At 53.6% G+C, this 57034-nt stretch carries 52 protein-coding genes (1 of these 52 only partly in view); 26 read left to right on the forward strand and 26 right to left on the reverse strand.

The window, feature by feature from the left end; all coding sequences use genetic code 11:
* The first annotated feature begins 2012 nt into the window (after nucleotides 1–2012).
* A complete protein-coding gene (locus OSC10802_RS0117605) occupies nucleotides 2013–2789 on the forward strand; it encodes an ABC transporter ATP-binding protein (protein WP_017718085.1) in 777 nt (258 codons plus the stop codon).
* A 118-nt stretch (nucleotides 2790–2907) separates the two neighbouring features.
* On the opposite strand, the gene OSC10802_RS40695 is transcribed toward OSC10802_RS0117605, so the two are convergent.
* Entirely contained in the window at nucleotides 2908–3681 is a 774-nt protein-coding gene (locus OSC10802_RS40695; RefSeq protein WP_082218309.1) for a response regulator transcription factor, read from the reverse strand.
* 554 nt (nucleotides 3682–4235) lie between these two features.
* Entirely contained in the window at nucleotides 4236–4367 is a 132-nt protein-coding gene (locus tag OSC10802_RS55700) for a hypothetical protein (protein ID WP_255349150.1), read from the reverse strand.
* A gap of 141 nt (nucleotides 4368–4508) precedes the next feature.
* On the opposite strand from OSC10802_RS55700, the gene OSC10802_RS0117620 reads away from it, so the two are divergent.
* Nucleotides 4509–4757, forward strand: coding sequence for a DUF6761 family protein (locus OSC10802_RS0117620; RefSeq protein ID WP_017718087.1), 249 nt, complete (start codon nucleotides 4509–4511; stop codon nucleotides 4755–4757).
* A gap of 532 nt (nucleotides 4758–5289) precedes the next feature.
* On the opposite strand, the gene grxD is transcribed toward OSC10802_RS0117620, so the two are convergent.
* On the reverse strand, nucleotides 5290–5613 hold the full coding sequence (grxD, locus tag OSC10802_RS0117630) for a Grx4 family monothiol glutaredoxin (RefSeq protein ID WP_017718089.1): 324 nt from the start codon (nucleotides 5611–5613) through the stop codon (nucleotides 5290–5292).
* A gap of 91 nt (nucleotides 5614–5704) precedes the next feature.
* On the reverse strand, nucleotides 5705–5959 hold the full coding sequence (locus OSC10802_RS0117635) for a BolA family protein (protein ID WP_017718090.1): 255 nt from the start codon (nucleotides 5957–5959) through the stop codon (nucleotides 5705–5707).
* A 683-nt stretch (nucleotides 5960–6642) separates the two neighbouring features.
* On the opposite strand from OSC10802_RS0117635, the gene OSC10802_RS0117645 reads away from it, so the two are divergent.
* On the forward strand, nucleotides 6643–7644 hold the full coding sequence (locus OSC10802_RS0117645) for an IS4 family transposase (protein WP_017718092.1): 1002 nt from the start codon (nucleotides 6643–6645) through the stop codon (nucleotides 7642–7644).
* 209 nt (nucleotides 7645–7853) lie between these two features.
* Here the strand turns inward: OSC10802_RS0117645 and OSC10802_RS0117650 are convergent, their stop codons facing one another.
* Complete coding sequence (locus OSC10802_RS0117650) at nucleotides 7854–8192, reverse strand: hypothetical protein (RefSeq protein ID WP_017718093.1); 339 nt, start codon at nucleotides 8190–8192, stop codon at nucleotides 7854–7856.
* Between the two features lie 173 nt (nucleotides 8193–8365).
* Entirely contained in the window at nucleotides 8366–8668 is a 303-nt protein-coding gene (locus OSC10802_RS0117655) for a hypothetical protein (protein ID WP_017718094.1), read from the reverse strand.
* Between the two features lie 204 nt (nucleotides 8669–8872).
* Here OSC10802_RS0117655 and OSC10802_RS40700 point away from each other — a divergent pair, with 204 nt between their 5' ends.
* The gene (locus OSC10802_RS40700) at nucleotides 8873–9190 is read left to right on the forward strand and encodes a hypothetical protein (protein ID WP_155968003.1); all 318 of its coding nucleotides are present in this window, start codon (nucleotides 8873–8875) and stop codon (nucleotides 9188–9190) included.
* A gap of 228 nt (nucleotides 9191–9418) precedes the next feature.
* Here the strand turns inward: OSC10802_RS40700 and OSC10802_RS50200 are convergent, their stop codons facing one another.
* Together OSC10802_RS50200 and OSC10802_RS0117665 are read right to left on the reverse strand one after the other, a co-directional pair.
* Nucleotides 9419–9577, reverse strand: coding sequence for a hypothetical protein (locus tag OSC10802_RS50200; protein ID WP_155968006.1), 159 nt, complete (start codon nucleotides 9575–9577; stop codon nucleotides 9419–9421).
* Between the two features lie 265 nt (nucleotides 9578–9842).
* Nucleotides 9843–10442: a hypothetical protein gene (locus OSC10802_RS0117665; RefSeq protein WP_017718096.1), complete on the reverse strand. Its 600-nt coding sequence runs from the start codon at nucleotides 10440–10442 to the stop codon at nucleotides 9843–9845.
* 389 nt (nucleotides 10443–10831) lie between these two features.
* Between OSC10802_RS0117665 and OSC10802_RS0117670 the strand changes: the two genes are divergently transcribed.
* Nucleotides 10832–12952, forward strand: a complete 2121-nt coding sequence (locus OSC10802_RS0117670; protein WP_017718097.1) for a S8 family serine peptidase — start codon at nucleotides 10832–10834, stop codon at nucleotides 12950–12952.
* Nucleotides 12953–13099: 147 nt separating this feature from the next.
* Here the strand turns inward: OSC10802_RS0117670 and OSC10802_RS0117675 are convergent, their stop codons facing one another.
* From OSC10802_RS0117675 to grxC, 3 genes are all read right to left on the reverse strand, one after another.
* Nucleotides 13100–13891 (reverse strand): lysophospholipid acyltransferase family protein, encoded by a 792-nt coding sequence (locus tag OSC10802_RS0117675; RefSeq protein WP_017718098.1) that lies wholly within the window; start codon nucleotides 13889–13891, stop codon nucleotides 13100–13102.
* Between the two features lie 101 nt (nucleotides 13892–13992).
* Nucleotides 13993–14544 (reverse strand): tRNA adenosine(34) deaminase TadA, encoded by a 552-nt coding sequence (gene tadA / locus OSC10802_RS0117680; RefSeq protein WP_017718099.1) that lies wholly within the window; start codon nucleotides 14542–14544, stop codon nucleotides 13993–13995.
* Between the two features lie 628 nt (nucleotides 14545–15172).
* A complete protein-coding gene (gene grxC, locus OSC10802_RS0117690) occupies nucleotides 15173–15493 on the reverse strand; it encodes a glutaredoxin 3 (RefSeq protein WP_017718100.1) in 321 nt (106 codons plus the stop codon).
* Nucleotides 15494–15545: 52 nt separating this feature from the next.
* On the opposite strand from grxC, the gene OSC10802_RS55705 reads away from it, so the two are divergent.
* Nucleotides 15546–15674, forward strand: coding sequence for a hypothetical protein (locus tag OSC10802_RS55705; RefSeq protein ID WP_017718101.1), 129 nt, complete (start codon nucleotides 15546–15548; stop codon nucleotides 15672–15674).
* 191 nt (nucleotides 15675–15865) lie between these two features.
* On the opposite strand, the gene OSC10802_RS0117700 is transcribed toward OSC10802_RS55705, so the two are convergent.
* From OSC10802_RS0117700 to OSC10802_RS0117710, 3 genes are all read right to left on the reverse strand, one after another.
* Complete coding sequence (locus OSC10802_RS0117700; RefSeq protein ID WP_017718102.1) at nucleotides 15866–16231, reverse strand: hypothetical protein; 366 nt, start codon at nucleotides 16229–16231, stop codon at nucleotides 15866–15868.
* A gap of 356 nt (nucleotides 16232–16587) precedes the next feature.
* The gene (locus OSC10802_RS0117705; RefSeq protein ID WP_017718103.1) at nucleotides 16588–19131 is read right to left on the reverse strand and encodes a CHAT domain-containing protein; all 2544 of its coding nucleotides are present in this window, start codon (nucleotides 19129–19131) and stop codon (nucleotides 16588–16590) included.
* A 32-nt stretch (nucleotides 19132–19163) separates the two neighbouring features.
* Nucleotides 19164–21179, reverse strand: a complete 2016-nt coding sequence (locus tag OSC10802_RS0117710) for a ShlB/FhaC/HecB family hemolysin secretion/activation protein (RefSeq protein ID WP_017718104.1) — start codon at nucleotides 21177–21179, stop codon at nucleotides 19164–19166.
* Between the two features lie 1088 nt (nucleotides 21180–22267).
* Between OSC10802_RS0117710 and glpX the strand changes: the two genes are divergently transcribed.
* The 4 genes from glpX (at nucleotide 22268) to OSC10802_RS0117745 (ending at nucleotide 30371) form a co-directional block, all read left to right on the forward strand.
* Nucleotides 22268–23308: a class II fructose-bisphosphatase gene (gene glpX / locus OSC10802_RS0117725; protein ID WP_017718107.1), complete on the forward strand. Its 1041-nt coding sequence runs from the start codon at nucleotides 22268–22270 to the stop codon at nucleotides 23306–23308.
* Nucleotides 23309–23447: 139 nt separating this feature from the next.
* The gene (locus OSC10802_RS0117730) at nucleotides 23448–24746 is read left to right on the forward strand and encodes a glutamyl-tRNA reductase (protein ID WP_017718108.1); all 1299 of its coding nucleotides are present in this window, start codon (nucleotides 23448–23450) and stop codon (nucleotides 24744–24746) included.
* A 335-nt stretch (nucleotides 24747–25081) separates the two neighbouring features.
* The gene (locus OSC10802_RS0117735) at nucleotides 25082–28168 is read left to right on the forward strand and encodes a UPF0182 family protein (RefSeq protein ID WP_017718109.1); all 3087 of its coding nucleotides are present in this window, start codon (nucleotides 25082–25084) and stop codon (nucleotides 28166–28168) included.
* Nucleotides 28169–28781: 613 nt separating this feature from the next.
* Entirely contained in the window at nucleotides 28782–30371 is a 1590-nt protein-coding gene (locus OSC10802_RS0117745; RefSeq protein ID WP_017718111.1) for a glucose-6-phosphate isomerase, read from the forward strand.
* A 413-nt stretch (nucleotides 30372–30784) separates the two neighbouring features.
* On the opposite strand, the gene OSC10802_RS44525 is transcribed toward OSC10802_RS0117745, so the two are convergent.
* Nucleotides 30785–33202 carry a pre-peptidase C-terminal domain-containing protein gene (locus tag OSC10802_RS44525; protein ID WP_017718112.1) on the reverse strand — a complete coding sequence of 806 codons (2418 nt, stop codon included), beginning with the start codon at nucleotides 33200–33202 and terminating at the stop codon, nucleotides 30785–30787.
* A gap of 599 nt (nucleotides 33203–33801) precedes the next feature.
* On the opposite strand from OSC10802_RS44525, the gene OSC10802_RS0117765 reads away from it, so the two are divergent.
* Both OSC10802_RS0117765 and OSC10802_RS56545 read left to right on the forward strand, forming a co-directional pair.
* The gene (locus OSC10802_RS0117765) at nucleotides 33802–35481 is read left to right on the forward strand and encodes an NB-ARC domain-containing protein (RefSeq protein ID WP_017718115.1); all 1680 of its coding nucleotides are present in this window, start codon (nucleotides 33802–33804) and stop codon (nucleotides 35479–35481) included.
* A gap of 142 nt (nucleotides 35482–35623) precedes the next feature.
* Nucleotides 35624–35710, forward strand: a complete 87-nt coding sequence (locus tag OSC10802_RS56545) for a hypothetical protein (RefSeq protein WP_369797121.1) — start codon at nucleotides 35624–35626, stop codon at nucleotides 35708–35710.
* 171 nt (nucleotides 35711–35881) lie between these two features.
* Here the strand turns inward: OSC10802_RS56545 and OSC10802_RS40710 are convergent, their stop codons facing one another.
* The 4 genes from OSC10802_RS40710 to OSC10802_RS50210 all read right to left on the reverse strand — a co-directional run bounded on the left by OSC10802_RS40710 (nucleotide 35882) and on the right by OSC10802_RS50210 (nucleotide 38066).
* On the reverse strand, nucleotides 35882–36472 hold the full coding sequence (locus OSC10802_RS40710; RefSeq protein WP_017718116.1) for a CAP domain-containing protein: 591 nt from the start codon (nucleotides 36470–36472) through the stop codon (nucleotides 35882–35884).
* Nucleotides 36473–36645: 173 nt separating this feature from the next.
* Complete coding sequence (locus tag OSC10802_RS0117775) at nucleotides 36646–37149, reverse strand: low molecular weight protein-tyrosine-phosphatase (protein WP_017718118.1); 504 nt, start codon at nucleotides 37147–37149, stop codon at nucleotides 36646–36648.
* A gap of 353 nt (nucleotides 37150–37502) precedes the next feature.
* A complete protein-coding gene (locus OSC10802_RS0117780; protein WP_017718119.1) occupies nucleotides 37503–37847 on the reverse strand; it encodes a YbaB/EbfC family nucleoid-associated protein in 345 nt (114 codons plus the stop codon).
* 48 nt (nucleotides 37848–37895) lie between these two features.
* The gene (locus OSC10802_RS50210; RefSeq protein ID WP_155968009.1) at nucleotides 37896–38066 is read right to left on the reverse strand and encodes a hypothetical protein; all 171 of its coding nucleotides are present in this window, start codon (nucleotides 38064–38066) and stop codon (nucleotides 37896–37898) included.
* A 68-nt stretch (nucleotides 38067–38134) separates the two neighbouring features.
* On the opposite strand from OSC10802_RS50210, the gene OSC10802_RS50215 reads away from it, so the two are divergent.
* Nucleotides 38135–38284 carry a hypothetical protein gene (locus tag OSC10802_RS50215; protein ID WP_155968012.1) on the forward strand — a complete coding sequence of 50 codons (150 nt, stop codon included), beginning with the start codon at nucleotides 38135–38137 and terminating at the stop codon, nucleotides 38282–38284.
* Here the strand turns inward: OSC10802_RS50215 and murB are convergent.
* The 3 genes from murB to OSC10802_RS50220 all read right to left on the reverse strand — a co-directional run bounded on the left by murB (nucleotide 38259) and on the right by OSC10802_RS50220 (nucleotide 41945).
* Nucleotides 38259–39263 carry a UDP-N-acetylmuramate dehydrogenase gene (murB, locus tag OSC10802_RS0117785; RefSeq protein WP_017718120.1) on the reverse strand — a complete coding sequence of 335 codons (1005 nt, stop codon included), beginning with the start codon at nucleotides 39261–39263 and terminating at the stop codon, nucleotides 38259–38261. The genes OSC10802_RS50215 and murB overlap by 26 nt on opposite strands.
* A 100-nt stretch (nucleotides 39264–39363) precedes the next feature.
* Entirely contained in the window at nucleotides 39364–40923 is a 1560-nt protein-coding gene (murC, locus tag OSC10802_RS0117790) for a UDP-N-acetylmuramate--L-alanine ligase (protein ID WP_026098585.1), read from the reverse strand.
* 776 nt (nucleotides 40924–41699) lie between these two features.
* Nucleotides 41700–41945: a hypothetical protein gene (locus OSC10802_RS50220; RefSeq protein ID WP_155968015.1), complete on the reverse strand. Its 246-nt coding sequence runs from the start codon at nucleotides 41943–41945 to the stop codon at nucleotides 41700–41702.
* A 361-nt stretch (nucleotides 41946–42306) separates the two neighbouring features.
* Here OSC10802_RS50220 and OSC10802_RS0117810 point away from each other — a divergent pair, with 361 nt between their 5' ends.
* A complete protein-coding gene (locus OSC10802_RS0117810; RefSeq protein ID WP_026098586.1) occupies nucleotides 42307–43326 on the forward strand; it encodes a type I glyceraldehyde-3-phosphate dehydrogenase in 1020 nt (339 codons plus the stop codon).
* Between the two features lie 212 nt (nucleotides 43327–43538).
* Here the strand turns inward: OSC10802_RS0117810 and thiL are convergent, their stop codons facing one another.
* A complete protein-coding gene (gene thiL / locus OSC10802_RS0117815; RefSeq protein ID WP_017718126.1) occupies nucleotides 43539–44549 on the reverse strand; it encodes a thiamine-phosphate kinase in 1011 nt (336 codons plus the stop codon).
* Nucleotides 44550–44762: 213 nt separating this feature from the next.
* Here thiL and OSC10802_RS0117820 point away from each other — a divergent pair, with 213 nt between their 5' ends.
* Entirely contained in the window at nucleotides 44763–45419 is a 657-nt protein-coding gene (locus tag OSC10802_RS0117820; protein WP_017718127.1) for a Uma2 family endonuclease, read from the forward strand.
* A 246-nt stretch (nucleotides 45420–45665) separates the two neighbouring features.
* Here the strand turns inward: OSC10802_RS0117820 and OSC10802_RS50225 are convergent, their stop codons facing one another.
* A complete protein-coding gene (locus OSC10802_RS50225; protein WP_155968018.1) occupies nucleotides 45666–46022 on the reverse strand; it encodes a hypothetical protein in 357 nt (118 codons plus the stop codon).
* 221 nt (nucleotides 46023–46243) lie between these two features.
* Between OSC10802_RS50225 and OSC10802_RS0117825 the strand changes: the two genes are divergently transcribed.
* The 8 genes from OSC10802_RS0117825 to OSC10802_RS0117860 all read left to right on the forward strand — a co-directional run bounded on the left by OSC10802_RS0117825 (nucleotide 46244) and on the right by OSC10802_RS0117860 (nucleotide 52294).
* Nucleotides 46244–47398 (forward strand): HesA/MoeB/ThiF family protein, encoded by a 1155-nt coding sequence (locus OSC10802_RS0117825; RefSeq protein WP_017718128.1) that lies wholly within the window; start codon nucleotides 46244–46246, stop codon nucleotides 47396–47398.
* An 8-nt stretch (nucleotides 47399–47406) separates the two neighbouring features.
* Nucleotides 47407–47667, forward strand: a complete 261-nt coding sequence (locus OSC10802_RS0117830; RefSeq protein WP_017718129.1) for a ubiquitin family protein — start codon at nucleotides 47407–47409, stop codon at nucleotides 47665–47667.
* Nucleotides 47664–48200, forward strand: a complete 537-nt coding sequence (locus OSC10802_RS0117835) for a ubiquitin-conjugating enzyme E2 (protein ID WP_017718130.1) — start codon at nucleotides 47664–47666, stop codon at nucleotides 48198–48200. The genes OSC10802_RS0117830 and OSC10802_RS0117835 overlap by 4 nt, the downstream gene beginning before the upstream one ends.
* Before the next feature lie 10 nt (nucleotides 48201–48210).
* Nucleotides 48211–49647, forward strand: a complete 1437-nt coding sequence (locus OSC10802_RS40715; protein ID WP_017718131.1) for a Mov34/MPN/PAD-1 family protein — start codon at nucleotides 48211–48213, stop codon at nucleotides 49645–49647.
* An 88-nt stretch (nucleotides 49648–49735) separates the two neighbouring features.
* Nucleotides 49736–50110, forward strand: a complete 375-nt coding sequence (locus OSC10802_RS0117845; protein ID WP_155968020.1) for a hypothetical protein — start codon at nucleotides 49736–49738, stop codon at nucleotides 50108–50110.
* A 15-nt stretch (nucleotides 50111–50125) separates the two neighbouring features.
* The gene (locus tag OSC10802_RS50230; RefSeq protein ID WP_155968022.1) at nucleotides 50126–50605 is read left to right on the forward strand and encodes a hypothetical protein; all 480 of its coding nucleotides are present in this window, start codon (nucleotides 50126–50128) and stop codon (nucleotides 50603–50605) included.
* A 113-nt stretch (nucleotides 50606–50718) separates the two neighbouring features.
* The gene (locus tag OSC10802_RS0117855) at nucleotides 50719–51306 is read left to right on the forward strand and encodes a hypothetical protein (protein WP_017718134.1); all 588 of its coding nucleotides are present in this window, start codon (nucleotides 50719–50721) and stop codon (nucleotides 51304–51306) included.
* A 34-nt stretch (nucleotides 51307–51340) separates the two neighbouring features.
* Nucleotides 51341–52294 (forward strand): serine/threonine-protein kinase, encoded by a 954-nt coding sequence (locus OSC10802_RS0117860; protein WP_017718135.1) that lies wholly within the window; start codon nucleotides 51341–51343, stop codon nucleotides 52292–52294.
* A 200-nt stretch (nucleotides 52295–52494) separates the two neighbouring features.
* Here the strand turns inward: OSC10802_RS0117860 and OSC10802_RS0117865 are convergent, their stop codons facing one another.
* The gene (locus OSC10802_RS0117865) at nucleotides 52495–52797 is read right to left on the reverse strand and encodes a hypothetical protein (RefSeq protein ID WP_017718136.1); all 303 of its coding nucleotides are present in this window, start codon (nucleotides 52795–52797) and stop codon (nucleotides 52495–52497) included.
* 387 nt (nucleotides 52798–53184) lie between these two features.
* Entirely contained in the window at nucleotides 53185–54294 is a 1110-nt protein-coding gene (locus tag OSC10802_RS0117870; protein ID WP_017718137.1) for a peptidylprolyl isomerase, read from the reverse strand.
* An 892-nt stretch (nucleotides 54295–55186) separates the two neighbouring features.
* Here OSC10802_RS0117870 and efp point away from each other — a divergent pair.
* The 3 genes from efp to OSC10802_RS0117890 all read left to right on the forward strand — a co-directional run.
* Complete coding sequence (gene efp, locus OSC10802_RS0117880) at nucleotides 55187–55744, forward strand: elongation factor P (RefSeq protein WP_017718139.1); 558 nt, start codon at nucleotides 55187–55189, stop codon at nucleotides 55742–55744.
* Nucleotides 55745–55852: 108 nt separating this feature from the next.
* A complete protein-coding gene (accB, locus tag OSC10802_RS0117885) occupies nucleotides 55853–56395 on the forward strand; it encodes an acetyl-CoA carboxylase biotin carboxyl carrier protein (protein WP_026098587.1) in 543 nt (180 codons plus the stop codon).
* A gap of 617 nt (nucleotides 56396–57012) precedes the next feature.
* Nucleotides 57013–57034, forward strand: partial view of an ArsR/SmtB family transcription factor gene (locus tag OSC10802_RS0117890; protein ID WP_017718141.1) — the 5' end (the start) only. It continues 332 nt past the right edge of the window; the window shows 22 of its 354 coding nt (coding positions 1–22); it begins with the start codon at nucleotides 57013–57015; the stop codon falls past the right edge of the window.

The following is a 57034-nucleotide window of genomic DNA, read 5'->3' on the forward strand; positions in this document are numbered from 1 at the left end:
CCCCACCGGCTTTTTAGGGATTTAGGTTATAGAACCCCTCTATTATTGAAGTGTAACACAGCCCTCAAACGGCGCAAATTCGTTGCTACTTGCAATCGCTTCTCAATTATTTTTTAACCCAAGCTTAACCTTTATTTGTTCTTTGTATCAATACGCCGAGCCAGCATTACTTTTTCTTATACCTAGGGCCTCAGTGTCAGTAGGGGTGCCAGGTGCCGGAAAGCTGTACACTATTAAGATGCCTTATTATGCCAGTTAAAGCCCCTTATCGCACTTGGGCTTTTTTGTCAAGCACCTCTCACCCCCACCCGCCAAAAACTCGTCACTCGTCCTAACTTTCCGCTGCCTGAGGAACCCGCACCCCTTGTGACAGTTAGCACGACAGAATCGGGGTTTCAACCGGCACTCCCCAGCCCCCCACCGGCTTTTTAGGGATTTAGGTTATAGAACCCCTCTATTATTGAAGTGTAACACAGCCCTCAAACGGCGCAAATTCGTTGCTACTTGCAATCGCTTCTCAATTATTTTTTTAACCCAAGCTTAACCTTTATTTGTTCTTTGTATCAATACGCCGAGCCAGCATTACTTTTTCTTATACCTAGGGCCTCAGTGTCAGTAGGGGTGCCAGGTGCCGGAAAGCTGTACACTATTAAGATGCCTTATTATGCCAGTTAAAGCCCCTTATCGCACTTGGGCTTTTTTGTCAAGCACCTCTCACCCCCACCCGCCAAAAACTCGTCACTCGTCCTAACTTTCCGCTGCCTGAGGAACCCGCACCCCTTGTGACAGTTAGCACGACAGAATCGGGGTTTCAACCGGCACTCCCCAGCCCCCCACCGGCTTTTTAGGGATTTAGGTTATAGAACCCCTCTATTATTGAAGTGTAACACAGCCCTCAAACGGCGCAAATTCGTTGCTACTTGCAACCGCTTCTCAATTATTTTTTTAACCCAAGCTTAACCTTTATTTGTTCTTTGTATCAATACGCCGAGCCAGCATTACTTTTTCTTATACCTAGGGCCTCAGTGTCAGTAGGGGTGCCAGGTGCCGGAAAGCTGTACACTATTAAGATGCCTTATTATGCCAGTTAAAGCCCCTTATCGCACTTGGGCTTTTTTGTCAAGCACCTCTCACCCCCACCCGCCAAAAACTCGTCACTCGTCCTAACTTTCCGCTGCCTGAGGAACCCGCACCGCTTGTGACAGTTAGCACGGCAGAATCGGGGTTTCAACCGGCACTCCCCAGCCCCCCACCGGCTTTTTAGGGATTTAGGTTATAGAACCCCTCTATTATTGAAGTGTAACACAGCCCTCAAACGGCGCAAATTCGTTGCTACTTGCAATCGCTTCTCAATTATTTTTTAACCCAAGCTTAACCTTTATTTGTTCTTTGTATCAATACGCCGAGCCAGCATTACTTTTTCTTATACCTAGGGCCTCAGTGTCAGTAGGGGTGCCAGGTGCCGGAAAGCTGTACACTATTAAGATGCCTTATTATGCCAGTTAAAGCCCCTTATCGCACTTGGGCTTTTTTGTCAAGCACCTCTCACCCCCACCCGCCAAAAACTCGTCACTCGTCCTAACTTTCCGCTGCCTGAGGAACCCGCACCCCTTGTGACAGTTAGCACGACAGAATCGGGGTTTCAACCGGCACTCCCCAGCCCCCCATTTATTGAAAGTTTGCATAAAAGCCCCCGCTAATGATTAGGCAAACTTATACACCGGCACCCCGCCATCGGGAAATTTGGATCGCGATTAACCGGAAAACGTGTAACTTTGCCAAGCGTAGCTATTGCTCTGTAAGAGTTGCATAACATAAAGTTTTATTAATTCCGGATGATTGATTTGTGTATGCTTCCAAAGCGGGGGAGTGGCCGATCTGAGCCAGAGCCGGCCCGCCGGGGGGTTTGTAAACTAATTAAACAGAAAATGTCTAATTTTAGGGAGTGAAACTATTGTAAAATAGAGGAGAGTGAAGGGAGCTGTCTTCTGTTTAAAAGGGTTAAGATTTGAGTGTCAAACTTGACAATTGGACAAAATCCGCTGCTGCGGCTGGCGCGAGTGAGCCTGAGCGTGCCGGTGAGGGGCAGCTTCTCCGGCGGGACGCCGGTATTGCGCGACATTTCTTTTGAGGTATTTGAGGGCGAGCGCGCCGCAATTGTTGGCCCGTCGGGTGCCGGCAAAACCTCTCTGTTGCGGCTGCTCAACCGGCTGAGCGAACCGACAGGGGGAGCAATTTATCTGGAAAATCGAGATTTCCGGCAAATCCCTATTATAGAGCTGCGCCGGCAGATCGTGCTGGTGATGCAAGAGTCAAAGCTGTTGGGGATGCCGGTGCGAGAAGCCCTCGCCTACCCCTTGAAGCTGCGGGGGGTGAAAACAGCAGAAATTGAGCGGCGGGTGGCAATGTGGGTGGAGCGGTTGCGAATACCCAGCGACTGGCTGTGGCGAACAGAGGTGCAGCTGAGTGCCGGTCAGCGGCAGCTAGTAGCGCTGGCGCGGGCGCTGGTGCTGGAGCCGAAAGTTCTGTTACTGGATGAGCCAACTTCCGCCCTGGATGCCGGTCGAGCTTCCGAGCTGGTGCGAGTGCTGGCGCAACTGGATGAAGGTAAGGCGACAGTTCTGATGGCGAACCACCAACTAGATGTGGCGCAGCAATTTTGCACGCGGGTGCTGCATTTGCAAGCTGGGGAACTTGTTGGGAATCTGCCGGTTCAAGACATGGATTGGGCGAAATTGGGGGAAAGCTTGATTGAGGCAGAAGCCAGAGAAGTCAGCGAGTGGAGTTAATTCCTAGTTAAAAAGGGTGGGGATTTCGGGAGGCGGAGCTTCTGGAGGGGCGTTTCCAGGCGGAGCCGGGGAACGAGTACCTGAGAGTAGGCTAAATTTAAAATTCATATTTTCCGGATTACATTTCGGCAGCAGCTACTGGGGAAAAAGAGCGCACCGGCTCCCTGTGGGAATTTGCCGGCCCTGCCGGTGTGGCAAGATTGGACTTGAGAATTTCCAGGTTGAGCCGGTAGCCCACATTGCGAACCGTTTGAATCAGGCTGGGCTCGTGGGGGTCCGTTTCAATTTTCTTGCGCAAGGAGAGGACGTGAGTGTCAATCGTGCGGGGATTGTCAATAGCGTCAGGCCAAGCGCGGCGCAGCAATTCCGCGCGGGAGAGGGGCGTCCCGCCGGCTTGCGCCAGGACATAGAGCAAACTGAACTCTTGCGGAGTCAGCTCAATCAGTTGCCCCTGAAAGCGGACGCGCCGCTGCACGAGGTCAATTTTCAAGTGGCCATAATCCAAGCTGACAGGGTGTGGGACAGTTCTCTGGCGTCGAATCAGGGCTTCGACTCTGGCGAGAAACTCTTGCATGCCAAACGGCTTTCTCAGGTAATCGTCCGCCCCAGCTCTCAAGGCTTCCACCACATCGGTTTCTGCAGTGCGGGCGGAAAGCATCAAAATCATGGACATTTGCTGCCGGTGAAGCCACCGGCAAAACTCCAGCCCGTCACCGTCGGGCAGTTCTGCTTCCAGGATCACCAGCGAGGGCTGGCGATTGTAGAAAACATCCCTGGCGTGGCGCAAGTCGGGGGACTGGTGGACGGTGTAGCCGACTTGCTGCAAGTGCCATCCTAATAGCGAGCGCAAGTGAGGGTTGCCCTCGACGATTTGAATACAAGCTGATCCCACAGAAGTTCACCTTCGCGTCGGTGGTCGTAAGCGTAACAGAGCATTTGTCAGGATTCTGTAACTTGGACTACTGCTTGTTTAAAACAACAGAGAAGTTAGGCCGAGAATCGGTAAAGATTCGGTCAAATCTAAGGGCCCGCTGGCTAAAGATGGCAAGACTCGGCTGACATGCCGTTACAATAATTTATATAAGTCATGCTCCAGTTTGAGCAACTTCATGCATAAACAGTCCATTTCCAGCAATATCCCGCGCGACGCCAGCCGGTGCGCTCACAGGCAGGGCTAAAGGCCAACTACAAACTTTTGGGCTAAAGCCCAACTACAAACTTCTGGGCTAAAGCCCAACTACAAACGGCCCGCAGGCCGCCCCGAGCGCTGTCTGGGGGAGTGCCCGGAACAGAGCTGCCCAAACTGAGAGCGCTGAAAAAAGGCCACGCGCGCCCAAACTGGCCTCCCCTACCTGAGGAAAGTCCCTCCCCGCTTGCTACTGGAGCAATTTGGCATTTCGGCAGACGCTGTTGTGAATCCTTTGTTAGACTACAAATCCAATACCCCTATGAGCTACTCGCTCGCCCAAAATGACCGAAGTGCCACTGTGCCGGTCGGCTCTCCCAAGTCAGCCGAGACGCCAGACAGCCTGAGCCGGACACGCTGAAGCCGCCGGTTTGACCGAAGGAATCAGCCACAACCGGATTGCTTCAACCGCCCGCCGAACTATCTAGCAGCGGGGAGCGTCGATGAAGCCAAAGCCGCACCAACGCCCCAGCTGACCGGGCCCAAATAAACTCGTTTTGCTTGACTCCAGTTATTTATTCAGAGGTCAGACCATGCTTCAAGACACTCAAACGATCCGTCACTATCAAAAGCTTACCGACGCTCTGGTCGAACTGTGGAACAGAGGCTATCGTTTCGATGACCTGAGAATGTATTTGGATGGCTATTTAGCCGCCCTCCGGCACTCCAATGCCCTCACGCCCTATCTCATCCACCGGCTCGAAGAAGACGCAACCCGCTACCTCTATGATACCTCTAACTTTGAAATGCCGGTGCCTCAGCCGGAATCAGATTACTATTAGTAATTTTTTAGTGTCAGGGGAAGCATCAGCGATGTCGCCATAGCGCGATTCCTGAAAGTGTGGGGGCGACTGAAGTCACCTCCGCACCAGCGCAGCCGCCCTTAGCGACTTCCTGCATTGAAGCTGCCAAGGCAAGAGTTTCAAAAGTCCGCGCCGGCGGAGGCAAGGTATTTTGGATATTATAGCAATAAACAGTAAGTTTAGGACATGGGCGATGGGGCAGTGGGCGATGGGACAGTGGGCGATGGGGCAGTGGGCGATGGGGCAGTGGGCGATGGGGCGATGGGGCAGTGGGCGATGGGGCAGTGGGCATTGCTGTGAGTCTTCCCCATGCGCCATGCCATTAATGTCCTATCTATTTCAACTTTTTTATACCAGCGAACAAAAACTGAAAATCCCCTTGCGAGTGGGTGCGACCGGCTTCTTGAGGGGATTTTTTATTGCGTTTTCCATATTGGGATTGAGAAACCCGGTTTCTTGAAGAAACCGGATTTCTGGGGCGTGAGAAACGCTCTATACGGAGAATAAAGCGTTAGGAAGCGAGAGCGACTGTTACCATTTCCTGCAATTCGCCCTTTTTATACAGCTCAACCATGATATCTGAGCCGCCGATAAATTCGCCATTAATGTAAACTTGGGGAATGGTTGGCCAGTTAGCGTATTCTTTAATGCCCTCACGGATCTCCCAATCCTCAAGAACATTAACTGCCTCGTAGGAGACTCCCAGTATGTTGAGAATTTGCACGACGTTGTTGGAGAAACCGCACTGGGGCATCAGCTTTGTGCCCTTCATAAAGACCAAAATCTTGTTCTGCTTCACGAGATTGTCAATTCGCTCTTTCAGTTCAGGAGTCATGGCTGTGCTTGGAATTGCTTTGCGATTGTGTGAATTTAGGGTGCGGATTGGCTAGAAACCGCGACTGTTCATTAGTTTAACGCTCTGGAAGCTAAACCGGCCCGCCGGTAGCCGCCCAGGATTCGGGCGTGTACGTCTTGAGGGCGAGAGCGTGGAGGACGTTGGTGTCGATGGCCTGGCGCACGGCACCGTAAACAAGCTGGTGCTGCTGCACGAGGCGTTTGCCTTGAAACTGCGATGAGACGACAGTGACTTCATAGTGTTCGCCGTCGCTGCTTTGAGCGTACACCAAGGCGTCGGGCAGTTCCGCCTTAATCATCGCCTCAACCTGATCTGGACTAACCATTCGTATTCCTGCAGTGTGGATTCTCAGTCTAATGTAACTTTCGCGGGGGGTGACACCGGCAGCTGAGAGCGGAGAGCCGGCGGCAAGCTGGGCTTGCGGCACCCCCCTCCGGAGCATTCTGCCAAACAGTCCGGTTTCGGTTGCAGATGTCAGCCCGCGCGCAGTTGCCGGCAGTTTTTCTGACAGTAAAATATTATATCGCCACCGGCAGCCAACTCAAGCAACTGTCACCGGCTCGCCCCCGGGCGGTTTAGCGGGGATAGTGCCGGTTGGCCCCTCCCCCATCCCGTCACCGATACCGCACCTCGGGGGGGGGAGCGGGTTTATCAATGTTATCTATAGAGTTTCTCAATAATTTCTCAGCCCTCTAGGTGTGGCCAGAAACTCACGCTCTCAAAGAAATCGGGTTTCTCAACGCTAACAATTCACATAGAAACCCTCTATATGTGACAGGTATTTTGGGCGAGCCCGCTTTAGGGTGGGGGCGGGTTTATCAATATTCTCTATTTCTAGCAAGGCTTTCGGGCGAACCCGCCCCTACCGGATATTTTTTCACAAATTGGACTCCCTGATTGAATCGCCGGCAACAGCACAAGTGTTGAATCTTAACAATTCGACATAAAAAAAGCGCCCAAAACGTGCTATGATTTGGGCTACGGTCAAATCAATCCTGTTAATAACCTGTGCTCAACTCATTCTCTAAGATTGTCCAAAATCGTTTGGCTTCTTTGCCTAAAAATGATTATCCTGTCCTTAACACCCGCTTGTTTATATCCATATGGTTGAGCTATGCAATGGATAAAAGCTTGACCAGTATGAGAGATATATTCAAGCGACTAAATGGAACTGGCTATGAGCTAGATATTTCAACTTTCTCCAAAGCTAATGCGTCCAGAAGTCAAGAGCCATTTCTGAGACTTTATCAACAACTTAATGAGGAAATTTGCCGTCAAAAAAGCCTTCAAAAATATGAGCTGTGTCCTATTGATTCAACTGTCATTACTCTAACGAGTAAATTGCTATGGCTGCAAGAATACTACCAAGTCAAGCTTGTTAGCTCCTTAAATTTAACCACAGGAGTTCCAGAAGAAAACTTAATAAATTTTGGATACGACTCTGACTACAGATATGGAAAAGAGATGTTAGCTAGTTTGCCCCCAAACGGTGTAGGGGTAATGGATCGGGGCTTTTCTAGTTTAAAATTTTTACGGCTCGCCCAGCAGTCAAACAAGTATTTTGTCTTGCGCATACCTAACAACTACAAACTTCAATTTTCTGAAAATAAGGGGCAGTTTCTAGTTGGGACAGGCAAGGACTCAGGAATATATAGAGTTGTTAACTTTTGCGATCTTGAAAAGCGTGCTGAGTATAGATTGGCCACCAATTTGGAGCGGGCCGAAGTCTCTGATGAAGAGCTTATGGAAATCTACAAATATAGGTGGCACATAGAGTTGCTATGGAAGTTTCTTAAAATGCACCTTAAGTTGGATAAGCTGATTACTAAAAATGTAAATGGTATAGCTATACAAATTTATGTTTCGCTGATAGCTTACCTGATATTAAAGATAGTAGATATTCCTAAAGAATGGGGGACTACGCTACTAGATAAACTCCGCTATCTTCAATGTTGTATGTGTCAAGAAATCAGCTATGTCCACTGGATAGAACGACTTCTCTCTGGCTAAGCATTTTTACTCAGGGCAGGATAAATGTAAGCTAAAATGTAAAGTTTTGTGACAGAATTCAACACTTGTGCGGCAACAGGATATGCCACGGCTGGCGTTTAGCGCTGAGGGGCGTCAATTCTAACCGGCGAGTATCTGGAATACGAATACAGCGCCGGGGTAGAACAAAATTCTAGGTTAGATTGCTGAGTCTTGCGGTTGCCGGACGCTTATTCGCTGACAAGCAGTGTGACTTCCACTTTTTTAAGTTCGTACAGAGCCTGCTTACAAATTGCCAGGGGTGCTGTGGTGGAATAGCCCCACACCTGTCTCTCAAACCCGACTCCAAAAGGGTTTCCGGGTAAGGCTTCCTTCTCGGATCGGAACATAGCGAAGTAAGGATAATCTGTGTTTTCCATCGCCCATACAACCAGCTCAAAAGCCGCTCTAATATCTTTTGAGTAGGGGCGTTCAGGTAACTCGAATCTTTCCGCAATTAGAAGGTCTAAATCCTTGAGCGATTCCAGCTGTACGTGTTCAAAACCGTAACGGTCAAACGAACCTTCCATAAGAGTGCAATTCCCTTGCGCATTTGGATTGTTTCGGGATTTCTAGAGAGTCGGTCAAGGAATCCTAGAAACCGGGGTTATTTTGGCACAGACAATCACAGTTTTCCAGGGATACAAGCCATATTTCCCAGCCACGATTTTTAAGAAACGACCGGCGCTCTAGGAATATAATACTAGAGCCAAACCCAGCCCGTCAATTGTTGAGATTTATAACAGGAGAGGGGAGAGGCGTCAGAGAGAGTGTCCTTGCCGGGAGCCGGCGCTGTGGGTTTGGCCATTTGCGGTGAGCGCCAGGGTATGAGTGGGGTGGGTTGCCCCTGCGGCTCTGCGGGGGGAGCCGGCAGGGATTTGGCGCGCCAGCCGGCATCATCCGGCAAGCCGCCGCACAAATTGAGCGAGATCGAGGTAAAATGTGGGAGTGGCGCTGGTGCCGGTTGAGACAAGCCGCTGGGCGCAGGACGCCGGATATCTCCCATTCCTGGTTTTTTGGGCTGCAACCAATGACTAACGTTCTTTTAGGCGTTGCGTATTCCTGGGATGAACCCCACCCCCCAACCCCCTCCCCGCCGGCGGGGAGGGGGAGACAGAGAAGGGGGTTTCGATTAAGGTATTGTGGTTCAGCTCTCTTTCTAATCTGCAACGCCCTTTTTTACACCGGCACGCTCACTGCAATCTTTGCTGTGAGATACCCTGCGCATGCCCAGTCACTCCCCCAGCTGCGCCAAGGGATGACCTACAGTGCTGCCAGAACTATGTTAATTGAGTCTGGCTGGCAAGCTGTCTTCAATTCCCAACTGCTCAATACTCCGAGTGCGAGCGGGGCTGTCAATTACTTTTTTAAGGAAAAACAATATACAGAAATTGTCGATTGCGCCGGCACGGGGATGGGGCTCTGTCTTTTTGAATTTCAGAATGCGGCAGGGAAAAAACTCTTTGTAATTACGGCCAATAATGAGCCCGACCGAGAGAGCGAAGTTTTTGACTGGAGGCTTGAGTGATGCCCATTTTGGATTTTTGATGTCCGGAGTTTGGATTAAAAAACGCGGCAGAAAAGCATGTTCATCCCCATTTAAAATACTATAGCGTTTATCATATTAGTGAGGTACTGAGAAACCCGGCTTCTTAAAGAAACCGGGTTTCTCACGCGGCTCTCATCCAACTGAGAACCGCAATATCTATCCCAACTTGGTGTGAGATGGAGTTTGGTTGTGCCGGTTGGGTACAGACTAAAATAATATGAAGCCATAAGAGGTTGACTGCATGTTGGTGACGGGAATTCCAAACCGCACAGGAGTTGAGGCATCACGCACCGGCACCAAGCTTTCAAACCGGATGCCACCCACTTCAACCGCATTGCTGTCGTTTGATTCCAGAGAGTCACTCAATCATGCCAGATAGCTGAGTGCCATCCCCCCAGAAACCGCTAACCGTTTAGAGTGGCAAAACTTCGCTTAAGCAAACAAACGGATATTGTCGCAGATAGATATGCCAGACTGCTGATGGCTATAGCCTATAAGCGAGCCTTTAAGATAAAATCCGATAAATTAATTTATCAATAACTTAGGGCGGTAGCTGAGTTTTAGCTCATGTCACAGCAAGCACCGGCACAGGCTCAGGGATGCCGGTGCCCACAACAGAGCCTCAAACAGATTATTTATCCGGTTTTTGCGGCGGAGTCGAGCCGGACTCATCGGCGCGGGGGCGGGGGTAGGGCGTATCGACAAAACCCAACTCAAACAGCTGCTGGTAAGCCTTCTTGCCCAACTCGCGCGTAGGCTGCTGAGAGCGAATAATCTGAACCAGCAAAGGCACAGCCAGCTCCGGCTTATTTTGCGCCCGGTGGACCAGAGCCAGCTGGTAAGTCGCCTGATCCCGCATCTGCGCCGTATCGAGAGCCTTGCGGCGCAGGCTGTCAGCAATCCGGTTGTCAATCCCCGAAAAAGTGCCCCCCAGTTCCTGATAAAAATTGGACAGCTGATTGAACACCTGGCGAGCGTCCACAAGCTTCTTCGCCGCCCCATCATAATCTTGAGCCGCAACCGCCTTGCCTGCTTCATCCATCAACCGCTGCCCCCCCTCCAGACTCAAAAGAGTGCTCTCAAGCACCAGAGGAGGGGAATTGTTGGGATCTGCCGGTGCCGGCAGACTGGGAGCTGCCGGCACTGCAGGCGGTGAAGCCGGCACAGGCACAGGCACCGGCACCGGCACAGTTCCTGCAGGCTGCGCGGATACCTGCGCCCGGGCACTCATCGGTGGCAATAAGGTAACACTTGCCACCACCGGCAGCAGGGATGTCAAGCAGAAGAGGCGAACAGTTCCAGATGCCATGAACAACCTTTGTGTGCTAACAGAAACAGGAGCGATACAAACAAGGGGTATCTTAACATTGCTTTAACTTAACTGCGTTAGAGGCGGACCCCCAAGCAAAGTTAGCTGAAGCAAAAACCGGCACCCCGAAGTCTTAAACCAGGCAGATCCCGACAGCCGCCGGACATGGGCGCGGAACCCTAACAGACAAAAATCACCCGCAAGCAGGAGACAACAGTCTACCGGCAACACCCATCTTTGCGCAAGCGTTGCAGCTCCGCAAGAGCGGCGCGCCCAGTCTGTCACAAACACTACCAGAGAACATCCCTTTTATGATCGATCCTCTCAATCCGCTCAACACTCCCAACGCCCCCCTCCCACCGGCAGGTGGCGGAGTTCCGGAAGAGAGTGCCGGTTTCATCTTGCAGCGAGGGGGTGAAGAACTCGCCCTCGAAAAAGTCTGCGATCGCTTCACTGTGCTGCCCACCGGCACCCCATCCCCAGATAACTGGACAGCCCGAGTGCCCGTCCAGTTTCGCGGAATCGCCGGCAGGACCAAACTCGAAGAATACAGCGTCGAACCCGCCCACCTGGAACAAGCCATGCAAGCCGCGCGGGAATCCCAAGCCATCGCCTCTGTCAGCCACGTCTACCAACTCAAGAACAGCCCCCAAACCCTAATCTACCTCACAGACGAAATCACAGTCCAATTTAGCGAGCCGGTAGACGAAACCACAAGAAAAGCCATCGCCGCATCCGTCGGGTGCCGCGAACTCCAACCCGTCGGAGGCATTTCCAACGCCTTCATCTACCAAGTCACCAAACTCGCCACAGAAAATCCCATCAAAATCGCCAACCGGCTGGCAGGGCGAAAAGAAGTCCTCACCGCCGAACCCAACATCGTAACCCTTGCCGCCCCCCACTACCGCCCCAAAGACACCCTCTATCCCAAACAGTGGTATCTCCACAGCAGCGACGGGCCAGAAATAGCAGCCGGCGCGCACATAGACATCGAAAAAGCGTGGGACATCACCCGTGGCGTGCGTTCCGTCGTCATCGCAGTCGCCGACGATTCCGTTGACCTCAACCACCCAGACTTTCAAGGCTCTGGTAAAATTGTAGCCCCAAAAGACTTTAAAGAAAAAGACTTTTTGCCCCTGCCCGGTGCGGAAGAAGACAACCACGGCACAGCTTGCGCCGGCGTTGCCGTTGCCGAAGAAACCGGCACCGGCATCGTTGGAGTCGCCCCCGGTTGCGCCCTCATGCCCATCCGCACCACAGGCTTTCTCGATGACAGCGCCATTGAAGACCTGTTTAACTGGGCTACTGACAGGGGAGCCTCAGTCATTTCCTGCAGCTGGGGACCTTCTGCAGTGTACTTCCCCCTGTCCCTGCGGCAAAAAGCCGCCCTGCACCGCGCCGCCACCCAGGGGCGCAACGGCAAAGGCTGCGTTATCGTCTTCGCTGCCGGCAACGCCAACCGCCCCACCACCGGCACCACCGACGAACAGGGCTGGCCCAAAGACGCCCTGCACGGGCCCACCAAATGGCTGGGCGGTTTTAGCGTTCATCCAGACGCAATCACCGTTTCTGCCTGCACCAGCTTAAACAAAAAAGCAGCCTACAGCAACTGGGGGCCAACCGTATCCGTCTGCGCCCCCAGCAACAACGCCCCGCCGGGGATTTGGCTGCAAGAAACAGGGTATGTCAGCACCCCGCCCGAAATCCGGACCGCCCTTGCCGGCGAAGGGATTTTCACCACCGACCGGCTGGGCGCTGCCGGCTACGATCCGGGCGATTACACCGGCTACTTTGGCGGCACCTCCAGCGCCACCCCCGTCGTTGCCGGTGTGGCAGCCCTCATCCTCTCCGCCAATCCCGACTTAACCGCCCTGGAAGTCAAGCAAATCCTTCAGAATACTGCGGATAAAATTATTGACCCCGCTCCCGACCCCCAGCTGGGCAATAGCCTGGGCACCTACGACGAAAACGGGCACTCGCAGTGGTTTGGCTACGGCAAAGTGAATGCCTTTAAAGCCGTCCAAACCGCGCAGAAGCAGCTAGCGGCATTTCATATTTCCAGACAAATTCAGGGGCAAAATAACCAGAGTGTAGCGATTCCTGATTTTCCTGCTGAGGGATGCCGAAGCGACATCCGGATCGGCGAGTTTGGCACTGTGCGAGACATCCGAGTCAGCCTGGATATCGAACACAGTTTTATGGGCGATCTGGAGGTGTATTTAATCTCGCCCGCCGGCACGAAAGTCCTGTTGCAAAACCGCACCTTAGGCAGTTTCACCACATTGCATATCTCTTATTCCTTGCAAAGTTCGCCGGTGCTGGGGTTGCTGCTCAACCAGCCGGCGAGGGGGCTGTGGCAGCTGCTTGTAGCTGACTGCGCCTTCGGAGACACCGGCACCCTAAAAAGCTGGAAATTGACGCTGGGCGTGTAGCTTTTCTCTTTAAACCCCAGAAATTCAAATATAAAGGCAAATATAGGGGCTCTCAGTTGGATGAACTCTGGTTCAGAAACCCGGTTTATTTAAGAAACCGGGTTTTTCAGTCCCTCACTAATATTACTGGCGCTATAAAAGCTGCTATTATCTGTGTGCATCTGCGTTTATCTGCGGTTGCAATTCCCAGCTATTTCCTGTTACTGGATGCGAAATGTCGTTCGCCGCATCCAATTGTTTAATAGCGGCTTCCAGAGCGTCAGTCAGCTTTTGAGCGCTCTGTTTTGTCGATTCCTGACAGCAGTAATCAGCCACCTGAAGCGGTTCGCCAATGTGGATACTGACACCGCAGCCCCAACCTGGAATCAGCTGGCCATAACGGATGCTAACCGGCACAATTTTTGCGCCCAAACCGGGCTGGCTGGATTCCGCTTGCATGGCAATGCGAGCCAAACCCGGTTTGAGCCGGTGAAGCTGACCGTCGCGAAAGATGCCGCCTTCTGGAAAAATCACCAGCATCTGCCGGTTGAGCAGCAGTTCGACGCCGTGACGCAGACTGGAAATCCCCGGCTGTTTGATGTTCACCGGAAACCCGCCGAGTCGCCGAATGAACCATCCTTGCAGTCCTTGGACTTCATCTGCGGATACCATAAATCGCGGGTGGCGACCGGTAACGTGCCGTCCTGCAGCGTAGGGCACGATTAGCGCATCCCAGCGAGAGCGGTGGGAGGGAGCTAAAATCACGGGGCCATCGTTGGGGAGATGTTCCTGCCCAGTCACCTCAATCCGGCCAAAATAGAAGGGCAGGACAGCAAAACGACCCAAAGGATAGAGCAAGGACATCAACCAAGGGGAAACGCGAGAAGCCACCGGCTGTCCCTTGGGGGATGCTGTGGTGTCCAGAGAATGTTCGGAGGTATTGCGCTGCATAATGGCCATATGGGGGCGACTGTGGCTAGGAGAGACAAGCATCTTTAATCAATGCTTAACTCTACCGTAAGATAGTTTGCCGGCGCTGCCTTCTTGGATACGGACAGTTTCTACATTGTCCTGTCGCTGTCAGCGCCGCCTGAACCGCGCCGGCGGGCGAACCAAGCTTGCAGCTGCTGCCGGCAGGCTGATTCCAGGATGCCGCCGAGTACCGGCAGCCGGTGGTTGGAGCAAGCGCTGTCGGGAATATTGGCCACAGTGCGAATCGCGCCGGTTTTTGGGTCATCTGCTCCATAGACGAGAAGCCCGAGCCTCGCGTGGACGATAGCGCCGGCACACATCGGGCAAGGTTCCAGGGTGACGTAGAGGGTGCACTGGTTGAGGTGCCAGTTCCCCAGGACTTTGCCGGCTGCCCTGATGGCAACGATTTCCGCGTGGGCTGCCGGATCGCAGTCGCGCTGTTTGCGATTTTCCCCAACGGCTATCAAGTTGCCGGTGCTGTCAACTATCACCGCACCCACCGGCACCTCGCCGGCATCCCCGGCGGCTTGTGCCAGTTCCAGGGCCTGGCGCATCCAGTGCCGGTGGGCTTCAAGATTGTGGATTGGGGGATCACAATTTTGGATTTTGGATTTTGGATTTTGGATTGGGGTATTGGGCATAGGGCATGGGGCATTGGGGCCAGACTGTGTGGGCTGCGCACAATTTGTACACATTCCTGGTTTCCGGTAGAAAGCATATATACAAAACCCGTCTCAAGCCGTGTTTTGTAAATTTTATTCATTCGGATTTCTTAAAATTTAAGGGGGTTTGTCCCCCGTGTGAGCGTCCTATCCCTCCCCAAACCTGGCCCTTAGCCCCTAAATGGGGCATCGGACATGGGGCGATGGGCAATTCGGCACCCAACTGTCCCCTTTCTTGTGGGCCCAAGACGGTCACATTTCTAGTTTCCGGTAGAAAGCATATATACAAAACCCGTCTAAAGCCGTGTTTTGTAAATTTTATTCATTCGGATTTCTTAAAAGTTAAGGGGGTTTATCCCCCCTGTGAGCGTCCTATCCCTGCAAAAAGCTGGCCCTTAGCCCCTAAATGGGGCATCGGACATGGGGCGATGGGCAATTTGGGCCAGACGGTGCCAGCTATTTTCAGCAAAAATCGGGAACTTTTATGCTTTCCGGAAGAAAGCATATATACAAAACCTGTCTGAAGGCGTGTTTTGTAAAAACTGTTCTTCCGGAGTTCATTAAAGAAGATGGATTGTACTGAAGCCTCACCCCTGACCCCTAAACCCTAACCAGAAACAGCGGGTTCGGTGAGGAGCCGGTCGAGCTGTCCCTCTCTATCGAGCTGGTAGAGATCGTCACAGCCGCCGGTGTGCCGGCTGTTGATGAAAATCTGCGGCACAGTTCGCCGCCCGTTGGCGCGTTCAGCCATTTGAGTTCTGGCTGCTTCATCGCCATCAATTTTGTATTCCGTGTAGCTGACGCCTTTCCACCAGAGCAGCATTTTGGCCCGGATGCAGTAGGGGCAGGTTTGCCAGGTGTATATCTCCACATTGGCTTTGATGCGCTTGGGATGGCGACCGAGAAGGGGGTTGAGAAAGTCCAGCATTTTCTTTTCCTTGCGGGTGGCGGGAAATGTTACATTTCTACATCTAGCTTAGATGATGCGCTTGGAAAAGGAGATGCTGGCGGGGAGTGCCGGTGGGGCTCAGGGGGCGACGGGTTGGCGCAGCAGCAACAACCCCAGCCGGCGGGCACCGCAAAGGTGCCGGTGCTGTATTAAAAATTGAGGGGTGAGAAACTGGGTGTCTCAAAAGAAAGCCGGTTTTTCAGATTTATGGACCGGCATTTACAGCGGTTCTCAGTTAGATGTACTCTGGTCCAGAAACCCGGTTTCTTAAAGACACCGGGTTTCTCAGTACCTCACTAATATGAGAAAGGCTACAGAATGCCGGCAGAAACGCCCCCTCATCACGCCCCCTCACAAGGAGTGAAGGGATGCAATATCACCGGAGGTTTGGCTTTCAGTTGCCTTGTGTTCCAGTAGCTCCTCTATTGTCTCCAAGTGCCCTATAATGTGAGGGATAGAGCCATATTGAAAGGAGTCAAAGATTTCTGGAAGCTGTCCCACAGCAGCCTCTTCTGTCGCCGCCTCGATTAGCTCAGCGGCAAGCCTTTCAATATCCAAACTGATTTCTTGGAGGTTAAAGAGCAGCTGTTCTATTTGGCTCGGACTGAATTTGGATTCTAGTTTATCGCGATGCCGGTGCAGCGTGTTGATAGCTTCTCGCAGGGATTTCACTTCAGAAACCATGAGGTTCACCTTTTGAGTTATAGCAGCAGTCATATTGGTTAGAACAATAGAAGCTTCGGGAGCGGGGGAGCAAGGGAGGCCGGAATGTAGGTTTTCTAAATGCTTACTGCTATATAGACGTAGGGCAGGCGTCCCGCCCCCCCTGAAGGTTTAATGTTCTAACCTAAGTGGCTACTGCTATAGGCTTTTAACCTGCTTTTCCGTTGAAAGGAAGCAGAGCCTCTAGATTGCGTTCCCAGGCTCTGCCTGGGAACGAGACACATTTCTAACGAGACAAATTTCTAAGTCTAGCTTAGATGATGCGCTCGAAAAAGGAGATGCTGCCAGGGAGTGCCGGTGGGTGAGTGCACCGGGAGGGAAAACCGCTCCAAAATACAACAAAGTAGCCCCTACAGCCAATTCCCCACCAAGACATAGGGGGACCAGTAAATCGGATGCCGGTACTCAGGATATTTGAGAAGAGACAGCTGGGCGCGACGGAGGGCTTCAGCTTTAGTCACCTTGGCGTCTGTTAACTCGCGATAGAACTCACTCATCAAAGGTGCCGTAGCGGCATCATTGATATACCAAAGCGTTGCCAGGGTGCTGCGAGCCCCCGCCCGCACAGCCACCCCAGCCAGTCCCAAAGCCGCCCGATTATCGCCAGCAGCGGTTTTGCAAGCACTCAAAACCAGTAATTCAATAGCGCGATTGTTGCTGCGGCGTTCATCTGAAGCCCGGAGCAAACTATCGAACTCAGTGACATTAATGCGCCCGTCCCAAGTCAGAATAAAAGTATCCTCGGCTTTAGAACTGAACTCGCCGTGAGTGGCAATGTGAATCACGGGGAAAGAAGACTGAGAAATTTCTTTTTGCAGGGCTTTGCTGGTAAACTGCTGATTCAGCAGCACCTCACCCGGCAGCTGAGATTGGATTCGCTCCACTTCCACAGCCACATTTGGCAGCGCCGAAAAGCCCGAACGCTCTTCAGTCAGCCCAGCGGTCAAAGCCTTTAACTGCCCCCGCTGCAAGGGTTTCGCTTCTAGCAGCTGCAGCCCCGGGGTCAGGGCGATGCCATACTTCTCGACAAGATACTGCTTGCCGTCGTGGAGCGCCGCCATCGGAATATTGCGCAAGGCACCGTCGAGGATAAACACCAGCGTTTCTATTTTGCTGCTTGCTAAATCTGCCTCAGCCGGCTGGATTAACCACTGGTAGACCTTTTGAGACAGCGGCAAAAAGTCTTTCGAGGTTCGAGTTACCAAAGCTTTCCGCAGCTCAATCAGAGTCTCTTCAACTTTACCGGCTTCCAGAGGCACCGCCCAGTAGCGGAGATTTTCACCGGGCAGCGACAGGATAACTGCCAGCCTATTTTCCAAAATAATCGGATAAAAAACGGCTGCCTTAGGGTCAACCCTGTCAATTTCAACCGGCTTAGTATCCAAACAGGCATCCCGGAAGAAATTGTCAAGTTCAGCCAGCTGCAGCGATTCAATCACCGCACGCGCTTGCTTGAGGTTTTTTTGACTCGGCTGCTTGTCTAGCAGCAACTCAACCAGCTGCCGGTAAACTGGTTCGACGCTTTCCCGAAACGAAAATTGCAACTCTTGATTGATAGCGACCAAATCAGTGCGCAGAGATTGCAGGGTGCTGACGGCCTGACTGTAAGCTGAAATCGCCCCCTCAACGTCTCCCCGGGCTTTCAGGAGGCGTCCCAGCTGCCACTGCCAGCGGTAGGCAATATCTGGCGCATTAATCGCCTGAGCTTTCAGCAGGGCTTGCGCAGTCAATTTCTGGGCGTAGGACCACTGCTGGGTTCTTTCGTAGAGCTCGCCGAGAAAGCCCAGCGCGTAAGCTTCTGAGCGAGTGTCTCCCAGATTTGAAGCCTGTTGGGCGGCGGTAGCGAGCAACCGCGCAATCTCCTCAGTCGAAACTTCATTGCTGCGGTCTTCTGATAGCTTCCTGAGGTTTTCGGCAAAGTTAATCTGGGCGTAAACTGAGGTGCGGCTCTGGGGCAAACTGGCTATCTGCAACTGAATTTGGGGCAGCAAAGACCGGGCTGCTGGCCAGTTTTTGCTTTCCACCAAAAGGCTCAGCTGATTCAAAAGGCTCTCTGCCTTTGTCTTAGGTGAAGTGGACTCGGTAAAAGCCTGTTGAAAGTAATCTAAAGCAGCAGCGTGTTCCTGTGAGGCGTAAGCGGTATTGCCCAAACTGAACAGGGCATCACTTTCGGCTTGCTTTGATAGCAATCTTTGGGCGATATCCAAACTTTGCTGCAGCACTTGCTGCGACCTTTTCAAGTCACCTGTCAAGCGCAGGGCGTCGCCGAGGCTGCGCAATCCAGCGGCTTTGAGCGGGGAGTCCGGTTGCGGTTCCAGGGTTTGGCTGACAAGTTCTAGCGCTCTCAAAGCCCGCCGGTATTGACCTAAAGCTTGCAGGGCCTGCGCTTGGTTAATGGTAGCGCTGGCCGCACCGGCCCGGTCCCCTACTTGGCGGTAGGCGTCCGCTGCTTGCTGCCAGCTTGCTAGAGCTTGTTCTGGCTGTCCGGTAGCTAATTGCAAACTCCCTTGAGTGTTGAGGGCTCGGGCTCGCTGCACTGCGGTGGCGCTGCCGGGGGCACCGGCCTGCAAAAGTTTCAAACTGGATGCGACCGCACTTTTCGCCTCCTCCCACCTGCCGAGCTGCTGCAGCGCTGCCGAGAGATTGCTCAGTGCGATCGCCCTTTGGCTCCCGTCTCCGAGGTTCTCGTAAATACCGGCAGCCTGCTGCCAAGCCGCCGCCGCCTCGGCAAAGCGGTGAGCCTCATAGAGTTCTTTGCCGGCGCGCATCAATTCCACCGGTGCGCTTCTGGTCAGCGAATCTGCAATGTTTGAGGCGCTTCCTGGGGTGAGAGCTAACCCCAAAAACAAGGAAAAAGGTAAAACCCAAAAAGTTAGCCAAGTGCGAGTCTTCATTGTTTTACTTTTAATATTTCAGGGAGAATTCTTCAGAAGAAGCTGCCCACAATGGAAAAATAAATCCCCTGTTCTTGCCAGGTCCTGTCCGAGGATTTAATATCAATTAAAGGGATGCCGTATTCCAAGCGGGCGGTGAGCCGGTCTCCGAGCTGGAAGCGCAAACCCAGACCGACAGACAGCAGGGTGCTATCGTCAGGTGCCTGATTGCCGGAACTGTTCCAAACGGTGCCGGCATCGATAAACGGCGTCAAGAGCAAAACACCCTGCCGGTCGGGCAAACGGTAAATGGGAACCCGGACTTCTGCGGAGCCAAAAATGCCACTGTCGGTCAGCAGGGCGTCCTGCCGGTAGCCCCGGACACTTTCAAGGCCACCTAACCCAAACTGCTCGATCGGCAACATGGCCCGGTCAGAGATTTGCGCGTCGGAACGCAGCACGAGTACGGTGTCCGGAGCCAGCAGGCGCACCCACTGCATCTGTCCGCGCCAGGAGAAAAAGCGGCTGTCGGGAGGGTCGTCGTTGACCGTCGCCCTCCACCCCACGCCCACACTAAACTGGGAGCGGGCGGCGAAGACTTGATTCGCGCTGCGCTGGGTGTATTCTTGGAAAAACCTGAGTGCGTTCAGCCTGGTTTTCCCCTCTTCGCTGGCTCCGGGCGAAAGGCGAAACGGGACACCCAGCAGGGTGGTGTCGCTTTCTCGGCGAGTCGCGGTCAGTCCGAGGGAGATTTCTTGCCGGGGGCTCTGAACCACCGGCTGGCGCACGGTGAGTTCGTAGTTGCGGGAGGTGGCTTCGATATCCACCGGCTCGAAGGGAGGCTCAATGATATTGCTGTCTGTGCGGCTGATGAAAACGCTGACGGTGCCGTTGCGGGCGTTGAAAGGCAAAGTGTAGCTGCCCTCGATGGCGTTGCTGCCCTCGGTGTTGGTGTAGGTCAAACTGAGGCTATCTCCTCGCCCCGTCAAATTGCCCTCGCTCAAGCTGAGCTGGCGGCGAAACGTGCCAACGCTGGGAGAGCGGCCATTATCGAGAGTGAGTTGCAGGTCGAAAGACTGGGCCTCGGTGATGGTGACCTCTAGCAAACTGCTGCCGGCACGGGAACCGGCAGACAGTTCAGCGGAGATGGTTTCGATCAGGGGGTTGAGTTGCAGCAGTTGCAGGGTTTCTAGCAGCCGGTTAACATTGAGCGGCTTGCCGGCACCGAGGGCTACGCGGCTGCGCACGTAGTTAGGGTCAAGATTCTCGCTGCCGGTGATGTTGATCACTTCCACTTCCCCTTCCACCACCTGAATGGTCACAACACCTGCGTTCAGGGTTTGGGGTGGGATCAGGGCACCCGAGGTAATGTACCCCGCGTCGGTGTATTTCTTGGTAATAAGAGAGCGGGCTTCCAGCAGTTGGGCAAATGTCACAGACGTGCCGGTGAAGGGTTTGAGTACCTCCCTGAGCTCTTCATCGCTGAATGCGGTATTGCCCTCGAACTCGAATCGCTCCACACGGATGGTGCCAGGAACGCCTTCCGGAAGCTGTTCAGAGGGTTGAGGCGCTGGGGCACCGGCAGGAGGCTGTAGCAGTTCTTCTGGGGGCGGCAGCTTTGGAGGGGAAAGCGGTTCGGGCAGGGGCGGTGGCGGCAGCGGCTCAACCGGCCTGGGAATGCGAGATGGGTCAACGGCCTGCGCTATGGCCGGCCCTCCGGATATCTTAAAAATTAAACGTTTTTCAGGCGTTTGCGCTTCGGACTGCAAGGTGGGGGGCTGCAAGGTGGGGGGCTGCCACGGGGGGCTGCCCCTGCCCTCTGCCGGCTGGGGAATTTCAGAGGGGTCCGCCTCTGTAGCTCCGCTGCTGTCAGCCGCCCGCACGATTGCCGGCCCGCCGGACTGCGTAAAACTTTTTTCAGGCGTTTGTGCTTCGGGCTGCAAGGTGAGGGGCAGCCACGGGGGGCTGCCCCTGCCCTCTGCCGGCTTGGGAATTTCAGATGTTGGTGACGCTGGCGCTACACTGCTTTCAGCCGCCTGCGCCGCCGTTCCGCCACTGCCATTAAACATTAAACATGAATAATTTAAAATTAAAAGTCCCTTCTTTATAATTTTAAATTTTGTCTTTATAATTTCTGGCTGTAGCTTGGGAAGTTTATATAGCATCGGGTGGCACCTCTAGTCGGGAGTCTCTCACAACTATACTGGGTCGGCGAGCCGGCGGGCATTCCAACTTCACTCAGGAAGTGTCAGCCCATCTCTACAAAGGTGAGATGCACCCATCTGCTTGAGAATTGGGCATCGGGCACTGGGCATCGGGCATCGGACATCGGGCACGCTGGGCACTGCTGAAAATCTTTCCCATGCCCCCTGCGCCATGCGCCCTGCGCCACGCCCCATCCGCCATGCCCCATCTGCCATGCCCCATCCGCCTTGATATCTTAGCGTCCGGCCTTTTCCCGTCAGGCACAGAGCCCGCGCTGCCCTTGTTCAGTGCGCCCTTTAGGGGCCCGGGGAGGTTTTGAGCTTGCCCGCAAGGGAACCGGCAGACTGCTCCCGCTTGAGCGTTGGGCCCCCCTGAACGCGCCGTGGCCTGTTGCCTGACGGTGCTATTGACAGCCGGCGGATCATCGGGTATAATTTATTATGCACTTAATAGTGTCTGGGAAAAACATCAGATAGAAAGACTGCCGGCAATCCAGAATCGGTAAGTTATCAGTTGGATTGAGCAGTTTTGCAAGCGTTGCCACAGGGCTGCAACAGGCCGGCAGGGTGTGAGGGGGCGCTTGAGATGGGGGGGGAGAAAGATTTTCATTTTTTTGCTGCGCCCAAAAGGCAGAGAGGGCTGACGGGAAAGCCCATACAGGAAAAACATTTCTGGGCGACTTCCTTGACATCTCTCAAAAAATGTGGTAAGGGAGTTGCACAATCGCGAGCCGGTGGCGGCTGGCGGCAGCAGATTTGAGGCTTTGTGTGGCCAGAGGGCGGGGAGTTGGGCAGCCCGCAGTGGCGGGCCGGCAGGGGGGGCGATCCCGCGCAGCAAAACTTAACACAATAGGAATAAAGACTCTTCTTTCGAGAGTGTCCTCCCTCTGATAGACTTTAACACTTGAGGTAGGTCATAAAATGACGCCAAATCAGCAGTTGGGAGGACAGTCTTGTTAGAAAGTACCCTTGGGCTAGAAATCATTGAGGTAGTGGAGCAGGCCGCGATCGCGTCGGCCCGGTGGATGGGCAAAGGCGACAAAAACACAGCTGACCACGTAGCGGTGGAAGCGATGCGGGAGCGGATGAACAAAATTCACATGCGCGGACGCATCGTGATTGGAGAAGGGGAGCGGGATGAAGCGCCGATGCTCTATATCGGCGAAGAAGTAGGCATCTGCACCCGCGCCGACGCCAAAGACTACTGCAATCCGGACGAACTGGTGGAGATCGACATTGCGGTTGACCCCTGCGAAGGCACCAACCTGGTCGCCTACGGTCAAAACGGTTCGATGGCGGTGCTGGCCATTTCCGAAAAAGGCGGGCTGTTTGCCGCACCTGACTTCTACATGAAGAAACTGGCCGCCCCGCCCGTGGCCAAAAACCATGTCGATATCCGCAAGTCAGCCACCGAAAACCTGAAAATCCTCTCGGAGTGCATGAATCGCTCCATTGAGGAACTGGTGGTGGTGGTCATGGACCGCCCCCGTCACAAAGAACTGATCAAGGAAATCCGAGAAGCTGGGGCGCGGGTGCGCCTGATCAGCGACGGTGACGTGTCAGCGGCGATCTGTTGCGCTTTCTCCGGCACCAACATCCACGCGCTGATGGGGATTGGCGCTGCCCCAGAAGGAGTGATCTCAGCGGCAGCCATGCGCTGCCTGGGGGGACACTTCCAAGGCCAGCTGATCTACGATCCAGAAATCGTGCAAACTGGCCTGATTGGCGAAAGCAAGGAGAGCAACCTGGCTCGCCTGAAGGAAATGAACATTACCGACCCCGACAAGGTTTACAGCGCTGAAGAGCTAGCCTCTGGCGACACGGTGCTGTTTGCCGCTTCCGGGATTACCCCCGGCACCCTGATGGAAGGCGTCCGCTACTTCCACGGCGGGGCGCGGACTCAGTCGCTGGTAATTTCCACTCAGTCAAAAACCGCGCGCTTTGTTGACACGATCCACTTGTTCGAGCAGCCAAAGTCTCTGCAATTGAGGTAAGAGGCGCTCTCGCGCTATGAAGGGCTGTGGGCTGCTGGGGCGAGAGATCGCAAGACTCTTTGCCCAGCCCCCAGTCCCCAGCCCCCACTCTGCAGGAGTCAATTAGCAATTAGGTTTTGAGAAATTAGCAAAGGGTAATATGAATATTGCGGTTGTAGGTCTTAGCCACAAGACAGCCTCCGTTGAAATTCGGGAAAAACTCAGCATTCCAGAACAGCAGATAGAAACAGCGAGCGCTGCCCTGAAAGCGTACCCGCACATCGAAGAAGTGGCCATCCTCAGCACTTGCAACCGCTTAGAGATTTATCTGGTAACCAGTGAGACGGAGCAAGGCGTGCGGGAAGTAACGCAGTTTCTGTCTGACCACAGCAAACTTCCAGGACACCACTTGCGCCAGCATTTGTTCATCTTGCTGCACCAAGATGCGGTAATGCACTTGATGCGAGTGGCTGCCGGTCTGGACAGTTTGGTGCTCGGAGAGGGTCAAATTTTGGCTCAGGTGAAAAACACCCACAAACTGGGCCAGCAGCACAATGGCGTCGGGCGGATTCTCAACCGGCTCCTCAAGCAGGCGATCACCGCCGGCAAGCGAGTCCGCACCGAAACCAATATCGGCACCGGCGCGGTTTCTATCAGCTCCGCAGCGGTGGAGCTCGCCCAGCTGAAAGTGCAGAATTTGGCCGGCTCTCGGGTGACGATTGTCGGTGCCGGCAAAATGTCCCGCCTCCTGGTACAGCACCTGCTCTCCAAAGGAGCCACCCAGATCTCGATTGTCAATCGCTCAGCGCGGCGAGTTCAGGAATTGACCGCCCAGTTCCCGGAGGCCGGCCTGCGCTATGTGCCCCTGCCGGAAATGATGCCGGCGATTGCCGAAACCGACATCGTGTTTACCGGCACGGCAGCTACAGAACCCCTGCTCGACCGCGCTAAACTAGAAGCCTTCTTAGACCCCAACCAGCCTTTGATGCTGATCGACATTTCCGTTCCGCGCAACGTGGCGGCAGATGTCAAAGGGCTGCCCAACGTTCGCGCCTTTAATGTGGACGATCTCAAAGCAGTTGTGGCTCAAAACCAAGAAAGCCGGCGGGCTATGGCAATGGAAGCAGAAGGGCTGCTCGAAGAAGAGGTGGAAGCGTTTGATGTCTGGTGGCGCTCTCTAGAAACTGTCCCCACGATCAACAGTCTGCGGGACAAAATCGAAACCATCCGCGAGCAAGAGCTGGAAAAGGCCCTCTCCCGTCTCGGATCTGAATTCGCTGAACGTCACCAAGAGGTGATTGAAGCTCTGACGCGGGGGATTGTCAATAAAATCCTGCACGACCCAATGGTGCAACTGCGGGCCCAGCAGGACATCGAGGCCAGACGCCGCGCTATGGAAACCCTGCGCCTGCTGTTTAACCTCGATTCGGAAGCTGTTTCCAGCGAGCAATACAGCTGAGCTGGTGGGGGCGTAGCTCCGATTTGGATCTGTCAGCTGTCAGTTATTTTCGTGAGTGGGCTAAAGCCCAACTACAAACTTTTGGGCTAAAGCCCAACTGCGAACTTTTGGGCTGAAGCCCAACTACTAACCTTTGGGCTGAAGCCCAACTACTAACCTTTGGGCTAAAGCCCAATTACGAACTTTTGGGCTAAAGCCCAACTACGAACTTTTGGGCTGAAGCCCAACTACAAACCTTTGGGCTGAAGCCCAACGGCGAACTTTTGGGCTAAAGCCCAACTGCGAACTTGACAGTTGACATCTCTCTGAGCTGCAGTGTATAATATAAAATTTGTATGCAGGCAAAGTCTTGGAACCGGCAATTGCGGTGGGCTGCACTGCTACTGGGGCTGTGGCTGGGATTCGATTTAGTCGCTCACCTGGTGGCGGAAAGTTTGTGGTTTCAAGAAGTCGGCTATTTTGAAGTTTTTTTATTGCGAATACAAACTCAGGGCGGATTGTGGGCAGCCGGGTTTGCAATCACTGGCGGCTTTCTCCTGGGAAATTTGGCGCTGGCGCAAAAGCTCAAGCACCCAAACCCTCAAGACATCCCCCGTGCCGGTGGGGGCTTTCCGCCACGAGAAGTCATGGGGTGGCGCTTGCTGCTGCCCTTGGTGCTGGGGCTAGAACTGTTGCTTGTGCTGGTGCTCCTCCACTATGGCCAAGAGGCGGTCACATACTGGCATCAGGATCTGAGCAACCAGAATGTCTCTCCCCCCTTACCCTCGCCGTTCCGGCCTGAGTCTGTCGTCCCAATTGTCCGCCACCTGCGCTCCCAGTCTTGGCAGCTGGGGGTGCTGCTGGCACTGGCAGTCGCCTTGCTGATTAAACCCCAGTTTGTCTTGAGCGCGATTGCGGTAGCTCAGAGCTTGGGGTTTGGTATGGTTCTCTCGGCACACTGGGCCAAAGTGTTGCAATATTCCCACCCGATCGCCTTTCAGAGCACTGACCCCCTATTTCACCTGGATATCAGCCGGTACGTCTTTGCTCTGCCCATCGGGGAACTGCTGGAATTTTGGCTTTTCGGACTGTTTTTGTACGCGCTGCTGGCGGTATCCCTGATTTACCTGCTTTCCGGCGATTCCATCTCTCAGGGCAGTTTTCCCGGCTTTTCCCAGGAACAGCAGCGTCACTTGCACGGGTTGGGCGGATTGGTGATGCTGGGGGTGGCGCTTTCCTACTGGCTGCGCCGCTATGAGTTGCTGTACTCCCCGCGTGGGGTGACATACGGCGCGAGTTACACCGATGTCACGGTGCAGCTGCCGGCTTATACAGTGCTGAGTCTCCTGGCAGTTTTCCTCGGCGGGTGGTTGCTGTGGCGGACGATTTTCTGGACTCCCACCCAGTGCCGGCTGCCAAATCCGGAAGAAATAAGGAAAAGAAAAGGAAGTCAGGGCAACCGTGCCGGTGGCCCGATAGGAAATTGCCCCTACCCACCGCAACTGGTTTATGGCTTGACAGCCTATGTGGCGATCGCAGCAGTGGCGGGCGGAGTGTTACCGGTCGCGGTGCAGAGACTGGCGGTGCAGCCCAACGAGCTGGTGCGGGAGCGACCCTACATTGAGCGCAGTATCGCCTTCACCAAAGAAGCTTTTGATTTGCACAATATCGAAGAAAGAACCTTCGAGCCAGAAGGCTCCCTCACCTTAGCTGACTTGCGGCGCAATAGCGAGACGATCCGCAACATCCGCCTGTGGGACGCTCGCCCGCTGCTGGAAACCAATCGCCAGCTGCAGCAAATCCGGCTTTACTACAAGTTCCCCAGCGCCGACATTGACCGCTACACCCTGAAGAAAGAGCAAAGAAAACCCAGGCAGACCTCCCGCCAGCCGGAGCGGAACACAGGGGGCTCAGCGGTTCCGGAGAGAATTTCCCCCCAACCTGTGCCGGCAACTGAAAAGCAGCAGGTGATCCTGGCGGGGCGGGAGCTAGACTACAGCGCAGTGCCTCAGGAGGCTAAGACCTGGGTTAACAAACACCTGGTCTACACCCACGGCTACGGTTTTACCATGAGCCCGGTGAATACGGTTGGGCCAGGGGGGCTGCCAGACTATTTTGTCAAGGATATTGGGGAGGGAGCGCAGACGCTGCGCACCTCCAGCGAGCGGATTCGGGACAGCATTCCCATTGACCACCCCCGGATTTACTACGGCGAAATCACCGACACTTATGTGATGGCACCCACTAGGGTGAGGGAGCTGGACTATCCCAGTGGGGAGGAAAATGTCTACAACACCTACGACGGCACCGGCGGGGTGCCGGTTGGCAGCTGGTGGCGGCGGGGGCTGTTTGCCAAGTACCTCAATGACTGGCAGATGGTGTTCACCAGCAATTTCACTCCCGAGACGAAGGTGCTATTCCGCCGCAATATTAACGAGCGGGTGCGGGCCATCGCGCCGTTCCTGCGCTACGACAGCGACCCCTACCTAGTCGTCGCTCGGGCCAAGATATCCAAGGCGGCACCGGCACCGGGGGAGAACAGCAACCTCTACTGGATTGTTGACGCCTACACCACCAGCGATCGCTACCCGTATTCAGATCCGGCTAAAGAGGGATTTAACTACATCCGCAACTCTGTTAAAGTCGCGATTGACGCCTACAGTGGCAGTGTTGCTTTCTACGTGGCTGACCCCTCTGACCCGATTATTGCCAGCTGGAATGCCATTTTCCCCCATTTGTTCAAACCGCTGCGCGACATGCCGGTGACTCTGCGCACTCACATCCGCTATCCGCTGGATTTGTTCGACATTCAGTCGGAGCGGTTGCTGACTTACCACATGACCGACCCGCAGGTGTTTTACAATCGGGACGACCAGTGGCAGGTCCCCACCGAAATCTACGGCAGCGAAATCCGACCGGTGGAGCCGTACTATTTGATTATAAAACTGCCCACCGCCAAGTCAGAAGAATTCATCCTGCTCCACCCCTTTACGCCCACAAAGCGGAACAATCTTATCGCTTGGCTGGCGGGCCGGTCGGACGGAGAAAACTACGGGAAGCTGCTGCTGTACCAGTTTCCCAAGCAGCGGCTGGTCTACGGGCCCGAACAAATTGAGGCCCGCATTAACCAAGACCCAATTATCTCCCAGCAGATTTCTCTGTGGAACCGGCAGGGTTCGAGTGCTATTCAGGGGAATCTGCTGGTGATTCCGATTGAACAGTCGCTGCTCTATGTGGAGCCCCTGTATCTGGAAGCGACGCAAAATAGCTTGCCAACGCTGGTGAGGGTGATTGTTGCCTATGAAAACCGCATTGCTATGGCAGAAACCCTGGAACTGGCACTGGAAGCGATTTTCCAGCCGGAGACAATCAAGGTGCCGGTGATTGTCAGTCCCATTGAGGGCGGGGAGGTGCCGGTGCCGGCTGTACCGCCCCAGCGCTAGGCGGTCTGGCGTTGGGTTATATAGCAATGGACAGGAAGTTTAGGACATTAGGACAGGCGAGACGCCTGTCCTACGTCCTGCGAAGTATAGGCGTAGGTACGGCGTTCGCCGGGCCTCAGGATCTAATGTCCTAACCAATGTGGCTTGTGCTATAGCAGTAGACAGTCTGTTTAGTACAAGGTATCTCACTTGTTAGTAGAGATAGGGAGCGGAGGGAACGCCTGTCCTACGTCGTAACCTGAGTTTTGGGCCGGAGAGACTTTTGGCTAAGTCTTCAAACATATTTTATGTATTTTTTGGCGTTAAAAGCTTTATGCAGAGTAAGATAGGGCTAGTCTAATTATATAACTTACGGATAATTCGCGATCGAAAAGACTGCCGGTGCGACCCGAGTGCCGGCGATAACTGCCGGGGGAGCGCGGTGGCTCTGGAAATTGCCAATGCCCCATGCCCAATGCCCCATGCCCGGTGCCCCATGCCCTGGCGGAGGAATCCCGTCAGAGGGGTGACATTGTTAAAATTCTGCGGATTCTGGCGCAGCCAGCTATCCAGTCCGATAAACTGCTCTCGGTAGACTTGTGATTGGTGAAAAAACTATAAGTTGAGGCTTGTTATGGATGCTGCTGCTCTCTGGCAACGATATCAGGACTGGCTCTACTACCATGAGGGGCTGGGATTTTACCTGGATGTCAGCCGCATGAGATTCGATGACGCTTTTGTGGGAGCTTTGAAGCCCAAGTTTGAGAAGGCGTTTAAAGATATGGCGGCTCTGGAGGCGGGGGCGATTGCCAACCCGGACGAGAACCGCATGGTTGGCCACTACTGGCTGCGCGATCCAGATTTAGCGCCATCACCGGCACTCAAGCAGGAGATTGTGGAAACCCTGGAGCAGGTGGAAGCCTTTGCCGAAAAAGTCCACACCGGCGCGATCCACCCCCCCTACGCCCCCAAATTTACCGATGTCCTCTCTATCGGGATTGGCGGTTCTGCCCTCGGACCGGAATTTGTGGCGGCGGCGCTCGCGCCAGATTTACCGCTGATGGGGATTCACTTCATCGACAATACGGACCCCGCCGGCATTGACAGCACGCTCTCCCAGCTGAAAGACCGGCTGAAGAGTACACTGGTAATCGTGATTTCCAAATCTGGGGGAACGCCTGACACCCGCAACGGCATGGTTGAGGTTCAGCACGCTTACTCGCTTCACAACCTGAACTTCGCCCAGCATGCGGTGGCGATTACCGGACACGACAGCGGTTTGGACAAACTCGCTAAGTCAGAGGGCTGGCTGGAGACGTTCCCCATGCACGACTGGGTGGGGGGGCGCACCTCGGAAATGTCTGCGGTGGGGCTGCTACCGGCAGCTTTGCAGGGAATTGGCATTGGCGAGATGCTTGCCGGTGCGAAGGAAATGGACGTGGCGACTCGGGTGGCGGAGATTAAACGCAATCCAGCCGCTCTGCTGGCGCTGAGCTGGTATTATGCCGGCAATGGGCGCGGCGAAAAGGACATGGTGGTGCTGCCTTATAAAGACTCCCTGCTGCTGTTCAGCCGGTATTTGCAGCAACTGGTGATGGAATCTCTGGGGAAAGAGAAAGATTTGGAGGGGAATACTGTCTGCCAGGGGATTGCGGTTTACGGGAATAAGGGTTCGACGGACCAGCACGCCTACGTGCAGCAGTTGCGGGAGGGGGTGCCGAATTTCTTCGCCACCTTTATTGAGGTTTTGGAGGACAGGAATGGGCCATCTCCGGAGGTGGAAGCCGGTGGGATTACCTCGGGGGATTACCTGTCGGGTTTCTTGCAGGGAACGCGAGAGGCGCTGTTTGAAAATCTGCGCGATTCGATTACGGTGACAGTTGGGCAAGTCAATCCGGGGACGGTTGGGGCGTTAATTGCGCTGTACGAGCGAGCGGTTGGGTTTTACGCTTCTTTGGTGAATATTAACGCTTATCACCAGCCGGGTGTGGAAGCGGGGAAAAAGGCGGCGGCTGCGATTTTGGATTTGCAGAAGCGTGTTTTGCAGGTGCTGAAAGCGGAGGGTGCGCCGATGACTTTGGAGGCGCTGGCGGAGCGTGCCGGTGTTCCCGATCGGGTAGAGTCGATTTACAAGATTGTGCGCCATCTGGCGGCGAACCGGCGCGGTGTGGTGTTGCAGGGAAATCTTGCTGAGCCGGCGAGTTTGAGGGTTTCGGCGAGTTAGGGTGAGAGATCGGGTTTCTGATGGGAGAAACCCGATTTTTTACGGGGGTTGATATGGGGGTGCGGTTGACCTGGAAATGTGCTGGCAATCTTTGTTAAGTAGAAGCCGAATAATTATAGCCTAAATGTGCGTCCTTAGTCTTAATATTGCGAGCAATTGGCGAGGCCGCACAACCTTAGCTGGTGGTAGGTGCACCGACTGGCGCTGCAAACTTGGCACAGTCAAGAGCAGCACTAGCAATCGAGGGGCAACTCCCAGACCTTCCAGGGGTAAAATCGCCCCTCAAATGGCTAATTTACACTGCGAACATCCCGTTCTTGTCTTTGCGCCGGCGTCCTGGCCCGCTATTGTTATAGAGGAGAGCGGGCGAGATGCCTGCCCTACTGAGGACGCCGGCGTTAAAACTCGTCTTCTTACGCACTTTGGGAACTTCCATTTTGCCGAGCGACGAGCTGCGAGTTCTGAGACGGCAGGCTATACTCTTGTGCAGCGCCGTAGTTAACGTTAAAACCGATATCCCTTAAAGTGGCAACCGTCAATTGGCTGGTGAGTTGCTTCTCGTCCTTACTACCCGATTCAACCATTATTTCGATGTCAAAGTCTGGGATCTTGCGCCAGTGACCCAAGTCAGAACCTTCACCTTCGCCAACAGTTAGCTCCACAGGAGTTTCTGAGAACGTACCCAGAAGTTCTCCATAGTAAGTGCCAGCGTAGGAATCTTGCTTGTAAAGTCCCTTTTTCGAGTCAGCAATCAAGTTCCGATCCTCCCAGAGAGTACCAATACCCAGAACGTGCGCGAACTCATGAATCATCGTGTCATACAAGAATCTCTGATTGGCACGGGTGTCACTTTGAGGATTGCTGTTGAGAGAAGCCTCACCAACAATAGCCATCTCGCGGCGATTCAAGTCAACAGAAACCTGTCTCGGCCCCGCTGAAGCCAGCACATTTGCATCCTGATTTTTAGCAGTAGCATCAATTCTTATCGTGTGCGGGCCCTCAAAAGTGCTGTAGGAAATCAGTTGTTCGATCCTGTGGGCAGCTTGGCGTATGGTATTGCGCTCGGTTTCAGTAAGGTCTTGCGTTCCCTCGCCGAAGTTGAGGTCAATAGAAAATTTCCGAAGATCGCTAGCCGCCGGCGTGAAATCCGTGCTCACCGTGTAGTTGGCTGTTTGTTGGTTGAAGCTCTTAACTTGCAGAAAATAACTAGTTGACGGCTGGAGGAAGGCGCGAATTGACTCGTTGCCGGTGCCTCGCTCCCACTGCCAAGCGACTACCTCTATTTCATCATCATCGATAAAGCCATTGCCGTTGCGGTCTGCTACTGGATCGACTTGACCGTTCCCGTTGAAATCCCGGATCAGCCGCACGTCAGCATCGCCGGTCAAACCCGTCAGGTCAGCGGTGAAGATACCAGACTCACCCACTGTAAAGCTGTAGTAGCTGTCAGATTTGCTAGCACTGACCTGTCCGGTTTCCGAGAATTTTGCTGAATTTTCAACTTTCGCCGCTGTCAAAGCAGAGTCGGGAGTTCGAGCCGGTGGGGACGGTGGGGGTGTTGGGGCGCTCACCGATAGGCTAAGATTGTAGGTGGTATCGCCGTCGCCCTTATTAACTGCGATAAAGTAAGTGCCAGCGGGCAAAGCGTTTGTCGCAATCGCTTCTGCAGCGTTACCCGGCGATGCGGAAGACTCGATCTCCTCATTCTCGTCGGCAACGCCATTGCCGTTTGTGTCCTGAATCAGTTTCAAGTCGGCATCGGCGCTCAAGTCTTGCAGGTTGACGCTGAGGTTCCTACTCTCAGAGAGAGTGAAGTGGTAGACGTCTTGTTCATCTGCGTCTCCCACGAACTCATTCAAGGTCTTGCTGCTACTGAGGGTGCCCAGATCCGTGGCTGTGTTCAGGGTATTGCCGGCAGTATCTGCCGGTGGCGTGAAAGGCGTAGCTGACAGGCTGAGGTTATAGTTGGTATCGCCCTCGAACTGCTCAACCAGAACATAATAGGTGCCTGGGGACAACAGGCTGCTAATTTCTTCGGGAGCCGCACCTTCAGCGCTTGAGGCATCCAATGGCTCATATTCATCTACCACGCCATTGCTATTGGAGTCTTCTATGAGCGCCAGATCGGCATCCGCACTCAAACCGTTGAGGCTCAAAGTGACGGTGCTGGCTGTATTCAGGGTGAAGCTGTATATCTTCTCGGTGCTAGCATTGCCCACGAAGCCACTTCGGGTTGCGGAGCCAAGGGTTCCCAGGCTCTCCGCTGCGCTCAGGCTGATTTCCGGAGGTGGCGGTTCGCTCTGCCGGCCCTCCTCTATACCAAATTGACGGTAGTGTTTAATAGCGCTCAATCCCCCCGGGCTGACCGCTTTAGCCACATCTGGGTTCTGCTGCATATAATAGCCGGTATCGAAGTCAGGGCCAAAGTTGCGGTTTTCATATTGACCGTATTTGACGAAGTGTTCCATGCCGGTGAGGGGATCTTTTTGACCCGCGCTCGCTTGCACGGCTGCGGCGACATCAGGGTTATTGGCGATATAATCATCGGTATAGAATTCTGCCATCGTGTCGCGCTTTTCAAATTGACCGTTGTTTACGAAGTGGTCGATGGCTGTAACTTGCCCTTTTTCGACTGCTGTAGCGACATCTGAGTAAAATTCCAGATAAAACGTCGTGTCAAACAGGGCGCTGGGGTCCCGCTTCTCAAATTTACCGTACTCTTGAAAGTGTTCCAACCCACTGCTGAAACCGCCAGAGGAAACTGCCTGCGCCACGTCCTGGTTCTGGGCGAGATAAAAGCTTTCGTCGAATAGAGCGTTGGTGTCTAACATTTCCTGACAGATGAGCCTTGATTTATAGAGAGAAAATAGAGCGGACTTGTGTTTATCCTGTTGCAAACAACTTGTGCCGAAGGGGAGAAGGCTTGTCCTGCTAGTCCCGACATCCAGATGTCCGCGAACAAACCTGAGTTAAGTCTCCTGTTCGGGGAGATGATGATTTTCTCTCCCCTGATTTCTTTCCCCTAATAATCATTAAAGCTTCCGCCCTAAATATCAAGCACATTTCCGGATCACTTTGCCAGAATCAAATGATCCAGATTTGTTCTTGACACAGCTTTTATCAAAAAGTATAATTTTAAACCCTAAAATCCTAACCCCTGAGACAGCGGGGGGTGAGACAACCCACAGAGCCACCGGCACAAGCAGAGAGTTCCACACTCGCCAACGCCTCAAACCTGCGAATTTCCGGGCTTTTTGCCCAGTTCTGCCTCCCGTGCTGGAAATTCTCGGGCGTGGCACAATTCTGCGTTTCCCGCCCCGTCTCCCTCAAAACACCGGCAGTTCACCCAGTACATTTCCGGATCACTTCGTTCCAGTGTAAAATGATCCACACATCATCCCAAAAAAACTATTGACAATAAATTCAGTAAATGGTAATAGGGAGAACTCTCAAAGCATCTACTCCAGGACTGACAAGGATCAAGCAAGCCAGAGAGCGAATCACCCAGGAAACCGGGTGGGCTGTCAATAACGAACAGTGGCTGCTGGAAGCAGGCAAGTTCCTGCCGCCAGTCAGAAGCGGGAAAAACATCGTTGCAGGAGCCGTGTCCATTGGGACTTGGAAGCGGTTCCTCACCGGCAAACCCATCAAACCCACCAATTTCCAAGCTTTCTGCCAGGTTTTGGGGCTGAACTGGCTTGAAGTCGTCGAGGGGGACACCATTCCGGGCGCTCGGGGGGAAAAGCCGCCTTCCCAAATCGCCGCCCCCCCACACCCGCCGGCGGGAGACTCTCGGCTCGCCTCCCCCGCACCGGCACCGCGCCAAGACTGGGGAGAGGCGATAGACGTCTCCTTATATATAGGGCGCACCTGGGAACTCGCCACGCTGAAAAAATGGATCGTGGATGACGGCTGCCGGCTGGTGGCCCTTTTGGGGATGGGCGGCACCGGCAAAACCTCTCTGTCCGTCAAACTGGCACAACAGCTCCAGCACGAATTTGAATTTGTCATCTGGCGCAGTCTCCAAGATGCCCCTCCCGTCAGCGACACGCTCGCCACTCTGCTGCAATTGCTGTCCAACCGGCACGAGACGGATGCCGGTTTGCCCGAAAGCACAAGTCAGAGAATCACGCGACTGATTGATTGCTTGCGCCGGCACCGCTGCTTGCTCGTACTCGACAGTGCCGAGTCCATCATGCAAGCCGGTGCAAGCGCAGGACAGTATCTCAAAGGCTATGACGGATATGGAGAATTAATCAAACGAGTCGGAGAAACATCCCACCGCAGTTGCTTGGCACTCACCAGTCGCGAGAAGCCTCAAGAGCTGGCACTGCTGGAAGGAGAAACCCTACCCGTTCGCTCACTGCAGCTGACTGGTTTGAACGAGGAAGAAGGACGCTCAATTTTTCAAACCAAGGGAGCCTTCGCTGGGACACCCGATGAATGGAAAGAAGTAATTCAACACTACGCCGGAAATCCGCTAGCCTTAAAACTTGTTGCTTCCGCCACTCGCGAGGTATTTGGCGGCAGCATTTCCGAACTTGTCAAATATTTAAAATCAGGGTGTTTTCTTTTTTCTGATATTGCTCAACTTCTAGACCGGCAATTCAATCGCCTGACAGATGCGGAACAAGAAGCGCTCTACTGGCTAGCGATAAACCGCGAACCGATTTCTTTCGCAGCCTTAAAAGAGGCTCTTGTATCCCCCGCTTCAAAACACGAGTTACTAGAAACTCTGAAATCCCTGAAAAGGAAATCGCTGATAGAAACAAGAAGTAACGCGATCTTCACGCTACACCCGTTTGTCAGGGAATATGCGAGCGCCAGATTAAGATCCCAAATTTGTAAAGAGATAAAAACCGAAAAGCTTGCCCTTTTCAACAGCCACGATCTGCTACAACCTCAGGCAAAAGACCGCTTGAGGGACATTCAGACCCGCCTCATCCTGCAGCCGGTCAAGGACAGACTGCTCAATCTTTTTGGGGGCAAAAGCAATGTAAAAGCTCACCTGAATCAACTTCTCTCAGAGTGGGGCAGCAAATATCCGCAAACACCCGGCTATACCGCCGGCAATATTTTATCCCTGCTCAGCCTGCTGAATCCAGACTGAACCGGCTGTGAATTGTCTCATCTAACAGTTTACCCTAACTGCCGGTGCGTTTTACTGACACAGCTCCGATGGAGAATTTTTAGCTGCCGGTGGCGCTAAAGGAGAAATCCACCTGTGGCGAGTTGCGGAGGGCCAGCAAATTTTGACCCTTGAGGGACACGCCGGTTGCGTGCGTTCAGTCGCCTTCAGTCCCGATGCTAAAACCTTACCCACCGGCAGTTCCGGTTGATTTTTAAACCGCAGAAGGGGAGACGCAGATGAAGGCGGAATTTATCTCTAGAACGCCGGTTTATTAAAAAAATCGGGTTCCTTAACCTCACTGCAAACATTGTAGGGGGCCGCACTCCCAGAGAGCGGTTCCCTACTTTTTTACGAACTGGCATCACCGGTTGGGGTCAAGTCAATAAACTTTTTGCCCGATATAATTTCCCTTGGGATTGTACTGACAAACTAAGTAGTCGTTCCCGCCGCCAGTAGCCAAAGCGCACCCCACTTCTGTGGTATTGCGCCAAATGACTTGGGTGTAGTGACCGACATCTTGCCAATTCCCACTACTGGAGACATTTGGAAAAGTGCCGGCGACGAAAAATTTCTTTTCGTTGCCCCAACTCTCTACCATCTGCGTGAAAGAAAAAGCTCCGGCAGTCCCCATCCAGAGGTTTTCTCCATAAGAGGCAGATCCACTGTGTTTAAATTGACCTGTTGAAGCCAGTTGTTCTGCCCACTTCTGAGCCGCAGTTGCCACAGTGTCAGACCATTTTAGTGCGGGCACGCCCACTTCTTGCCGGTATTTATTGTGAGCGGCTAAAATCTCATCTTTGTTAATTGTTCGCGTGGTTTGTGCGAACAGCTGGGAGGAATCAGATATCTTTTGAGTCTTCGCTGTTGCCGGTGCCTGCGCCGCTAGATTAAAACTCGCTGTGATAGCAGCAAACCCTAAACCAATTCCAGCGGCTAGTGCCAGAAAAGTTTGCTTGTATAGTTTACGCATGATGGATAACTCCTCACTAATGAGATGTGTGCGGATCTGATTGCGCCTAACAGGTTTGTGGCCATAAATCAGGAAACTTTAACAAACCTGTTTTTCCCTTGTTACCAGCCTGAAGCTGAGAACGATAACTCGCCGGCTCTGCCGGCAGATGATCGAGCGGACTAATGTATGTTTTATTTTCCCCCCTTACTGCTAACATCTGAAAGCTGATTGCCCACAACTTCCTGCAGCAAGCCGTCACAGGCATCAAAAAGCAAATCGATGACTTGATTAAATCCCTCTGGCCCGCCATAGTAGGGGTCGGGGACTTCCTGGAGGTCATGGTGCGTGCAAAAGTCGCACATCATGCGCACTTTGTCGCGATATTTGCCGGCGGGGTCAAGGTAAAGAATATCCCGGTAATTCTCCCGATCCATCGCCAGAATTAAATCAAATTTCTCAAAATCTGATTTTTGGAACTGGCGAGCTTCACCGGTGAAGGTCATTCCCCGCGCAATGGCGGCGGCGACCATGCGCCGGTCGGGGGGGCGGCCAATGTGATAGCCGCCGGTGCCGGCGGAGTCGCAGACAATCCGGTCGCTGAGATTAGCTTGCTCAATCAAGTGATTCATGATATTCTCAGCTGCCGGTGAGCGGCAAATATTGCCGAGGCAAACAAACAGGAGCTTGTAGGGCATCAGGGATTCTTGCGCTTTGTACAGTAGAAAGTCCGCACAATTCCTGTCAGCGAGGCGACAAACACCGCCTCGGGCTGTCTCGTAGCGGACTGTCTTCTATCTTAAGATAGAAAGAAACCAAGGTTAAATTCTGCAACTAATTTGTCCTATAAACGTTAAGAAAGCCGGTTTCTTAAAGAAACCGGCTTTCTCGCCGCGCGGGGTTTTCCCACTCTCCCCGAAAATAAGAGAAGCCGGCGGCTGACTTGCCCTTATCACAAAATGGAGGCTTTGTCAACTGCCGCCAGGCAAATTATCCAGCAAGCGTGCCGGTGTTCAACCGCTAGGGAGCCCAGCCACTTTGTGAAAGGAAATTACAGACCCGGGAGGTTGAGTCCCCCTGTGAGTTCTTCCATGCGCTCCCGCATCGTGGCGGTGGATTTGTTGTAGGCATCTTTCATCGCCGCCAAGACGAGTTCAGAAACCACGTCCGCTCCTTCTCCCAGCGCATCTGGTGAAACTTCCACCCCACGGGGTTCTTGGTTCCCACTCAGGTAAATCTTGACCAAACCGCCACCGGCTTGTCCCTCGATTTCCATTTGGTCGAGTTCTTCCTGGAGCTTTTTCGCTCCTTCTTGTACCTGCTGGGCTTTCTTAAAAGCTTCGGTCAGCTCTTTCATTTTCCCCAGACCGAAGCCAAATCCCTGTCCTTTTGTCATAATTCCTTGACTCTGTATCGATTAGGCTTGTTTTTGACAGACTCTCATCTAAGCGCTGGGCGCTTGCAGCGGGCTGATAGACCGGTCGAGTGTGAGCGACCAGCTCGTTCTCACCGGCGCATGGGTGGGGGCAGCGTGAACTGGCACGCCAGCGCGGACTCCCTGCGATTTTACCAGAGAGCGAGGTGCGGGCGACCGACGGGTGCTACAGATAACCATCTTATCAATTGCGACTGCCCCTAGGAGAAGGACAGGCGAAATGTCACCGAAAAAGCCAAGAGTGAAAAGTGACCGCCACAAACGGCGCTAACTTTTCACTCTTGACAGAAATGGTCCCCCGCCGCACCGGCGCAGCCGCCGGCACTGTCAGCCAGCTCAGCTGCGAGTCACGGCGCGAATGGCGCGAGATGGTTAAATCGGTTGAAATTCTCCGATGATCTTAACTTCTGGTTCTAAAAGCAGAGACCACTGCTTTTCCACCTGCTCCTGAACGTAGCGGATCAGCTGGAAGATGTCGCTGGCTTTCGCCCCACCACAGTTGACAATAAAATTAGCGTGGCGCTGGGCGACTTGGGCACCGCCTATCTGGTAGCCCTTCAGGCCGGTGTGTTCAATTAACCAGCCGGCTTTGTGGGGAGTGGGATTGCGGAAGACACTGCCACAGCTGGGCAAGTGATAGGGTTGGGAGTTCTGCCGCTGCTTGAGATGGTGTTCCGTTTCCGCCATCACCTTAGCGGGATCAGCGCCGGGGCGCAGCTGGAACGTCGCCTGGGTGACCAGGCGATTGCCGCCTTGCAGCACCGAGGTGCGGTAGCGGTAGCCCAGGTCTGGAGGGGTGAGAATTTCAACCCTGCCGTCAGGATTGAGGACGTGGGTGTTCACCAAGATATCTGCAGCGCAGCTGTGGTGGGCACCGGCATTCATCACCACAGCGCCGCCAACGGTGCCGGGAATGCCAACCGCCCACTCCAGCCCTTGCCAGCCGCGCTCAGCAGCTTGCCAAGCGAGGCGGACGAGAGGTTCGCCGGCAGCCACCGTCACCGTGCCGGTTTCGGCATCGAAGTGGGTGTGGCGCAGGTAGCGAGTGCAGATCGTCAGCCCGGGGAGCCCCCGATCGCTGACGAGCAAATTGGAGCCGGCACCTAAAACCGTCACTGGCAGCCCTTCAGAGAGCCCCCAGTAGAAACCCGCTTGCAAATCTTCCAAGCGGCGGGGAGCGAGATACCACTCAGCCGGCCCGCCCACGCGATAGGACGTTAAAGTCGCCAAAGGCACCCCGTACTTGATCTGGCAATCCGTTCCGGGCAGGGAAATTGGAGAGCGTTTCAGCGTCTCTTGTTTCAAAAAATTGGCCTCCGGAGTGGCGAGCGCACCAGAAGCGTTGAGGGCAACAGCAGGATCGTAGGAGAGAGTCATGATAATCCCAATGCTTGAATTCTTATAGACCTACTTTAAAAGTTGGTCAAAGAGATTTGGTTCAGGTTGTCTTAGCGGACTTGCAGCCTGCGCCTTTCGGTTAGGCCGGATATCGGTTTTCCCCAGCTATGTGCCGCTCAGCGGTTTGATAAAAGGCCATTACCTCTGGAATTACCTGATTCAAGTTGCCCGCTCCCAGAAACAGGGCGATGTCACCCGGAAGCAGCGTTTCAGTCAGGAATGCAGAGACTGACTTGAGGGAAGGTTGATAGTGCACCTGGGGGTGGACAGAAGCAATCAAATCTGCAACTAGCTGGCCGCTGACTTGGCCCAAGTCGGGCTCACCGGCGCTGTAAATATCTGTGATCGCAACGATGTCGGCATCGTCAAAAGACTCGGCGAATTCATGCAAAAATGCCAGGGTGCGGCTGTAGCGGTGGGGTTGAAAGATCGCCACAACTCGCCGCCCGGCAGTTAACCCCTGCCCTCTGGCGTGCAGGCGAGCCGCTGCCAGGGTGGCGCGGATTTCGCTGGGGTGGTGGGCGTAGTCATCCACAAACAGGATGCCGCTGCACTCGCCCCGATGCTCAAAGCGGCGGCGAGCCCCCTCGAAGGTGTGCAGCCCCTGAGCGATCGCGGAAAAGTCTAAGCCGAGCTTTCGACCGACTGCCACTGCAGCCAGGGCGTTGCTGAGGTTGTGCTGGCCGAGCACCTGCAAGTTCAGCTGGCCGAGAATTTCTCCGCGCTCCCAAATCCTAGCCGTGGTGCCGTCAGACCGGTATGCCACGCAATCTGCGGTGTAGTCAGCGCCCGAATTTGGATCGAGGCTGTAGCTAATTGCCGGTTTGAGGCGGTCGCGGACGGTGGGGCAGTCGATGGAGCCCACCACCGTCTCACAGTTTTGGGCGAACACCTGGAAGGTGGAGATCACCTGCTCCAGGGAAGAGTAGTGGTCTGGGTGATCGTGCTCGATGTTCGTCACAACGCCGATCAGGGCGGCGAGCTTGACGAGAGATCCATCCGACTCATCCGCCTCTGCCACCAGATAGGGCCCTTCTCCGAGACGGGCATTTCCTTCCCAGGCACTCACCTCTCCTCCCACGACTACCGTTGGGTCGAGGCCGGCATGGAGCAGCAGATACCCAATCATGCTGCTGGTGGTGGTTTTACCGTGGGTGCCGGCGACGGCGACGCTCTGATAATTCTGAATCAGGGCGGCCAGCAAATCGGACCGGTGAAAAATTGGGCATCCCAACTCCAGGGCGGCTCGATACTCGGAGTTAGCCGGATTGATGGCTGTTGAGCAGATTACCTGCGGCGAGTATGCCTGTGCTGGTTTTGCGCCGCCGCACCGGCCTGAGTGCCTCAAAGTTTCAGCTGTCTCACCGGCCAGTTCCCCCTGACGGGCGGCCACTGCGGCCAAGACTTCTCCCTCGGCCTCCCCTGCCGGCTGAAATGCTTTTAAATTGCTTGCGTCCTGACGCCAAAAGATATGAGCGCCGATTTGCTGCAACCGCTGAGTAATGTGGCTGGAGCGAAGATCCGAGCCATACACAGGCAGCTGACGCTTAGCCAGAATATAGGCGAGGGCTGACATTCCAATTCCGCCAATTCCGATGAAATGGAATGGCCTGCCGCTGAAATCCACAGATGTCGGCATATTTAGCTCCTTACACACCACACCACGCCAATGACACGCGATATCATATCAAGAATTTCTTTTTTGCGATACAGCCCTCAAGAAAATTTGCGTAATTTCCCCTAGGCTGTTTGGGCCGATCCAGACAGGCGACTGCGCTGGAAACTGCGATTCTTTGATTATTATTTATCTATCCTGCGACTCTGTATATCTTTAGGTTCTAAATACATGGCTCCTCCAGCCTTTTCCTGACAAACTGCGGGTTCCGCTGGCTGCCGCGACTTAGCCTTTGAGCTGTCTCGACACCCATCTTAACGGCGACTGACACGACTGTCCAACAATCCAGCCTGACTTGAGCTTTCAGGCTAACAATTTAATGCGCCACGGGAACCGCCGCACTCGCGACGAAAGCCTTCTGGCTTTCCCCGGCGTTGAATCTTTCAGTTGCCTGCCGGCAAAATTAATTTTTTTACGCTTGCTTAATTTCCTTATCCCCCCAGGCGAGATCGGGGCCCCCGCTTGGCCTGCTGGCTGCCCGCTCGCCATTATACTGGTCAGGCTCCCGATTTTCCTCTGCCGGGCGAGAGGGACGCCAGATTGTATTAAAATTAATTAAGCGGATTTCATGTCAGGTCGCAGCGCTGCGGCTATGTCTCCTTCCCCGGACGGTTTTGGCGCGCCTCAAATGGCCATTTGAGCCGGCTTGTGGCGGAAGCTGGCTGGAATCCGCTGGCTGGGGCGAGGCCAATCTGGGTTGGCCACAGCCCCCGCTGCCACTTTTGCCATCGCCCCAAGGTTTAAGGCCAACCTCGGGGCGAATGTTCGCCACACCGGCACTCTTGGGTGCCCCAGGAGAGCCGGTGCAATGTCCAGCGCTCTCCGCACGACCCATCGCACCGGCCCTGTCCTGGGCCACCGGCACCCCACGCGCTCTCGGCGGTAGCGGCCCACAGGCCCCCCCACACGAACAGCTGGCGCAGATGCGCTGTCAACTTCACCATGATGGCACCGGCGTCCAGGAACTCTCGGCGGCTCTCTCTCAAATCCGGTTAATTGCTTTTCATGTTTTGCCAAGTGGCCAAAACCCCTGAAGATGATGCTGGCAAGAATTTTAACGGATGGAAGCCGCAAGAGAATATAAAATAAATATAAAATTTGTAAAATTTAAGGCGGCTGGGAATGGCCGGCAGGCCCAGACTCGGGCCTTGTGGGGGGGGGCCGGTGCTGCCGGTTGGGCCAGGGCCGACGTCGTGGAGGAAGCAGTTTGAGGGACTGACAGCCGGGATTGGGGAAATGGGGATCGGGGAAATTTTACCTGAGATCGGGGGGAAAGATTGTACACCCTTCGCGATATGATGTGGGGATTACCGGGTATTTGTTTAATTACACAGAGGGCAAGACGCAGTGATAAGAGTCGCGATCAACGGTTTTGGGCGCATTGGACGTAACTTCATGCGCTGCTGGCTTGGCAGAACTAACAGCCAACTCGATCTCGTTGGTATCAACGACACTTCCGATCCAAAAACCAACGCTCACTTGCTGAAGTATGACACGATGCTGGGGACGTTGAAGGATGTGGACATCAAGGCTGATGACAATTCCATCACCGTCAACGGCCATACAGTCAAATGCGTTTCGGATCGCAACCCCTTAAACTTGCCCTGGGCGGAATGGGGAATTGACTTGATCATTGAAGCCACCGGCGTGTTTGTTGACACTCCCGGCGCATCTAAGCATATGCAAGCAGGGGCGAAAAAGGTGCTGATCACGGCTCCCGGCAAGGGTTCCGACATCGGCACCTACGTCATGGGCGTCAACGATAAAGACTACGAACACGACAAGCACAGCGTCCTGAGCAACGCCAGCTGCACGACTAACTGTCTGGCACCGGTGGTTAAGGTGATCCACGAAAACTTCGGGATTATCAAAGGCACGATGACCACCACCCACAGCTACACCGGCGACCAGCGGCTGCTGGACGCCAGCCACCGGGATGTCCGGCGGGCGCGGGCTGCGGCGATGAATATTGTGCCCACCTCCACCGGCGCTGCCAAAGCGGTGGCTCTGGTAATCCCTGAAATGAAGGGCAAACTCAATGGTATTGCCATGCGGGTGCCCACCCCCAACGTGTCGGTCGTGGACTTTGTGGCTCAGGTCGAGAAAAAGACCTTCGTTGAGGAGGTCAATCAAGCCCTGCAGCACGCTGCTGAAGGCCCAATGAAAGGCATTCTGGAATACAGCGATCTGGAGCTGGTTTCCTGTGACTATCGCGGTCACGATGCCTCATCAATCGTGGACGCCAGCCTGACGATGGTGATGGATGGCGACATGGTTAAGGTTGTCTCTTGGTACGACAACGAGTGGGGCTACAGCCAGCGGGTTGTTGATCTGGCTGAACTGGTGGCTCAGAAGTGGCCTAAATAACAGTGCCTTCGTTCCCAGTAGGGGCGCACCGGCTGTGATTGGTGTCAAGTTAAGATCCGGGCGATTGAAATCGCGGCTATACACTTAAGCTCCCGGCGATTGAAATCGCGGCTACACAAACCAAGTCCGCCTGCGCGGACTTAAGAGAAGAGCGGGACTTGACACAGATGAATGGCTGTTCGCCCCTACCGCCCGGGAACGAGACAATACTTTCAAAAATGCTGAAAGCCCCGGCTGAGCGTCAGTTGCTCGTCGGGATTTTTGCGTGTGCTGTCTGCTAGCCAGACACCAGCTTCTGTTGTGGTCCTCCCCACTATCGCCGCACCGGCACCGAGTTTCATTATAAATCTCTCGGCGGCTCCCACCGGCAAGCACAGCACCAGTTCAAAGTCTTCTCCCCCGTACATAGCCCACTCCAGCGCGCGCTCTGCGGATACCAGGCGGCTGAGTGCGGGCGGTACGGGAATTTTGCTGCGCTCAATTCTGGCTCCCACTCCGCTGGCTTGGCAGATTTGCAGGATGGCGTCTGCTAGGCCATCGCTGCTGTCCATGCCGGCCACTCGTGGGGAGTCGCCGGTGGCATACCACAAAAAAGGCAAACTGTCAAGCCGGGGTTTGGGGCGCTGGTGAGCTTGAATGAGGGCCTCTCGCTCCACTTGAGTGAGGTTTTGGCCGAGTTCTGGGTGGAGGAGCAATTCCAAACCGGCGCGGGAGGCTCCGTGGGAGCCGGTGACGATAATAGCGTCTCCCGGTTGGGCGGCTGAGCGGCGGATGGTGCGTTTCGGATCGGCTTGGCCAAAAGCAGTGATAGAGAGGGTGTTGACCGGCGAGCGGACGACATCGCCGCCGACGATAGCAGTATTGTACTGCTGGAGGCAGCCGGTGATTCCCTGGTAGAGGCGCTGCACCCAGCTCACAGGAGTGCTGCCGGTGACGCCCAAACCGACGGTGATCGCCAGGGGGGAGGCTCCCATTGCCGCTAAGTCGGACAAGTTGGCGGCGGCGGCGCGCCAGCCGGCATCTTCTGGGGAGGTAGTGCGGTCGCTAAAATGCACGCCATCTACCAGCATATCAGTTGTGACGACTAAAGATTGTGCCGGTTGGATGTCAATAATTGCAGCGTCATCCCCCACGATTTCTGGGGGACAGAATTGCTGCAAGAGTTTGAGGAGTCCTTGCTCTCCGATGTCTCGAACTTGCGGGGAAGGGGATTGATTGGTCACGAGTTTTTGGGTGAGTGGGGGGGAATGAACCGCCTTAGACGCCAAGACGCCTAGAGGGGATAGAAGAGAGGCAGAGGGAAGTTCGCTCTCAGTCAAGTTTACTTTTTTAGGGTATCTTATAGGAAGATTCTGCTGTTCCGCTCTATGGCGCGGGCCAAGAGGGCAGCCAGACTCTAGTAGTGTTTTCAGTAGAGGCAAATTTTGGTGAGTTCCATGCAAGTAACTACTGAACAAAATATTTATCCTTCAAGTGACGGTCAGCCGATGGCGGATAGCACAATACAGTACCAGTGGATAACCACGATTAAAGGCGGTTGTGACGCCCTGTTCAAAGACATCGAGAATGTGTTTGTCGCGGGAGATTTGCTCTGGTATCCGGTGGAGGGAAACCCGAATATCTGCCAAGCGCCCGATGTGATGGTGGTGTTTGGCAGACCCAAGGGAGACAGGAAGTATTACGGACAGTGGCTAGAGGAGAATATAGCGCCGCAAGTGGTGTTTGAGGTGCGCTCGGAAAGCGACATCCAGATAAAGATGGATAAGAAATTCGCATTTTACAGTCGCTACGGAGTGGAGGAATATTACCTGTATGACCCAAAGGATAGGGAGTTGAGAGGGTGGCTGCGCACGGAGGGAGTGTTAGAGGTGATTGACCCAATGGCGGGGTGGGTGAGTCCGCGTTTGGGGGTGCGGTTTGAGTTGGGTAAGGAGGGGTTGGAGCTCTACACTCCCAATGGGGAACAGTTTCTTGATTATCTGGACCTGTATGAGCTGAAGGAGTTGGAACGAGAGCAAAAGGAGTTGGCGGAACAGCGAGCGGAACGATTGGCGGCGCAGTTAAGAGCTGCTGGGATTGAACCGGAGGTGTGATTCCAATTTTCTTTGGGGATTAAAGAGAATACGGCAGGTTGAAACCTGCCGCTATACAGACAAAGCCCGCCTGCGCGGGCTAAATTGGATTGCGGTTAATTAACGTGGCATAATATAACAGGTTGGTGGCGGGAGCGTTTCTATTTGATTTGTGAAAGGGTAGAAACCGGGGAACTTCGGCGAAACCCGGTTTCTGGCTACAAACAGAGGTTTCATATTTTGAACCGCTATAAAAACCAGGTTTCTTTAAGAAATCAGGTTTTTTGGTGTTGAGGTGTGAGAGGAGTGAGGGGAGGGGGTAACACCGGCGCGGGGGGTGGGACGCAGGTGGTAGTTAGCCAATGCCGGTGGGGATTGCCGGCAATTGGGGTGTGGGCAGGTGCCGGTGGTTCGTTGAGGTGTTCCACCCTGTTGGGGGGTGCTGCCGGTGACTGTGCAACCGGCAGTCATGGCGAGGGGGGAGGCTGGGATTGCGGCTGTGTTGCACATGTGGGCGCTGGCAGTGCTAGCCCGCGACACATGCGCCACACAATCTGCTTGAACTGTTTTGTGGGGAACAGCACCGGCGCTTAATTGACTGCGGGCGGACGCACTTCTGGACATCTGAGCTGGGGATATTGGGGGCCATCTGGCTCGGTGGGTTGCGGGCACGATACCGGCTGCGAACTGCCTGAAAAGTTAAGTTTTATTACAGAGAGGTGTGTGTCTATCAAACCATGATAGATTCATAAATGATGGCAATAGCTTGTCGGGACAGAAACTAACTAAGTGACTTTCTTGGCAAGGTCATGGGGGAATGGTGTAAAAAGCTACAATCTGCAAACATGGACTTTTTTGAGATTGCGGGTGAGCCAGAAAGCCGGTATGATCGGCACTATTTAATAGACTGGTGGGATCAGGGAAGGCTGAAAGTGGCCAGAGTGCTGGTTGCCGGTGCCGGTGCTTTGGGCAACGAGGTGCTGAAAAATTTGGCGCTGGTGGGTGTCGGAAATATCACCGTCATTGACTTCGATACGGTTTCGATTACCAACCTGACTCGCTCGGTTCTATTTCGGGAGTCGGATGTGGGCGTGCCAAAAGTAGAGGTGGCGCGTCAGCGGGCGCTTGAGATTAATCCAGAGATAGCGATTCGGGCCATTTACGGCGATTTGGAATTTGACCTGGGGATTGGAGATGTTCGGGAACATGATATTATTATTGGGTGCTTGGATAGCGTGAATGCGCGGTGGGCGATTAACCAGATGGCGTATCGTGCCGGCATTCCCTGGATTAATGGCGGGATTGGTGTGGCGGAGGGGGAAGTCAGTTTTTTTGACCCCAAGACTGAGGCGGCTTGTTACGAATGTACGATTTCTCAGCAGATGTGGGAGCGGCGCAACCAGCGATACTCCTGTCAGGGGATGAAACGGGATATCCCGGAAGCGGCGATGCCAACAACCGCGACGATTGCCTCAATTGCCGGTGCCATGCAGGTTCAGCAAGCGCTATTATATATACACGGTAAAACGGGGTTGTTGAATGCGGGGGAGAAGGTTTTTGTGGGGTTGAACTCTTGGACAGCTTTTAAGGTAGAAATTCAGCGACAGGAGGATTGTCTCGCCCACGACATGACTGTTGAGCCGAGCCTGCGCGTCAAGTACGAGCCAAATCTCAGGGTTCGAGAGATTCTACAAAATCTGGAGGAGTCTGGGTTTTCCGAGCCGGTGCTCTGGCTGCGCAATGAAGTGATAGGGATGATGCGATGTCTGAATCCAGATTGCAGTCACGAAGAGCGAGTGAATGCTCCTCTGCGCCAATACCCAGAAGCCAAGCGGGCTTGTCCGAGATGCGAGAGCGAGCGAGATTTTGAGGCGATCGGGAATCTGTCGCTAGAATCTCGTGCGGATATTACCCTGGGAGAGTTATGCCTGACGGCGAACGAGATTTTGCACTGCGAAACCGCGAAAGGTCAAATAGCAATACAATTTTGCCAAGCCTAGGAGGAAACATGGCTGATTCACTTTCTTTGATTATTCGCACGGCTGATAGCACCCGTAAAAATGGCGTTAATCTGCCGGCAACTCTCACAATTGGACAGCTTTTGCAAGCGGCACAGCAAAAGTGGAATCTGCCGGCAACTTCTGACTATGCTGTCCGTTTAGAGCGAACAGGTCAACAGTTAAGCCCTTCAGCAACTCTTGCTGCAGGGGGAGTTCAGATGGATGATGTTCTTACGGTTTTCCCGATTATTGAGGCTGGGCAAAAATGAGCGTGCGAGAAAAAAGACTCGAAAATGAATTTAAGGCGCTGTCCGAATTAGTCGCTAATTCAGGAGGGACGCTGGCGATTGTTTCAAAGAGCGGCAATCCGCCGTATCAATATGTCATCGAATATCGCTGCCGGGGAATAGAGCGGTTGCAGGGAAACGAGCCGGTATTCCGAGACACTCACCGGGTAGAAATTACTCTGGGCAGCAATTATCCAAAAGAAAAACCAGCGGTTAAATTTCAGACTCCCATTTTCCACCCCAATGTTTGGGAGGATCGGAATGTCTGTATCGGCAGTTATTGGATAATGGCGGAAACCCTGCCTGAACTGGTTCTCAGAATTGGCAAACTTATTCAGTATGCGGATGACATAACTAATTTGGATAGTCCAGCTAACTCGGCAGCCAAAACTTGGGCAGCCAGTAATAGGGGGCGGTTTCCGGTGGACACTCAGACATTCAAATCCCAAATTCTTTGGGACGATACGCCCCCGTCTAGTGGTGGGGGAGTAAATATTTCTTTTCTAGACTTATAGGAGGACAGTCATGGCACGAGGGCCAGGTTTACCAGATTTCCCCGGAGGCAATAACCCTATCCGGAGGACTCCAGGTTCCGAGCAGGAGAACCAAATTATCTGGGGGGAAGAGTGTGAGGATGTTTACAAGCCAATCCTGAAGTCGATTCGGGAATTTATAGCTGAGCGTGGCATCAGTAATGAAGTCAGGCCAGTCAGGGAAGTCTATATAAAAGAGGATGCCCTTGCTAATCTGAAATCGCATTTAGCGTCGAATCTAAGAGTCGAGCAAGGCGGCATACTTTTGGGTAACGCCTACAGAGATACGCAGAATGGGATCTATGTGGAGATTACGGCATCAGTAGCCGCCCCAGCAACGATTGGGACGGGAGCGCACCTGGAATTCACGCCTGATTCCTGGCAAGGAATTATGGATTATGCGAGAGCCGCACATCCCCAGGAAAATATTGTGGGCTGGTATCACTCGCATCCGAGTATTGGCGTGTTCATGTCAGGAACAGATATGAACACTCAGCGGGCATTTTTCTATCACCCTTGGTGTTTGTCAATTGTTTGCGATCCTGTGAGAAAGCAGATTGGATACTTTTTGGGGAAAGAAGCAGTATCAGTTAACCCATTTATATTGAGGAGGGTTCCAGAGTCGGGGCTGCCGGGATATCCGGAGCCACAGGACATGTCGCGTACCGACTATATAACCAATATGTCGCTCCCACAAGGGTTTCCAACATCGAAGATTGACTGGATAGAAAATCCCGACAGCAAAACTGAAGGCGCGACTGATGCGACTCCGAAAAATCCAATAACTAGAAGATCGCCAGAGACATCCAGCAGGCAATTTATACTCCCCGCCGCAATACTCTTTGTCTTGCTGGGGGCAATTATTTTCATCCAGTTGAGAATCCTATTTCCCGCAGCAATAAGTAGTCAATCAGCTCCCGCCTTCAGTGTTCGGTATATGAGCATGCCGGCAAGGGTACTTTCTCAGTTTAAGGATAATCCAGACATCCTGCGCTATAAGATTGTAAAGGCGGGGGATAAAATTGGTACAGGAGATGAAGTCACTCTGCTGGTTATCTCGCCCGCAGGTCAGGAGAAGGTTGACGATGTTCAGTTGGAGGTAGAGCAAGTTGTCCCGACTCAGGATGTGGGAGTTGAAAATTACGTTAAAATTAAGGAAGAATCCCTCACAGAGACTAATTCAACTAAGCAGTTGCAGTTAGTTCGTCTTGATTCTTTAAACCCAGGAGAAGGGGTACTGGTTCCAGTCTTTAGTTCTAAAATGTCCAGCTCCCCGGCTTCCCAAGATTCTGAACAAGCAACACAGCCTAAAAGAGTGGTGCGTGAGATTGTTTATATTCCGCGCCGGCTACTCTATAAAGACAGCAGCCAAAAGCAGCAAGAAATGGACTTAAAATATGTCCTAAAAAATGCCTCAAAATCAAAATAATGGCTGAGGCGGTATGGGCTGCTTAATTATTGTATGCCTTTTGCTCGGTTTTGCGCATCCAGGATGGTGGGTAGCAGCATTCGTCTTAATGATTATTACTGGCAATTCCCAGTCTTCCTCATCTTCTTCAAGCGGAAGCTCCTCTTCGAGTGCTCCATCATCTGCAACTGCTACCCTCTCTCCACCGGCACCTGACGATCTGGACAACCTGCTGGTGGATATTAGCAGAGGGCAAATAAAAGATCCTGTCACTCAAGAGATATTTCAGCCCGGGCAAAAAGTCTACTTGTGTTACACTCACCGGCTCGCCTATCACGAGGACAGCTGGAAAGAAATGGAATGCAAGTGTATGGTGTGCAACCATGATAGAATGGTCAAGGCTCACATATTGCCGGTTCCCATTGATTTTAAGAAAAGGGACTTGGCTAAGGAATTAGGCATTGAGTTTAGGGATCTGGAATAGTCAGCCACTGGCAGTATGACAGAGTTAGCGATCATAGGATTGGTATTAATGGCGATTCTTGGCGCAGTTATCTACGCCAAGAACCGCTTTCTCCCGCCCTCAAACAGAAACTTTCTAAGAACTTCATCTCCTCCTGAGCGAAACACGCCTCCTTCCCTGACAGGAGATGAGCAAATTGTATGGAGAGACATAAATGTCCCTGGAGATGCCGGTGAAATTGAATGGTTTGAGCTTGAGCCAGGGGACGATACCCCTGTTTATGAGCCTTTCTTGGACCCAGATGTACCTGACGATCTAGATAACATATTAAGGGAGGTGATAGGAACAAAAGACCTTTGCAGTCAGGAGAGATTTCATCCAGGGGAAAAGGTTTACTTGTGCCGGCTGCACAAACTAGCCTATCACGAGAACAGCTGGAGATACTTGGGATGTCAGTGTCCAGTGTGTGGGAGTCCCGCCCACACGGGAGATTACACTCTACCCGGTTCGATTTAGTTTGAAGGGATGAGGATAAATTGCCATCTGTAAAGCCTGATAAATGCTTTATAATGGAGAGTGGGTTTGACGCCCAGACTTAAATCCAGTAAGACTAAGCGGGGGCATGTGGTATGAAAATATTGTACGGCATAGAGCCAGATTTATGTATTAGCCATCCTGAACTTGTAGCCGGCTTTGGCAAAGACCTCGTATTGCCCAAGTATTTTTACAGTCAGCTGGCTTATCTCAAGGATGGTAATTTTCCGGCGGCTACCGAAGCCGCCACAACAATCCTGACTTCTTTAAACCGGCAATCGGCTTCAGAGTTGCTGGTATTTACAAGCCTTGGCGGGGGGACAGTCTATTTCCACGACCAAGAACTCAACCCTGAGATCCTTGAGACAAACCGCGAAACATTTGACATCAGAAACCCGCTAGACCGCTACTTGTTAAGTTTATTTAAGCTAGCGGAGTGTCTGGAATCCAAGGTGTTCTTTCTCCCCCAATCTGCCGGTGTGATTCGGAAATGCCTTAGCTTGCAGTTTGAGGTGGCCATTTGCGAAGATTTTTCCACTCCTGGTGAGTCGTGGTTAGCGCCTGAAATGTTAGCCGATATCCCAGCAATGCTTGACCCACTGGCACAGGTTCAGTGGCAAGAAGATACAGATGATTTCGTGGAACAGGCAGACAGTATTCAGTGGATAGATATAATAAACTAAGACTGCTATAAATGGCAAACTTACCTTGTGAAATATGACTGTATGCCTCAATCCCGCTTGCCAGAATACCCAGAATTCCCAGCAGGCGCAACTGTGTCAAAGGTGTGGATCGAAATTGCTGTTAGGCGAGCGCTACCGGGCCATCAAACCCATCGGTCAAGGCGGCTTTGGCAGAACTTTCTTGGCTGTGGATGAGCACAAGCCATCCCAACCGCACTGCGCAATTAAGCAGTTTTTACCCCAAGATCAAGGCACCGGCAATGTTCAGAAAGCTGCTGAGTTATTTCGCCGAGAAGCAGTGCGACTGGATGAGTTAGGCAACCATCCCCAGATTCCGGAACTGCTAGCGTACTTCACCCAAGACGGGCGACAGTATTTGGTGCAAGAATTTATAGAAGGGGACAATCTCGATCAGGAATTAGCAGCCCAGGGGGCTTTCACGGAAGCCAAGATTTTGGAAGTCCTCAATGACTTGCTGCCGGTGCTGCAATTTATACACAGCCATCAAGTGATTCACCGGGATATCAAGCCGGAAAATATCATTCGCCGCCGTGAGAACCGTCAGCTCATTTTAGTCGATTTTGGTGCTTGTAAGTTTGCCCCCGGCACACCGGCAAAACCCGGTACAGTAATTGGAAGTGCTGGGTATGTTGCTCCAGAACAAGCTGTAGGTAAAGCAGTTTTTGCCAGCGATATATACAGTTTAGGCGTAACCTGCGTTCATCTGCTGACTGGAATTCCCCCCTTTTCCCTGTTCAACAGTCGAGAAGGCATCCAGGGGTGGCGGAATTACTTAGGTGAAAATCCAGTCAGCAGTCAGTTAGGTCGGCTTCTGGACAAGCTTGTGGAAATTCCCATCCTGCATCGCTATCAATCAGCGGCGGAAGTTCTCACAGACTTACAGACGCCGGTGCTTGAGCCAGATCCCCTCTCACAGGTTCAATGGCAAGAAGATAGCGATATCCAGTGGACAGACTTAACCCGTTGATTTCCTCCCACTCACCCCTAAATTCCTTAAAACACCCCTCACCTGCTTCCCTGACAGCAATCTTGACAGGATTCTCTGTAAATAGCACCGGTATCTAGGTTCCAGCTATACAAAAAAAGTCCGCCGGCGCGGACTTAAGTCCGCCAAAACCCGCGCAGGCGGGTTTTGTCTGTATAGCTGCGGTTTCAACCGCCGTAGCCCTACCTCTGCGGAGGAAGCTGCAGTTTGGGAAACCGGTAAAACGTATCCCCATCCGCATCCACTTCCAAAGTTGCCGCAAAAGCCTTTGCTTGACGTTCCAAATACTGCTTAGCAACTTCCGCATCAACTCGGGCACCGGCAGCCAGCTGAATCAGCGAAATCTGCCCATTTTGCGCTTGTAGCAGCCGGTAGAAAGCATCGTCTAACTGTCGCTGCTGCTGGCTTGACCTAGCAGAATTGAGAGCGCCCAAGACTAACAGCACCCCAACGCTAATTACAAACACAAACTCAACAATTGCCATAAAATCACATCACAGAAACGACTGGTATTAAATAGTGGATTCATACGTCTTATATTAGGTCGGGTTAATTAACCTCAAGAAAAGTTAGCCCGCGCAGGCGGGCTTTGTCTGGATAGCGGCAGGTTTTAACCTGCCGTATTGTGGGTATATAGCCCGACATGATATTCCCCCACACTTGCATTGAATAGTCTTGCCTTATATGCCCCCTCCCCCTTTTTGGAACCGGGGACAGGCGAGACGCCTGTCCTACGCCGAAATTCCCGTTTTGGGGACAGGCGAGACGCCTGTCCTACGCCAAAAGGCCCGTTTTTTGGACAGGCGAGACGCCTGTCCTGCTCTTATTCCCCCTCTGCGCACGCGGAGAGGGGGTTAGGGGGTGAGGTTCCCCTAAGCTACTGACGGTTGCACGAGATTTTCCGCCCCATCAATCACCTTGGCGGATTCAACTACATCTCCCTGCTTGAGCTTCTCCAAAACTTCCTTACCCTCCACCACATAGCCAAACACCGCATAGCGACCGTCCAGCAAATTCAGACCGGCAGGCGTAAGTTCCGGCTCAAACAAGAAGAAGAAAAACTGCGAAGAACCCCCATTGGGTTGCGATTCCGGACGCGCCATCGCCACAGTACCGAAGGCGGAGAAAGGAAGCACCGGCTGGTCGCGGTAACGACCGGCATCTTCCAAAGTAATCCCGTAAGTCGGTGCCGAATCCCCCCTCACCAAAATTTCCAAGGGAACGCTGCGGTATTTGCCGGTAGCTGGGTCAATGAACCCCTGTTCGGGCCCGACAGGATCGCCGGTTTGCAGCACATAAGATTCTTCCGAGCGAATAAACGGAAGCCCGTTATAAAAACCCCGCTCAACCAGATCCACAAAATTGCCGGCAGTCACCGGCGCACTGTAGCCGTCCACAACCACAGTCAGCGCGCCCTTATTCGTCGCGATCTCCACCGTAGCGCGACCCTTGAGTTGGGGCAGATTGCTGTATTCTGCCGGCACCTCAAACGGGAATTCTCTCACCATTAACCCTTGCAGCTGTCCCACCAGAGACAGTAGGTTTCCCCGCAGCGTCCTGGTTTTTTCCTTATCTTTAGCGTCCGCTGCTTGTCGCAGCGAAACGAGCCCCTCTTTCAACTGGGCGATCGCAGATTCTGCTTCGGATTTTTTCTCCGGGGCTACACTAGCCAGGACTTCTGACGGGCGATTGAGAATCTTTTCCGCCTCGGCAATGTCTTTCTTCACCGCGCCCCAGCGCCGGTTCGCCCGCAGTTGCGTGGCGATATCTTCCAGACTGGTTTGCAGTTTTCGCACCGGCTTGTTACCCACCGGTAGGGAGTAGCGCAGCAGCGCTCTGCCATCCGTAATCGCATTCCCCGCCGGCAGTCCGTAATCCCGGTTCGCTGCAGCGCTCAGCCCCACAGATAGGACGAGCAGCAGCGCTATAATGCCCGTGCGGGCCAAGCGTTTGCCAAAATTGAGCCAGTGGTTGATAAGCATAAAAATATCCCTGAGTGCTTGGATGCCATAACGCTTGAGGCTTGCGTCAGCCCAGAAACGCCATTTTTAATCTTGCCACACCGGTGCGCCTGGTTCTCCAGTATCCGCTTCTGACTGGAACTCTTTCTGGAATCGACCCATCGCAGACACTCGCGCAGCGCGCAACGCATCGCAACACATCGCTCGCCACTCACAGGCCACGCTTATCGCTCACCCTCTCACCCACAATACAATCTGGGATTGCCTCTGGCAACAGCAGGCTGACTGGCTAACCCCTCACCCCTCTGTTCTCAGGGGCAGATATTTGACTGGAGCCTGTCCCTGCTTGAGGGGCCGAAAATCTGATTTTTCTCTCCCTCAACACACCTGTAAAGAACAGCGCGAATCGCCTATTTTCTCCCCTTACACCTCTGGAACGCGCTTCTTTTTTTCAGCTTTTTTCAATCCGTTCCGACTGGCGGGGAGAGTGAGTCACGCTGAATACTGCCGGGGAGGGTTGACATAAAGGATATTTTACCCTAGTGGCAATGGGAGTGTGGCGGGCTGCGCCGGCGAATTTGCTGACCGCTTCACTCCGCTCCGGGCTCTGTCCCCTTTTAGCGGCGGGTTAATGCTTTGTAACCGGTGCCCTGCTTTCGGGTTAATCTATTCTAGGTGCGGCTGGCACTTCTCTGACATGGCCCGACAGGGGAACTCACGCTTCAAGTCAAGGGGATGGTAAAATCCCCCTACAGATCGTTGGAACTCTTGCTGCTCCAGGTTTCTGGGGTTTACTGAGCTTTTAGTGACAAGGGCCCCACAGACAGAAAGTTGCGCCTGGAGAGCCAAACCCTGAAAGCCTTGCTGTGGCTGCATTCCAAATTTAAAGTATCTAGCTGAAAAAGTCAAGTCCATGATTTCTAGTAACGACTTTCGACCGGGCGTCACAATTGAATTAGATAACTACGTTTGGCGAGTGGTGGAATTCCTGCACGTCAAGCCCGGGAAAGGATCTGCCTTCGTGCGGACAAAACTGAAAAATGTGCAAAACGGCAGCGTCATTGAGCGGACGTTCCGAGCCGGTGAGACGGTGCCTCAGGCCACCCTGGAAAAGAGTACCATGCAGCACACCTATAAAGAGGCCGAAAATTTCGTCTTCATGGATATGGAGAGTTACGAAGAAACCCGCCTCAGCGCATCACAGATTGGGGAGCGCGTCAAGTACCTCAAGGAAGGAATGGAAGTCAACATCGTTCGCTGGGGCGAGCAGGTGCTGGAAGTGGAACTGCCCAATTCCGTGGTGCTGGAAGTGGTTCAAACCGATCCGGGCGTCAAAGGGGACACCGCCACCGGCGGCTCGAAGCCCGCTAAGGTTGAAACCGGCGCTCAGGTGATGGTTCCCCTGTTTATTTCCCAGGGAGAGCGGATTCGCATTGACACCCGCACCGATACCTATCTGGGGCGCGAATAAAACAGCAGGCAACCGGCTGCAGGCTATAGCAGACCTATGGCTGGTGGCCCATTGCCCATCCCCCACCCCCTTTTTGCCTGTAGCCTATCTGAGAGGAACGCACCAGCCGTGCAACTGGACTTAAATCAACTCCGCGAACTGCTAGCGGATTTCGACAAGACTGACATTTCCGAGCTCACCCTAAAAAGTGGCGATTTTGAGCTGACGGTGCGCAAGGACTCTCATCTGCGAGAGCGCCTGACGCCACCGGCACCGCCGCCACCGGGCGCTGCCCCGGGCTGGCCTGCAGCCCCACCGACACCGCCACAACTCCCAGCCGCCCCTGAAGGCTTGGAGGCCAGAGGTACTGCAGGGGCCGGCGTCAGCGCCCCCCCCGCAAGCGCCGGCGCACTACCGCCACTCGACAAAAAGTGGGTCGATGTGATTTCCCCAATGGTGGGCACCTTTTATCGGTCACCGGCACCGGATGAGCCGCCGTTTGTGGGTGCCGGCGACCGCATCAAGACGGGCCAGACTGTCTGTATTATTGAGGCGATGAAGCTGATGAATGAGATAGAAGCCGAGGTGTCCGGACAGGTGATGGAGATTTTGGCCCAGAATGCCGAGCCGGTGGAGTATGGCCAAGTCTTGATGCGGATTAACCCCGACTAGAGAGCGAAGGGCGAGGGGCTTCAGGTGAGAGAAGATAGAAAGCCAGTCACCACAGCGCCGGTCTTGCAATCAGCTGTAGGCTAATCATGCTGCTTGTCCCTTAAAAGGAGGCAGTCGCTTTTCTTGCTGGGCACACCACCACGAATGAAAACTTGCCCCACTGCGGGCAAGCCGGTAGGGCCGGTAGGGCCGGTAGGGGCGGGTTTACCTAAAATGTCTCTGCGAAGTAGCTCCCACCGGGTGCGCTACGCTATCAGATGTTGGTGAACTCGCCCCTACAAACATTTTCACGCCAGAGCTTGGGAACGAAGGTTCCGAGGTTCAGCGGCGTCTGTAAAAAAAAAGACGTAGGACAGGCGTCCCGCCTGTCCTATTTTCAAGTCAGAGCCTCCAGAACGGCGTTCCCAGCTTGAGTTGGGAACGAGGGATAAAATTGTGGCCTTCTAGCCGTAGGGGATCGTCCCGCCGCGCCACCGGGTTTTTATCACTCCAGAAGAATACTTGAGCGCCTCTCCCGCCACTCTCCTCGGGCTGCCGGACTTTGGGCGTCAATCACTCTATTGTCACAGACAAATTAACTGCTACAATCTGGGGATCAGTTCTTTCAGGTCGATCCCATGAAATCAGCGCCGCCTGTCC

The organism is Kamptonema formosum PCC 10802 (genome assembly GCF_000332335.1).
In the GTDB taxonomy this organism is placed as follows: Bacteria; Cyanobacteriota; Cyanobacteriia; order Cyanobacteriales; family Oscillatoriaceae; genus Oscillatoria.

What these genes read in the sequence shown, in the direction of transcription:
- OSC10802_RS0117620 (WP_017718087.1), top strand. Translation starts at nt 4,509, where the DNA reads ATGCTTCAAGACACTCAAACGATCCGTCACTATCAAAAGCTTACCGAC.
- grxD (WP_017718089.1), bottom strand. Translation starts at nt 5,613, where the DNA reads ATGACTCCTGAACTGAAAGAGCGAATTGACAATCTCGTGAAGCAGAAC.
- OSC10802_RS0117635 (WP_017718090.1), bottom strand. Translation starts at nt 5,959, where the DNA reads ATGGTTAGTCCAGATCAGGTTGAGGCGATGATTAAGGCGGAACTGCCC.
- OSC10802_RS0117650 (WP_017718093.1), bottom strand. Translation starts at nt 8,192, where the DNA reads ATGGAAGGTTCGTTTGACCGTTACGGTTTTGAACACGTACAGCTGGAA.
- OSC10802_RS0117655 (WP_017718094.1), bottom strand. Translation starts at nt 8,668, where the DNA reads ATGGGAGATATCCGGCGTCCTGCGCCCAGCGGCTTGTCTCAACCGGCA.
- OSC10802_RS0117665 (WP_017718096.1), bottom strand. Translation starts at nt 10,442, where the DNA reads ATGAGTGCCCGGGCGCAGGTATCCGCGCAGCCTGCAGGAACTGTGCCG.
- OSC10802_RS0117670 (WP_017718097.1), top strand. Translation starts at nt 10,832, where the DNA reads ATGATCGATCCTCTCAATCCGCTCAACACTCCCAACGCCCCCCTCCCA.
- OSC10802_RS0117675 (WP_017718098.1), bottom strand. Translation starts at nt 13,891, where the DNA reads ATGGCCATTATGCAGCGCAATACCTCCGAACATTCTCTGGACACCACA.
- tadA (WP_017718099.1), bottom strand. Translation starts at nt 14,544, where the DNA reads ATGCCCAATACCCCAATCCAAAATCCAAAATCCAAAATCCAAAATTGT.
- grxC (WP_017718100.1), bottom strand. Translation starts at nt 15,493, where the DNA reads ATGCTGGACTTTCTCAACCCCCTTCTCGGTCGCCATCCCAAGCGCATC.
- OSC10802_RS55705 (WP_017718101.1), top strand. Translation starts at nt 15,546, where the DNA reads ATGATGCGCTTGGAAAAGGAGATGCTGGCGGGGAGTGCCGGTGGGGCT.
- OSC10802_RS0117700 (WP_017718102.1), bottom strand. Translation starts at nt 16,231, where the DNA reads ATGACTGCTGCTATAACTCAAAAGGTGAACCTCATGGTTTCTGAAGTG.
- OSC10802_RS0117705 (WP_017718103.1), bottom strand. Translation starts at nt 19,131, where the DNA reads ATGAAGACTCGCACTTGGCTAACTTTTTGGGTTTTACCTTTTTCCTTG.
- OSC10802_RS0117710 (WP_017718104.1), bottom strand. Translation starts at nt 21,179, where the DNA reads ATGTTTAATGGCAGTGGCGGAACGGCGGCGCAGGCGGCTGAAAGCAGT.
- OSC10802_RS0117730 (WP_017718108.1), top strand. Translation starts at nt 23,448, where the DNA reads ATGAATATTGCGGTTGTAGGTCTTAGCCACAAGACAGCCTCCGTTGAA.
- OSC10802_RS0117735 (WP_017718109.1), top strand. Translation starts at nt 25,082, where the DNA reads ATGCAGGCAAAGTCTTGGAACCGGCAATTGCGGTGGGCTGCACTGCTA.
- OSC10802_RS0117745 (WP_017718111.1), top strand. Translation starts at nt 28,782, where the DNA reads ATGGATGCTGCTGCTCTCTGGCAACGATATCAGGACTGGCTCTACTAC.
- OSC10802_RS44525 (WP_017718112.1), bottom strand. Translation starts at nt 33,202, where the DNA reads ATGTTAGACACCAACGCTCTATTCGACGAAAGCTTTTATCTCGCCCAG.
- OSC10802_RS0117765 (WP_017718115.1), top strand. Translation starts at nt 33,802, where the DNA reads ATGGTAATAGGGAGAACTCTCAAAGCATCTACTCCAGGACTGACAAGG.
- OSC10802_RS40710 (WP_017718116.1), bottom strand. Translation starts at nt 36,472, where the DNA reads ATGCGTAAACTATACAAGCAAACTTTTCTGGCACTAGCCGCTGGAATT.
- OSC10802_RS0117775 (WP_017718118.1), bottom strand. Translation starts at nt 37,149, where the DNA reads ATGCCCTACAAGCTCCTGTTTGTTTGCCTCGGCAATATTTGCCGCTCA.
- OSC10802_RS0117780 (WP_017718119.1), bottom strand. Translation starts at nt 37,847, where the DNA reads ATGACAAAAGGACAGGGATTTGGCTTCGGTCTGGGGAAAATGAAAGAG.
- OSC10802_RS50210 (WP_155968009.1), bottom strand. Translation starts at nt 38,066, where the DNA reads ATGGTTATCTGTAGCACCCGTCGGTCGCCCGCACCTCGCTCTCTGGTA.
- murB (WP_017718120.1), bottom strand. Translation starts at nt 39,263, where the DNA reads ATGACTCTCTCCTACGATCCTGCTGTTGCCCTCAACGCTTCTGGTGCG.
- murC (WP_026098585.1), bottom strand. Translation starts at nt 40,923, where the DNA reads ATGCCGACATCTGTGGATTTCAGCGGCAGGCCATTCCATTTCATCGGA.
- OSC10802_RS0117820 (WP_017718127.1), top strand. Translation starts at nt 44,763, where the DNA reads ATGCAAGTAACTACTGAACAAAATATTTATCCTTCAAGTGACGGTCAG.
- OSC10802_RS50225 (WP_155968018.1), bottom strand. Translation starts at nt 46,022, where the DNA reads ATGTCCAGAAGTGCGTCCGCCCGCAGTCAATTAAGCGCCGGTGCTGTT.
- OSC10802_RS0117825 (WP_017718128.1), top strand. Translation starts at nt 46,244, where the DNA reads ATGGACTTTTTTGAGATTGCGGGTGAGCCAGAAAGCCGGTATGATCGG.
- OSC10802_RS0117830 (WP_017718129.1), top strand. Translation starts at nt 47,407, where the DNA reads ATGGCTGATTCACTTTCTTTGATTATTCGCACGGCTGATAGCACCCGT.
- OSC10802_RS0117835 (WP_017718130.1), top strand. Translation starts at nt 47,664, where the DNA reads ATGAGCGTGCGAGAAAAAAGACTCGAAAATGAATTTAAGGCGCTGTCC.
- OSC10802_RS40715 (WP_017718131.1), top strand. Translation starts at nt 48,211, where the DNA reads ATGGCACGAGGGCCAGGTTTACCAGATTTCCCCGGAGGCAATAACCCT.
- OSC10802_RS0117845 (WP_155968020.1), top strand. Translation starts at nt 49,736, where the DNA reads ATGATTATTACTGGCAATTCCCAGTCTTCCTCATCTTCTTCAAGCGGA.
- OSC10802_RS50230 (WP_155968022.1), top strand. Translation starts at nt 50,126, where the DNA reads ATGACAGAGTTAGCGATCATAGGATTGGTATTAATGGCGATTCTTGGC.
- OSC10802_RS0117855 (WP_017718134.1), top strand. Translation starts at nt 50,719, where the DNA reads ATGAAAATATTGTACGGCATAGAGCCAGATTTATGTATTAGCCATCCT.
- OSC10802_RS0117860 (WP_017718135.1), top strand. Translation starts at nt 51,341, where the DNA reads ATGACTGTATGCCTCAATCCCGCTTGCCAGAATACCCAGAATTCCCAG.
- OSC10802_RS0117865 (WP_017718136.1), bottom strand. Translation starts at nt 52,797, where the DNA reads ATGGCAATTGTTGAGTTTGTGTTTGTAATTAGCGTTGGGGTGCTGTTA.
- OSC10802_RS0117870 (WP_017718137.1), bottom strand. Translation starts at nt 54,294, where the DNA reads ATGCTTATCAACCACTGGCTCAATTTTGGCAAACGCTTGGCCCGCACG.
- efp (WP_017718139.1), top strand. Translation starts at nt 55,187, where the DNA reads ATGATTTCTAGTAACGACTTTCGACCGGGCGTCACAATTGAATTAGAT.